This is a genomic window from Thermobacillus xylanilyticus (assembly GCF_907165215.1).
Classification (GTDB): Bacteria; Bacillota; Bacilli; order Paenibacillales; family Paenibacillaceae; genus Thermobacillus; species Thermobacillus xylanilyticus.
In genome coordinates this window covers 28415-86085 of the sequence record NZ_CAJRAY010000080.1, presented here as the reverse complement: position 1 = coordinate 86085, position 57671 = coordinate 28415, and the positions used below count along the sequence as shown (strand labels likewise).

General features: G+C 53.6%; 50 protein-coding genes, 2 pseudogenes and 1 riboswitch (1 of these 53 cut by a window edge). Of the genes and pseudogenes, 10 read left to right on the top strand and 42 right to left on the bottom strand.

Features of this window, described 5'->3' with window-relative positions; translation table 11 throughout:
• Both KJQ12_RS14985 and KJQ12_RS14980 read right to left on the bottom strand, forming a co-directional pair.
• Positions 1 to 458 carry the 5' portion of a molybdenum cofactor guanylyltransferase gene (locus tag KJQ12_RS14985; protein WP_213485533.1) on the bottom strand. Its footprint begins 178 nt before the window's first position, so 458 of the gene's 636 nt are visible here — the first part of the coding sequence; its start codon is at positions 456 to 458; its stop codon lies off the left edge, out of view.
• Positions 443 to 1702 carry a molybdopterin molybdotransferase MoeA gene (locus KJQ12_RS14980; RefSeq protein WP_213485532.1) on the bottom strand — a complete coding sequence of 420 codons (1260 nt, stop codon included), beginning with the start codon at positions 1700 to 1702 and terminating at the stop codon, positions 443 to 445. The genes KJQ12_RS14985 and KJQ12_RS14980 overlap by 16 nt, the downstream gene beginning before the upstream one ends.
• A 168-nt stretch (positions 1703 to 1870) precedes the next feature.
• Between KJQ12_RS14980 and modB the strand changes: the two genes are divergently transcribed.
• The 3 genes from modB (at position 1871) to KJQ12_RS14965 (ending at position 3661) form a co-directional block, all read left to right on the top strand.
• Positions 1871 to 2539 carry a molybdate ABC transporter permease subunit gene (modB, locus tag KJQ12_RS14975; protein WP_213485531.1) on the top strand — a complete coding sequence of 223 codons (669 nt, stop codon included), beginning with the start codon at positions 1871 to 1873 and terminating at the stop codon, positions 2537 to 2539.
• Between the two features lie 60 nt (positions 2540 to 2599).
• The gene (locus KJQ12_RS14970; RefSeq protein WP_213485528.1) at positions 2600 to 2788 is read left to right on the top strand and encodes a MerR family DNA-binding protein; all 189 of its coding nucleotides are present in this window, start codon (positions 2600 to 2602) and stop codon (positions 2786 to 2788) included.
• Positions 2789 to 2914: 126 nt separating this feature from the next.
• Positions 2915 to 3661 carry an NAD-dependent protein deacylase gene (locus KJQ12_RS14965; RefSeq protein WP_213485519.1) on the top strand — a complete coding sequence of 249 codons (747 nt, stop codon included), beginning with the start codon at positions 2915 to 2917 and terminating at the stop codon, positions 3659 to 3661.
• 63 nt (positions 3662 to 3724) lie between these two features.
• Here KJQ12_RS14965 and KJQ12_RS14960 read toward each other — a convergent pair whose 3' ends face one another.
• Positions 3725 to 4192 (bottom strand): DinB family protein, encoded by a 468-nt coding sequence (locus KJQ12_RS14960; protein ID WP_213485517.1) that lies wholly within the window; start codon positions 4190 to 4192, stop codon positions 3725 to 3727.
• A 138-nt stretch (positions 4193 to 4330) separates the two neighbouring features.
• On the opposite strand from KJQ12_RS14960, the gene KJQ12_RS14955 reads away from it, so the two are divergent.
• The gene (locus KJQ12_RS14955) at positions 4331 to 4717 is read left to right on the top strand and encodes an ACT domain-containing protein (protein ID WP_213485515.1); all 387 of its coding nucleotides are present in this window, start codon (positions 4331 to 4333) and stop codon (positions 4715 to 4717) included.
• Between the two features lie 24 nt (positions 4718 to 4741).
• On the opposite strand, the gene KJQ12_RS14950 is transcribed toward KJQ12_RS14955, so the two are convergent.
• The 3 genes from KJQ12_RS14950 to KJQ12_RS14940 form a co-directional block, all read right to left on the bottom strand.
• Entirely contained in the window at positions 4742 to 5506 is a 765-nt protein-coding gene (locus tag KJQ12_RS14950; protein WP_213485514.1) for an arginase family protein, read from the bottom strand.
• A gap of 160 nt (positions 5507 to 5666) precedes the next feature.
• On the bottom strand, positions 5667 to 6113 hold the full coding sequence (locus tag KJQ12_RS14945) for a macro domain-containing protein (protein WP_244860640.1): 447 nt from the start codon (positions 6111 to 6113) through the stop codon (positions 5667 to 5669).
• 286 nt (positions 6114 to 6399) lie between these two features.
• On the bottom strand, positions 6400 to 8436 hold the full coding sequence (locus KJQ12_RS14940) for a serine hydrolase domain-containing protein (RefSeq protein WP_213485512.1): 2037 nt from the start codon (positions 8434 to 8436) through the stop codon (positions 6400 to 6402).
• 171 nt (positions 8437 to 8607) lie between these two features.
• Here KJQ12_RS14940 and KJQ12_RS14935 point away from each other — a divergent pair, with 171 nt between their 5' ends.
• Both KJQ12_RS14935 and KJQ12_RS14930 read left to right on the top strand, forming a co-directional pair.
• Entirely contained in the window at positions 8608 to 9330 is a 723-nt protein-coding gene (locus KJQ12_RS14935) for a response regulator transcription factor (RefSeq protein ID WP_015253672.1), read from the top strand.
• Entirely contained in the window at positions 9314 to 10732 is a 1419-nt protein-coding gene (locus KJQ12_RS14930) for a HAMP domain-containing sensor histidine kinase (protein ID WP_213485510.1), read from the top strand. Before KJQ12_RS14935 ends, KJQ12_RS14930 begins: the two co-directional genes overlap by 17 nt.
• 53 nt (positions 10733 to 10785) lie before the next feature.
• Here the strand turns inward: KJQ12_RS14930 and KJQ12_RS14925 are convergent, their stop codons facing one another.
• The 9 genes from KJQ12_RS14925 to KJQ12_RS14885 form a co-directional block, all read right to left on the bottom strand.
• Positions 10786 to 11187, bottom strand: a complete 402-nt coding sequence (locus KJQ12_RS14925) for a DUF5367 family protein (protein ID WP_213485508.1) — start codon at positions 11185 to 11187, stop codon at positions 10786 to 10788.
• Complete coding sequence (locus KJQ12_RS14920; RefSeq protein ID WP_015253669.1) at positions 11184 to 11771, bottom strand: TetR/AcrR family transcriptional regulator; 588 nt, start codon at positions 11769 to 11771, stop codon at positions 11184 to 11186. Before KJQ12_RS14920 ends, KJQ12_RS14925 begins: the two co-directional genes overlap by 4 nt.
• Positions 11772 to 11913: 142 nt before the next feature.
• Positions 11914 to 12675: a VanZ family protein gene (locus tag KJQ12_RS14915; protein ID WP_213485501.1), complete on the bottom strand. Its 762-nt coding sequence runs from the start codon at positions 12673 to 12675 to the stop codon at positions 11914 to 11916.
• Positions 12636 to 12998 (bottom strand): PadR family transcriptional regulator, encoded by a 363-nt coding sequence (locus KJQ12_RS14910; RefSeq protein WP_015253667.1) that lies wholly within the window; start codon positions 12996 to 12998, stop codon positions 12636 to 12638. Before KJQ12_RS14910 ends, KJQ12_RS14915 begins: the two co-directional genes overlap by 40 nt.
• A 22-nt stretch (positions 12999 to 13020) precedes the next feature.
• Positions 13021 to 13413 carry a hypothetical protein gene (locus KJQ12_RS14905; RefSeq protein WP_213485499.1) on the bottom strand — a complete coding sequence of 131 codons (393 nt, stop codon included), beginning with the start codon at positions 13411 to 13413 and terminating at the stop codon, positions 13021 to 13023.
• A 154-nt stretch (positions 13414 to 13567) separates the two neighbouring features.
• Positions 13568 to 14500: a D-alanyl-D-alanine carboxypeptidase family protein gene (locus KJQ12_RS14900; protein WP_213485497.1), complete on the bottom strand. Its 933-nt coding sequence runs from the start codon at positions 14498 to 14500 to the stop codon at positions 13568 to 13570.
• A 346-nt stretch (positions 14501 to 14846) separates the two neighbouring features.
• Positions 14847 to 15881 carry an S-layer homology domain-containing protein gene (locus KJQ12_RS14895; RefSeq protein WP_213485495.1) on the bottom strand — a complete coding sequence of 345 codons (1035 nt, stop codon included), beginning with the start codon at positions 15879 to 15881 and terminating at the stop codon, positions 14847 to 14849.
• A gap of 110 nt (positions 15882 to 15991) precedes the next feature.
• Positions 15992 to 18805: a cohesin domain-containing protein gene (locus tag KJQ12_RS14890; RefSeq protein WP_244860639.1), complete on the bottom strand. Its 2814-nt coding sequence runs from the start codon at positions 18803 to 18805 to the stop codon at positions 15992 to 15994.
• A gap of 429 nt (positions 18806 to 19234) precedes the next feature.
• Positions 19235 to 19675: a GNAT family N-acetyltransferase gene (locus tag KJQ12_RS14885; protein ID WP_213485493.1), complete on the bottom strand. Its 441-nt coding sequence runs from the start codon at positions 19673 to 19675 to the stop codon at positions 19235 to 19237.
• A gap of 320 nt (positions 19676 to 19995) precedes the next feature.
• On the opposite strand from KJQ12_RS14885, the gene KJQ12_RS19665 reads away from it, so the two are divergent.
• Both KJQ12_RS19665 and KJQ12_RS19660 read left to right on the top strand, forming a co-directional pair.
• Positions 19996 to 21516, top strand: coding sequence for a sugar-binding protein (locus tag KJQ12_RS19665; protein ID WP_244860638.1), 1521 nt, complete (start codon positions 19996 to 19998; stop codon positions 21514 to 21516).
• Entirely contained in the window at positions 21516 to 22994 is a 1479-nt protein-coding gene (locus KJQ12_RS19660) for a fibronectin type III domain-containing protein (protein WP_244860637.1), read from the top strand. The genes KJQ12_RS19665 and KJQ12_RS19660 overlap by 1 nt, the downstream gene beginning before the upstream one ends.
• Before the next feature lie 66 nt (positions 22995 to 23060).
• Here KJQ12_RS19660 and KJQ12_RS14875 read toward each other — a convergent pair whose 3' ends face one another.
• Complete coding sequence (locus tag KJQ12_RS14875; RefSeq protein WP_213485491.1) at positions 23061 to 24725, bottom strand: IS1634 family transposase; 1665 nt, start codon at positions 24723 to 24725, stop codon at positions 23061 to 23063.
• Positions 24726 to 24933: 208 nt separating this feature from the next.
• Between KJQ12_RS14875 and KJQ12_RS14870 the strand changes: the two genes are divergently transcribed.
• Positions 24934 to 25233 (top strand): S-layer homology domain-containing protein, encoded by a 300-nt coding sequence (locus KJQ12_RS14870; RefSeq protein ID WP_213485490.1) that lies wholly within the window; start codon positions 24934 to 24936, stop codon positions 25231 to 25233.
• Between the two features lie 87 nt (positions 25234 to 25320).
• On the opposite strand, the gene KJQ12_RS14865 is transcribed toward KJQ12_RS14870, so the two are convergent.
• The 18 genes and pseudogenes from KJQ12_RS14865 to KJQ12_RS14785 all read right to left on the bottom strand — a co-directional run bounded on the left by KJQ12_RS14865 (position 25321) and on the right by KJQ12_RS14785 (position 44696).
• Positions 25321 to 27744 carry an FtsX-like permease family protein gene (locus KJQ12_RS14865; protein WP_213485489.1) on the bottom strand — a complete coding sequence of 808 codons (2424 nt, stop codon included), beginning with the start codon at positions 27742 to 27744 and terminating at the stop codon, positions 25321 to 25323.
• 4 nt (positions 27745 to 27748) lie between these two features.
• Entirely contained in the window at positions 27749 to 28501 is a 753-nt protein-coding gene (locus tag KJQ12_RS14860; RefSeq protein WP_213485488.1) for an ABC transporter ATP-binding protein, read from the bottom strand.
• Between the two features lie 141 nt (positions 28502 to 28642).
• The gene (locus tag KJQ12_RS14855; protein ID WP_213485487.1) at positions 28643 to 28990 is read right to left on the bottom strand and encodes a hypothetical protein; all 348 of its coding nucleotides are present in this window, start codon (positions 28988 to 28990) and stop codon (positions 28643 to 28645) included.
• Positions 28991 to 29015: 25 nt separating this feature from the next.
• Positions 29016 to 31049, bottom strand: coding sequence for a right-handed parallel beta-helix repeat-containing protein (locus KJQ12_RS14850; protein ID WP_213485486.1), 2034 nt, complete (start codon positions 31047 to 31049; stop codon positions 29016 to 29018).
• 40 nt (positions 31050 to 31089) lie between these two features.
• Positions 31090 to 32403, bottom strand: coding sequence for a Wadjet anti-phage system protein JetD domain-containing protein (locus tag KJQ12_RS14845; RefSeq protein WP_244860641.1), 1314 nt, complete (start codon positions 32401 to 32403; stop codon positions 31090 to 31092).
• Between the two features lie 48 nt (positions 32404 to 32451).
• Complete coding sequence (locus tag KJQ12_RS14840) at positions 32452 to 35874, bottom strand: ATP-binding protein (protein WP_213485484.1); 3423 nt, start codon at positions 35872 to 35874, stop codon at positions 32452 to 32454.
• Complete coding sequence (locus KJQ12_RS14835) at positions 35843 to 36493, bottom strand: DUF4194 domain-containing protein (RefSeq protein ID WP_244860636.1); 651 nt, start codon at positions 36491 to 36493, stop codon at positions 35843 to 35845. Before KJQ12_RS14835 ends, KJQ12_RS14840 begins: the two co-directional genes overlap by 32 nt.
• A gap of 33 nt (positions 36494 to 36526) precedes the next feature.
• Positions 36527 to 38068 carry a Wadjet anti-phage system protein JetA family protein gene (locus KJQ12_RS14830; protein WP_213485483.1) on the bottom strand — a complete coding sequence of 514 codons (1542 nt, stop codon included), beginning with the start codon at positions 38066 to 38068 and terminating at the stop codon, positions 36527 to 36529.
• 256 nt (positions 38069 to 38324) lie between these two features.
• Entirely contained in the window at positions 38325 to 38663 is a 339-nt protein-coding gene (locus tag KJQ12_RS19925) for a type II toxin-antitoxin system PemK/MazF family toxin (protein WP_015253655.1), read from the bottom strand.
• A complete protein-coding gene (locus KJQ12_RS14820; protein WP_213485481.1) occupies positions 38656 to 38853 on the bottom strand; it encodes a DUF2281 domain-containing protein in 198 nt (65 codons plus the stop codon). The genes KJQ12_RS19925 and KJQ12_RS14820 overlap by 8 nt, the downstream gene beginning before the upstream one ends.
• 83 nt (positions 38854 to 38936) lie before the next feature.
• Positions 38937 to 40088, bottom strand: coding sequence for an enolase C-terminal domain-like protein (locus KJQ12_RS14815; protein ID WP_213485479.1), 1152 nt, complete (start codon positions 40086 to 40088; stop codon positions 38937 to 38939).
• A 213-nt stretch (positions 40089 to 40301) separates the two neighbouring features.
• A pseudogene (locus KJQ12_RS14810) lies at positions 40302 to 40757 on the bottom strand (ATP-binding cassette domain-containing protein); the annotation flags it as partial.
• Positions 40758 to 40788: 31 nt separating this feature from the next.
• Entirely contained in the window at positions 40789 to 41313 is a 525-nt protein-coding gene (locus KJQ12_RS14805) for a GNAT family N-acetyltransferase (RefSeq protein ID WP_213485478.1), read from the bottom strand.
• A gap of 48 nt (positions 41314 to 41361) precedes the next feature.
• Positions 41362 to 41559: a VOC family protein gene (locus KJQ12_RS14800; RefSeq protein WP_280529266.1), complete on the bottom strand. Its 198-nt coding sequence runs from the start codon at positions 41557 to 41559 to the stop codon at positions 41362 to 41364.
• Positions 41533 to 41613, bottom strand: a pseudogene (locus KJQ12_RS19770) (VOC family protein); the annotation flags it as partial. The gene KJQ12_RS14800 and the pseudogene KJQ12_RS19770, both read right to left, overlap by 27 nt.
• A 155-nt stretch (positions 41614 to 41768) precedes the next feature.
• Entirely contained in the window at positions 41769 to 42542 is a 774-nt protein-coding gene (locus KJQ12_RS14795) for an energy-coupling factor transporter transmembrane component T family protein (protein WP_213485477.1), read from the bottom strand.
• A gap of 29 nt (positions 42543 to 42571) precedes the next feature.
• Entirely contained in the window at positions 42572 to 44002 is a 1431-nt protein-coding gene (locus KJQ12_RS14790; protein ID WP_342344869.1) for an ABC transporter ATP-binding protein, read from the bottom strand.
• Between the two features lie 127 nt (positions 44003 to 44129).
• Positions 44130 to 44696: an ECF transporter S component gene (locus KJQ12_RS14785; protein ID WP_213485476.1), complete on the bottom strand. Its 567-nt coding sequence runs from the start codon at positions 44694 to 44696 to the stop codon at positions 44130 to 44132.
• Between the two features lie 79 nt (positions 44697 to 44775).
• Positions 44776 to 44888, bottom strand: a riboswitch (TPP riboswitch).
• Between the two features lie 245 nt (positions 44889 to 45133).
• On the opposite strand from KJQ12_RS14785, the gene KJQ12_RS14780 reads away from it, so the two are divergent.
• Positions 45134 to 45487 carry a PH domain-containing protein gene (locus KJQ12_RS14780; protein WP_213485475.1) on the top strand — a complete coding sequence of 118 codons (354 nt, stop codon included), beginning with the start codon at positions 45134 to 45136 and terminating at the stop codon, positions 45485 to 45487.
• Between the two features lie 84 nt (positions 45488 to 45571).
• Here the strand turns inward: KJQ12_RS14780 and KJQ12_RS14775 are convergent, their stop codons facing one another.
• From KJQ12_RS14775 to KJQ12_RS14745, 8 genes are all read right to left on the bottom strand, one after another.
• Positions 45572 to 46063, bottom strand: coding sequence for a GNAT family N-acetyltransferase (locus tag KJQ12_RS14775; RefSeq protein WP_425315983.1), 492 nt, complete (start codon positions 46061 to 46063; stop codon positions 45572 to 45574).
• 172 nt (positions 46064 to 46235) lie between these two features.
• A complete protein-coding gene (locus tag KJQ12_RS14770; protein ID WP_213485473.1) occupies positions 46236 to 47843 on the bottom strand; it encodes a carboxylesterase family protein in 1608 nt (535 codons plus the stop codon).
• A 109-nt stretch (positions 47844 to 47952) separates the two neighbouring features.
• Entirely contained in the window at positions 47953 to 48774 is an 822-nt protein-coding gene (locus KJQ12_RS14765) for a carbohydrate ABC transporter permease (RefSeq protein WP_213485472.1), read from the bottom strand.
• 13 nt (positions 48775 to 48787) lie between these two features.
• Complete coding sequence (locus tag KJQ12_RS14760) at positions 48788 to 49669, bottom strand: carbohydrate ABC transporter permease (RefSeq protein ID WP_213485470.1); 882 nt, start codon at positions 49667 to 49669, stop codon at positions 48788 to 48790.
• 93 nt (positions 49670 to 49762) lie between these two features.
• The gene (locus tag KJQ12_RS14755) at positions 49763 to 51070 is read right to left on the bottom strand and encodes an extracellular solute-binding protein (RefSeq protein ID WP_213485468.1); all 1308 of its coding nucleotides are present in this window, start codon (positions 51068 to 51070) and stop codon (positions 49763 to 49765) included.
• A gap of 196 nt (positions 51071 to 51266) precedes the next feature.
• A complete protein-coding gene (locus KJQ12_RS14750) occupies positions 51267 to 53789 on the bottom strand; it encodes an S-layer homology domain-containing protein (protein WP_244860633.1) in 2523 nt (840 codons plus the stop codon).
• A 176-nt stretch (positions 53790 to 53965) separates the two neighbouring features.
• Entirely contained in the window at positions 53966 to 54673 is a 708-nt protein-coding gene (locus KJQ12_RS19655; protein WP_244860632.1) for a GLUG motif-containing protein, read from the bottom strand.
• Positions 54674 to 54749: 76 nt separating this feature from the next.
• Positions 54750 to 57671 (bottom strand): RCC1 domain-containing protein (locus KJQ12_RS14745; protein WP_213485466.1); only part of this gene is annotated, 2922 nt, incomplete at its 5' end.

Genomic DNA, 57671 nt, shown 5'->3' with positions numbered 1-57671 from the left:
CAGATGCTGACCAGCGGGTGCTTTCGTTCCCCGAGCCGAACCGCGCAGACGTTCTGACCACCTGCGGCTTCCAGCAGCCGGGCCGTCACATCGCTCGTCATGAAAGGCATGTCGCACGGCAGCACGGCGTAACGGTCGGCCTGAACCGCGCACATTGCCGAATAGATGCCGGCGAGCGGCCCCAGCCCTTGATAGTCCGCGTGGTCCGTGATCACGGATAGATGGTCGGGGAACCGTTCCTTGAGCGCTTCGCGCGTCACGATGACCACCGCATCGCAGACGGGAGCAAGCGCGTCGACGGCCCGTTCATAGAAATATCGCCCCTGATGGATGCCGAATGCCTTCGGCGAGCCGAAGCGGACCGAACGGCCTCCGGCAAGCACGACCCCCGCCGTTTTCAATCTTGCAGCATCGCTCGCCTTTCTTCCATATCGCTTCGCGGCTACGGAATCCGCCATTCCGCTTCACCTTCTTCCGTCCCCGGCAAGAGGACATCCACGATTGCCCCGCGCCGAAACCCTCTCGATCCGCCGGGCAGCACCATCAGCGCGTTGCTTCTGGCGATCGAGCTGACGGCGTTGGATTTGTTGAATCCGGCGGGCGCAACCGTGGGCCGGCTGCCGTCATGACGATAGACCGCCCTTACGAATCGCGTGAACGGATTCGGCTTCGTGAAATCCTCCGTCAGCACAGCCTGCGTGTGCGGCAGGTACGGCTTCCTGCTCCCCATCATGCGCAGCAGCGCCGGTCTGGCGAAGATTTCAAAGCCGACATAGCAGGCGGACGGGTTCCCGGACAAGCCGAACAGAAATTTGCCTTCCCATACGGCAACCGTGGTCACGCTGCCCGGACGCATCGCCACTTTGTTGAAGAGCACCTTCGCCCCGAGCCGCTCGTAAATCGCCGGCAAGTAATCGTAATCTCCGACCGACACCCCGCCCGTCGTGATGACGCAGTCCGTCTCCCGGAGCGCCCGCCGGACAAGCTCAAACGCCTGGTCGAGATCGTCCCGCACGAATCCGTACGAACGGGACGGGATGCCCAATCTGGCGAGTTGTGCCGCGATCATCGGCCCGTTGCTGTCGCGGATTTTCCCGGGCGCCAGCGGTTCGTGCACCTGAAGCAGCTCCGTACCCGTGGTCATGAGCCCGACGACCGGCTTCCGGGCGACCCGCACGCTGGCATAGCCGAAGGTGGCGAGCAGCGCGACGACGCCCGGATGAATGAGATTCCCCTGCTCCACGAGCACCTCGCCGGCCTTGGCATCTTCGCCCCGGAGGGAGACGTTCTCCCATGCGCGGAACGGCTTCCGGATCGCGAACCCCTGCCCGTCCTCCACGGCCTGCTCCAGCATGACGACCGCGTCGGCGTTCGGCGGCAGGGGAGCGCCGGTCATGATGCGCACGGCTTCCCCTTCTCCCAGCTCGCGCGCCGGCATCTGCCCGGCGCCGATGTGCCCGACGACCCGGAAGGAGATGCGGCAGTGTTCGCCGGCCCCCCTGGAATCTTCGGAACGGATCGCGAATCCGTCGTAAGGCGCGCGGTGAAAAGGCGGAACATCATGCGAGGCGACGACCGGTTCAGCCAGAATGCGTCCGTAACTGTCCGCCAATGCCGCCGTCTCCGCCCGGGGAGCCGGCACATGCGCCATCAACAGCTCAAGCGCTTCTTTGACCGCAACGGGTTTTCGGATTTGGACCAAAGTGATGCATTCCTTTCGTCCGAACAGTTGGTGCCGTCTACAAGAACAGTTTGACATCGGAGCGAATCCGGCGCAAGCGCTCTTCGATTTCAGAACCGGTCTTGCTATACTGGATTGAAAGGAGATGAAGCCTGCGGATATTCCAAGATTGCGGCTTCGGTGTGGAAAATGGATCAGACATTGGATTGGAATGCGTTCGTCTCGCCGATCTGGCTTTCGGTCAAAGTCAGCTTCATCGCCAGCATCCTGGTCATGATCCTCGGGATCTGGGCCGCCCATAGCATTGGCGGACGGCGCTTCATCGGAAAAACATTGCTCGAGACAAGCCTCATGCTGCCGCTTGTCCTCCCGCCCACCGTCGTGGGGTTTCTCCTGCTTCTGCTCCTGGGCCGCAGGAGCTGGATCGGCAAGCTGTGGGAGTGGTGGTTCGACCAGCCGGTCATCTTCACCTGGTATGCCGCGGTGGTCGCCGCCGTCGTCGTGTCGTTCCCGCTCGTCTATCAGACGCTGAAAGCCGGTTTTGCCTCCGTGCAGAAGGAATACAAGGAAGCCGCGCGCCTGGACGGCGCGAGCGAATGGCAGGTGGTGTGCAGGATAACGATCCCGCTCGCCGCGCGTTCGCTCGCGACAGCCTATGTGCTGGGATTTGCGCGCGCGCTGGGGGAATTCGGCGCGACCCTGATGGTGGCCGGGAACATTCCCGGCAGAACCCGGACCATTCCGACCGCCATCTACGCGGCGGTGGAAACGAATCAATTGCAGCTTGCGGGGCTGTGGAGCGCGGTCCTCATCTGCCTCGCCTTCGTGCTGCTGCTGGCGACCCGGACGAAATCGTAGGTTGGTGCAAATCAAGAAGCTCCAAAGTCGACACCGCTTCGTCTTGGAGCTTCATTTTATTTGGACCCCAAAATTTTGATCCGGCCGGTTGACTCCGACCTTGGGGCATACTTTACGGAACTCGCCCGTCTGCAGCAGATCATGTTCTACCGGGAACTCGGCTTCAGCCTGCGGGACATCAAGCATGCGCTGGAGCCATGGAGGACGATTTTCATCGCAGCGTGCTGGAGGGCATGCACGTCGGCTTGAGCTGCTATTTGTACGCTGCGGCTGTGAAGTATGCCGAGACGGCTTGAACGTTGGTCGGAAGCCGGAAAGACGGTTTGCGGTTTGGCCGGATGCGATGTAGATTAAGGAGATGGAGGTGAGCGCGGATTGAATGCATCGCATGCGGACAAACTTGCGGAATTGCGGACGATCCTGGACGCATCGGACAATATCGTATTCTTCGGTGGAGCCGGCGTTTCGACGGAGAGCAACATCCCGGACTTCCGAAGCGCCGGCGGCCTTTTCTCCGAACGCGTGGGAAAGCGCGAGTTATCGCCGGAAGAAATTCTGTCCCATACGTTCTTCATGCAGCATACCGAGGAGTTCTATGATTTCTACAAGAACAAGATGATCTATAAAGACGCGAAGCCCAATCCGGCGCATCTGGCGCTGGCGAGGCTGGAGCAGGCGGGCAAGCTGAAAGCGGTCATCACGCAAAATATCGACGGGCTTCATCAGCAGGCCGGAAGCCGGGAGGTTCTCGAACTGCACGGCTCGGTGCACCGGAATTACTGCATGTCATGCGGACAGTTCTTCCCGCTGGACGCCGTGCTGGAATCGGCCGGTGTGCCGAAGTGCAGCCGCTGCGGCGGGATCGTCAAGCCGGATGTCGTCCTGTATGAAGAAAGTCTGGATACGGGGGTTCTGGAGAAAGCCAGGCGGTATATCGAGCAGGCGGACGTGCTGATTGTTGCCGGAACCTCGCTGAGGGTGTACCCCGCCGCGGGATTGATCCAGTTTTTCCGGGGCAAACATCTGGTGTTGATCAACAAGTCTCCCACGCCGTATGACCACGCGGCCAGCCTGGTCATTCACGACAGCATCGGGAAAACGTTGAAAGCTTGCCTGACGTAAAAAAAGCAGACGGCGTCCGAGCATCGATTCGGATGATCCGTCTGCTTCTTGTTTGTCTGCTGGTCAGTTCCCTTCTTTGGTCGGGCCGAGAACCCCCGGTACCGGCAGTCCGGCCTGGCGGAGAAGCACGGTCATCTGCCCGCGATGGTGGGTTTGATGGTCGATCAAGGTTCTCAGCATCGCGCCGCGCGGTACGGCGCCGGCGAAGGTTTCCACGTTTTCGACCATTTTCTCATCCGTAAGCTGCTGCTCCACCGCCCGCTTGACGTCCTCGGCCGTCTTGGTGTAGGCCTTCACGATTTCCGCTGCTTTGCCGGGCCGTTCGCTGCCTGCCGGTTCAATGGCGAGGCCGACCTGCTTCATGAAAAATGCCGGTGCGGTCGCCAGGTGCCAGCCAAGCCATCCGAGCGTGTTGTGCCCTTCCACAATGGCCTGATCCATTTTCTCATCCGTGAGCGACTGCAGCACCTTGAGCGTGCCTTGTGCGGAGTGCGACCAATCATGGAGGAAATCTTGCACGGTTCTGTACATGGCGTCTGCTCCTTGTTGCAAAATGTGTGGTGTCTTCCCCGCTCAGGATTTTATATCAAATCGCCCGGAAAAGGAACTCGATGCTTGCGAGAGATTCGGGATGCTGTCAAAATATCCTCAAAAAGGAGAACTCAAGTCATGAATCTGAAAATCCTGGATGCCGCTTTCTCCGTCATCAAATTGCCGCCGACCGATCCGATCCCGTCATGGGCCGCAAGCGGCCGGTTCGTCTCCATTACCCGGACGGACGAAGAGCTTTCCATCGTCGTTCCTTCCGAACGCCTGCCGGACAGCGAGGAGTTCGCGAACATCGAAAGCGAGTTCCGGTGCATCAAGATCGATGAGGGCGTACTGGACTTCAGCCTGACCGGAATTCTTGCATCGCTGGCCGGCCCGCTGGCCGAAGCCGGGATCAGCATTTTCGCGATCGCAACCTACAATACGGATTATATCCTGATCAAGAGCCACGCCCTGGAACAAGCGAAAGCCGTATTGGAGAAGGCGGGACATACGTTCAGCCGTTGATCAACCCGCCTGCCGGGTGTTGAATCAACCCGCCAGGAGCACGTCGACGATCGCCTTGTTGGCGAGTTCGTTCTTCTTCAGATGCCGCACCTGTTCGCCGGACAGTAAATCGACGGGAGACAGGGGCAGTTCCCCGCAAACGTCCGCCCCCGCGAGCGGACGGGTCCGTTTCAACTCCCGGATCGCATCCAGCAGCTGCCGCAGCGTCATGCTGCCTTGATCCCAGTCCGTGGCCGCGTTGTCCCGATTCAACACGTCTTTGTCCACGCTGATATAAATCGGCTGATCGGGCACGGCGGCGCGGATGGCCCGCTCGATCTCCGCCGCGGACATGCGCCGGACCTCTTGCTCGGAGATGACGGTGACATTGCCGGGCATGCCGGCTGCCTGGCGGCTGCCCGGAGCGCTGGCGCCGACGATGACCACGCGATTGAGCAGCGGAAGCGTCCTCAGCGCATGGCTGACCCACGAGCCGCAGGAAAGGATCGGGATTTCCCCCTCCGGTGCAAGGTCGGTATGGTGGTCGAACAGAACAAGCGAGAACGGCTGCCGAATTTCGGACAACAGCACATAGGTGACGTAGTGGTAGTTCCCATTGCCGATCAGCGTGACGCGCCGATGTTTTCTTGAACGCAGCCGTTTCTGAATTTTGCAGAGGGAATCAGAAGCGCAGTAGCCGCGGCAACCGCGCAAATCGGAGAAATCGATCCACTCGACCGGGTATCTCCGCAGCAATGTCTGTTTTTGCAGCGTACCGTCGAAGTTTAACAAGGAAATTCCGCTCTTCATTGTTCCCGACTCCTATTCTTCAAGCAAGGCTCAAATCATAGGTCTTATTCACAATGAAACGTCAGCCAGAATGTTCGCTTATTAAAAATCGATTCGTTGCCGCAAAACGAAGAACCATTGCGATCGCCGCCGGACGACGGCGTCAATTTGTGTCCCGAAATCAGTGCCCGAAACGGGTAAATTCGCCGAACTGTTCCTCGCTGATACGAATCGATTCTTCGTCGAACACGACAAGATATACATCCATATCACGTTCAGCGCGTGCGAGGAAATCCCGGATCGCCGAGACCGCGACCTGCAGCGCTTCGGCCTTGGGGTAACCGTAGATGCCGCTCGAGATCAACGGGAAGGCGATGCTTTCGCACTTGTGCAGGGCGGCAAGCCGAAGCGAATGGAGGTAAGCGGAGCGGAGAAGCCGCTCGCATTCCGCCGCTCGTTGACGGTTGTAGATCGGCCCCGCCGCATGAATGACGTGCTTCGCGGGCAAGGCAAAGCCTGGCGTGATCACCGCCTCGCCGGTCCGGATCGGGGCGAGCCGGTCGCAGGCCGCTTGCATCTCGGCCGGTCCGGCCGCCCTGAAGATCGCGCCGCAGACGCCGCCGCCCATCCGCAGCTCGCGTCGACGTTCATTTTCGTGATGTCCTGACGGACGATGGTAAAAGGCATCGGCAGCTCACCTTGTTGAATGGTTTATATTACCCTACTAGATCGATTATAGAAAATTTAACAAACCCTTTACTCCCTCTGTCAACCAGGCAATGAAATATAGCGGATATAAAAGACTTTTATGCGTGATTTCGGTTATAGATGAACAAATAACCGGACATGAATGAAATCCCCCTGGTTCAAATGAACCACGGGGATTTTTTTGTGAAAGGCGTGCTGTATGCGCATCAGAAGAACATGCTGATCTGATAGATCAACGCCGCCGCTTCCTGGCGGGTCATCGGACGCTTCGACTGATAGTCGACCGCTCCGCTTGCGTCAGGCTGCACTTCCGGACCGTACAGCTCATAAGCGACCATGTTCATCACGGCTTCGGCGGCCCATTCATCAGTCTCGTCCGTTACGGGCGCCTCCATCGGCTGGAAGCCGAGCTGCGCCATCAGCCGCCAGATGATGACGGCCGCTTCCTGCCGGGTGATCACCTGATCCGGATGGAAGTCGCCGGACGGCGTCCCCGTCACCAGCAGCGCGTCCGTAGCGGCCTGGATCTCGCCGGCCAACGGATGGCCTGCAATATCACGGAACCACGGCGCCGGACTGTTGTAACCCGGAATGCCGAGCCAATCGAGCACCCATGCGATAAATTCGGCGCGCGTAATCGGTTGGTCCGGCGCGAACGTGCCGTCCGCATTGCCTTGCACAATCTGCAGCTGGTGCAGGTAGTTAATGTACGCGGCGTAGGGATGCTGCGCGTCGACATCGCGGAAAGGCGCCGGTTCGGGCATCTTCTCCGACCAACTGACGATGTTGGCGCGGCTGTACATATACCGGATCTCGCCGCTTTCGCCTTCTTTGAAGGCCACGGGCGCGCCTTCCTCGTCGAGGAACAGCAGCGGATCGATCTGGCGGAGCTTCTGCCGGCCCAGCAGATTTTCCGCCGTCAGCTGCCCGTCGTCGCCGACGTAGACCCGGGTGACGACATAGCCGACGCGCAGATCGCGATACAGGCCTTCGAAGCGTTTCAATTGTTCGGCCTCCGATGGATAATCGGCCGGCTGTCCGGCAGCCGGGAAGTAATGGTTCATGAATGCCTTGAAGAAAAGCTCCCGCGCATCCGTCATGTCATCATTTTCGGTCTTGTTGTAGGCGATGAAGATGCCGATGTTCTGCTCCGGAAGCAGGTACATCCAGGACGAGTAGCCGGGAAGATCGCCGCCCTTGCCGACAACGGACTGTCCGTTGAACGCCTCATGGAACGCAAATTCGAACCCGTACCCGATTTGCGGCACTTTCGGGTGAATGCTCCGTTTCGGCGTCTGCATCGTCCGGATCGTTTCCGGCTTCAAAATTTGCGCGCCGTCCAACGTGCCGCCGTTCAGGAGCGCCAGCATGAACCGGGCCATGTCGCTGCCGGTGGATACGATGCCGCCCTGCGGGTTTTCGACCGGATTGATCGAATAGAAGGGCAGCGGCACATTCTGATCCACATAAGCGGTTGCCAGCCTGCCCAGATTTTCCTCCGTGACCAGCAGCGAGGTATGCTTCATGCCCAGGGGCTTGAACAGATGCTCCTCCAGGTATTGCGAGAACGGCATGCCCGTCACGCGTTGAACGATATACCCTTGCAGCATTGAAGCGTTGTTGTCATAGATATACGCTTCGCCCGGCTTGCGGACGACGGCGGGCAGATACGTTCTGACATAGTCCTCCAGCGAATCGGCTTCCTCGGGATCGAACTTGATCAGGCCGCCCGGCGGGGAATCCACCCGGTCGAACCCGGTCGAATGGGTGAGCAGATGTTCCACGGTAAGGGGCGTGTTCGTTTTGTTTTCCAGCCGAATGTCCCCCAGATAGCGCCGGACGTCTTGATCCAGCGCGATCTTCCCTTGCTCCACCTGCTGCATGACCGAAACGGCGGTGAACACCTTGGTGATCGAGGCGAGGCGGAAAAGGGTGTTCTCCGGATCGACGGGCACCCGGTTCTCCAGATCCGCGTAGCCGTAACCTTTCGCAAGCCAGACATCGCCGTCCTTGACGATCACCAGCACGGCGCCCGGAATTTGCTTCTCCATGATTTCGCGCTTCTGGAAGAAACGATCGGCAAACGCCTCAAGTTCTTCGGGGTCCGCAAGTCCGGGCGGTTGCGGCGGCGGCGAATCCGCCTCCTGCGGCACGGCATTCGCGCCGGCCAACGGGATGAACAGCAATGCGAAGATAAGCACGGGCAACAGAAACATTTGCCGGACAATCCTCGTGTTCTGCATCTCTCTCGCAATCCTCCTGTGATGAAATCGTCAACTACCGGTAAGGGGCATCTTCATTCTACCGCCGCAGACTTTCAGGCAACTTGCCGCAATCTTAAAATTACCTTACACGGAAGGAGAGAAGCGCCGGGCGTATAATTGATTTTCTGAACCATGCAGGAGGGAAACCGTGTGCGAAAAAAGATACTGATCGCGGATGACGAGCCGGATATCATCGAATTGCTGAGGATCTTCCTGGAGTCGGAACAGTTTGAACTCATCGAGGCGCATGACGGACAGGCCGCCTGGGAGCTGATTGAGCGGCATCAGGTCGATCTCGCGGTGATCGACATCATGATGCCCCGGATGGACGGTTTTCAACTGATCCAGCAGATTCGCAAAGCCTGCAAGATGCCGATTATCATCCTGTCCGCGAGAAATGAAGATGTGGACAAGATCAAAGGCCTCGGCATCGGCGCGGATGATTATATGACCAAGCCGTTCAACCCGCTCGAATGCGTCGCGCGGATCAAGGCGCAGCTGAGGCGCTATTACGAGTTCAACGATTCCGGCGCGGGCGACGCGGATGCCGTGACGTCGATCGGCGGCCTGACGCTGGATCACCGCGCTTGCCTTCTCTACAAGAGAGGACAGCCCGTCGCGCTCAGCGCAACGGAATACAAATTGCTGAAAATGTTCACCGACGAGCCCGGACGGATTTTCACCAAGAAGCAGATCTTCGAGCGGGTCTGGGGAGACACCTACATTGCGGACGACAACACCATCATGGTGCAGATCAGCCGGCTGCGCGACAAGATTGAAGACAACCCCAGATCCCCGGTTTACCTGAAAAACATTCGCGGTCTGGGGTACCGGTTCGCGAAGAGGGAAGAACTGGATGAGCAGACGAAATAGCATTTTTTACGCCTTGACCCGCAGTTATGTGTTCTTCGCCTTCACCATTATCCTCCTGGATGTCTTCCTCTTCGCGCTGTGGCAGCAGCGCGTCGACCGCAAGCTGTTCGATGCGGCCGTGCCGATGATCCGGGCGAGCGAGGTGGTGCGGCCGGATTACCGGGACATTCCGTCGGACACGATTGAGCGATTCGAAGGCTGGGTCGAAATTCTGGATGAACAGTTGCGCGTCGTGTATGTCAAAGGGCGCAAGCAGGATCAAACCGATCAATACACGTTGCCGGCGATGATGAACCTGTTCCGCGACGGAGAGGACAACCCCTATTGGGTAAGCATGACACCCTTCCGGACCGTGAACGGTGAAGCTCATTACTGTCTGGTGAAGCTTCCCAAGAGCCATCTGTCGCAGCATTTCGCGGTCAATAACATGACGGACCGGCAAGTCGCCGACTTCATGAAATGGTCGATCGGGATGCTGGCCTTGTTCGTCCTGCTGCTCGTGCTGAACGTGTACGGCTACAGCCGCTGGACGGCGGCCAAGTTCACGAATCCGCTGAGCGCCATCGCGGCGGGCATTCGCAGCATCGGAAACGGGAATTACAAGAAGCGGCTCCGGTATGAGGCGAATTATGAATTGGCGGTCATCCAGGAGCATTTCAACTTGATGGCGGACCGGCTGGAGAAAGCGGAGCAAGAGAAGCAACGGTTGGAGGAAAGCAAACGGCGGATGCTCGTCGACATTTCCCATGATCTGAAAACGCCGATCACGACCATCCAGGGGTATGCGAAGGCGCTGCAATTGGGGCTGATCCGGGATGAAACGAAGAAGCAGCGGTATCTCGCCCTGATCCATGACAAGGCGGAGCTGGTGACGGAACTGATCGAAGAGGTATTCGAGCTGTCCAAACTGGAAAGCCCCGATTACAAAATGACGACCGAAGAGCGGGACCTGGCGGAGTTCGTCCGCCAGCTTGCCGCCGACTTCTACGATCAGTTCGAGGAGAAAGGGATGGTGTTCAACTGGAAGATTCCCGCGCACGAGGTGAACCTCTCGTTCAATCCCGGCCTGCTCTACCGGGCGATTTCCAATTTGCTGTCCAACGCGATCAAGTACAATCCCGGAGGGACGGCGGTCCGGCTGGAGTTGGAAGATGCGGCCGATCATGTCGAGCTGGTCGTATGGGACAACGGCGTCGGCATACCGGCCGAATTGCGGGAGCGGGTGTTTGAAGCCTTTGTGCGCGGAGATGCGTCGCGCAAAAGCGACGGCGGCACGGGGCTCGGCCTAACGATTGCGAAGAAGGCGATCGAATGGCACGAAGGTGAGCTGACCCTTGAATCTTCCCCGGGAAACACGCTGTTCCGGGTCAAACTGGCGAAGCGCTTTGCCGGCAAGACGTGACCCGGGCGCGCGGCCCGCACGGATGGACCAGAACGGCGGCCTTGCCGTTCCGGTCATCCGGTGCGGGCGATTTTCTGCTGAATGACGAAGGGAATGAACAGGTACAGGGCGTAGGCGAACGACAGCCAGGCGGTAAACGCGATCACCCGTGCTTCGTCCAATTGCGGGAAAACAACGGGATGAAATGAGATCGAGAAGGTGTCCAGCGCAAGCCCGATGATCGTCCCGATCACCCCGAACTTGAGCGGCGCATCTTTCGAGCGATCGAACCGCCGATACGCCTGTGTGACGCCCCACAGTACGGCCGCCGTTCCGATCAGGAGCAGGATCGTGCTGATGACAAAGGCGTTTGAACGGGGAGGAAAAAGCACGTATTCGCCGAACAGCCTGAAAAACAGTGTGGCAAACAGCCAAACGACAAATCCCCAGATCGCGGTGAACAATCCGTTTCTCATTTCTTGCCCTCCTTGTCGGTCAATGCGCTCAGTCCTTTCAGGAAATGCTCGAACTCGCGGTAGATGCTTTCGACGGGAAAGTCCTTCTGCAGCACGGCCTGCAAGGCCAACCCGTCAACCATCGCATTGATCAGGATGCCCCATGTGTCCCGCGACACCCCTTCGATCGGGGAGGCCGCCCACAAGCCGGACAAATTGCGGGACAGCGCTTCGTTCTCCATCGCCATGATTTCGCCCAGCTTGTGTCGGATCTCTTCGTTGTTGAAGCCGGAAGCGACAAGCGAGAGGAACAATTTGTGAAAAAACGAGTCGTAGGAGCAGCGGCTCCTCGCCGACGCCAGGGCGTGCGCGATCGCATCTTCTTTCGGCCGGGCGATCTCCTGCCAGCTGGTTTCGCAGATGTCCCGGACGATCGCGAGCAGCAACTGCTCCTTCGTGCGGAAATGATAGTAGATCGTCCCCTGCGTCACGCCCGCCGTCTCCGCCACCGCCCGCAAGGTGAACTGTTCGAGGCCTTTCTCCACCAGACACTCTTTTGCGTATTGAATGAGTTCCCGTTTGCTGACGACATTCGGTTTTGCCATCGAATCAGCACCCTTTGTTAGTTAGTCATCTGACTAACTCAAATATTAGCATACCGGGATGAGCTTGACAAATGCGAAACCTGCTGCCGGATGCGGCAATCACGGCAGCAGGCTTCACGGAGCGGGCTTCGGTCCCCCCGGCTTAATTCGCGATTTTCCGGAAGGGACTTTTCTTGAACAACGCGAACAGATGTTTCACGATTATGAAAATCAAGAAGCCGAGGACACTTCCGAATGTATTCAAAATGACATCGTCAATATCGAATTGACCGATTCTCAGGCCGATCTGCAACGCTTCAATCGCAAAGCTGATGACCATGGAATCCACGATGATCTTCGACAGTTTGCCGTATCTCCTGAACAGCAGCGGAAGAAAAAATCCGAGCGGCAAGAAGATCAGGACGTTGCCGAGGGTGTTATCGATAATGATGCTCATATTGTAGCGGTCGGCTCCCGTCAAATATTCCATCGTATTGCGGAACGGGATGAAGTTCGCATTCAGCTTCAACACCTGCAGAAATCCCTCATCGGGCAGGGCAAAAAAATAATGGTTCCATTCGACACCGTATGCCGCGAGCTCCATGCGCACGATCATGCGTTGAATGAGCAGCTTGTACAAGACGACGAAGGCATACAGCGCAAAACATATCCAGGCACCCGCCCTGAACGCTTTCTCATACGGGAACATGGACGCTTGCAGGCCCCGGGTCAGTTGTTTCGGTTCCCCGAAGCTTTCCAACGCTTTCCGTGTCGCCTCTTCCTCGGCAAGGCCTTGGCGCAAGTATTCACTTTTCAATAGTTGAAGATGATCGCGCATTTCATCCATGATGTCTCGTTTCTCTTCCTCGCTGCAGTTCAGTCGGCTTACAATGCCGCGGATATAGGATTCGATGTTTTGATCCACTGGACTCCCTCCGAACAGACTTGAATGAGATGGTTGATCTGGTTCCATTCCCGCAGTTTCTTCTCCAGCACGTTCTTCCCGGCTTGCGTAATCCGGTAGTACTTCCTTCTTCCGCCGCCCTCGGAATCTCCCCAATAAGACTCGATCCATGCTTTGTTTTCGAGCCGCTTCAAGGCCGGATACAACGTGCCTTCGCTCATGTTGTAGAGGTCGTCGCTGTATTCTTTCAAGGTCTTGACCATTTCATATCCGTACATATCGCGCCTGTGGATCAGGGACAACAGGAGAATGTCGATGCTTCCTTTCATGATCTCCTTATCCATCATCACACCTCCCTTTCCCATCCTATCCTGTTTGCATTGTAACACTGTAATACATCGCATTACAAGGGTGTGGGCATGACAGGCCGCTGTTCCAGAACACCCATGTGCCGTTCGTACCGTAAATCCTCCCGAACACCGCAAGCAGCAGCGTCGTGAGCATAAAAGCCGAAAGCAGTACGGCTTTGCGCCCATGCTTCGCCGTATATTGCAACAGATGGCCATGCCTCGCGCGGTCGGTGACGATAAGCGGGGACACCAGCGTCAGCACCGCCAGGACCGACAAGATGGCCAGATTGACAGAATAGGCAACGGTATTTTCATAGACATACTCGTTCATGATGTTCCGGTATTCTTCGGTTTCCCTGATGGCGGCTAGCCGGTCCTTTTCCTTCTGGCTTGCGGCTTCCGACATCATGGACGGCAACGTATATTGGAGAAAATGGTGATACCGGGTTGTTCCAGATGTGCCTCTCCATCTCGGAAATCAAAGTTTCGCGGGTTTCCCGCATAAATGAGTCATATTCGTCCGCTTCCAGCGTCGGGCCTTTTCTTTACTAAACATTTTAAGATTATTTTGAAATACTTTCTCCAAGTCTATTATAGACAACCATCGCATCTCTAATATTATACTGCCCGGGATGGTTATCCCCTTTTGCGCCAGCCGTAATCAAGATATATTCTTGGCCGCCGACCTTGGCGAGACTTGCCAGGCACAGCCCGGCTTCGTTGGTATATCCGGTTTTTCCGCCCAAAATTTCTCCGCCGCTAATGTTACGACTGTCCAGTTTTTCGAACATGGTGCTATGAAGGGTTATCCCTCCAGGATGCTTGTTCGTAGGTTGTGTGGCATGGCGAGGCGTAGTAAAAATCTCCCTGAACGTGTCACTTTGCAGAGCATAGGTCAAGAGAATCGCCAGATCTTCGACTGTTGTGTAGTGATTCTCATCGTGAAGACCAGTGGAATTTTCAAAACGGGTGTTGTCCATCCCGAGATCGGCCGCCTTTTGATTCATCATCACTGCAAAGTTCTGCTCCGAACCCGCAATATGATCCGCAAGCGCAATACACGCTTCGGCGCCGCTTGAAAGCAGCACCCCGTATAAAAGATCAATCGCCTTCACCATCTCCCCCGCCTCGAATCCGGCCAAAGAAGCATTGGCGCTGTAAAGGCCGTCAAAAGTGTAATGCGTCAGTTGTATTTCTTCCTCCAAATCCGTCAAATTTTCAATGGCCACAATCGCGGTCATCATTTTGGTCAACGAAGCTGGAAAGATCTTTTCTTCACTGTTTTTGCGCAACAGCACAGCTTGGTCTTTTAGGCGGACTAAAATGGCATGGGGGCTGTACAGTTCGTCAGCGAGTGACTTCGCGTATCCGGGGGCTGTATCGTCATTTTTTCCCTCCGGAGCAGAGAAAAATTTGGATACACAGGCAATTACGACAGCCAACACGAAAAATCCAAATATTCCCGATCTTTTTCTTCTGGCTATGCGAATCATCATAAATAACGCTCCCTTCCAAAGTATTATGAACTTCAGGAAAGGAGCGATGCTTAAATTCTGTCTTATGGTTTCCTTGAGATTTTCTTAAGATTGCCTCATGTAAGCGGGTTTCTCCCAACCTCCCCCATAATAAGGGATATCTTTCCTTTAAGTTGAAGGTACAAACCGCTTCAAGTCTGCTCATCGGTCATACGCCGCTTTCGCAAATCGCTTACAATATCCTCCACAAAAAAGAGACGGGAAGAGATCGTCTTCTTCCCGTGACTTCCCGCTATGCATCGGCGATTTCGGCATGGGCCGGGGGCTAATCGCTTTGACCCCAACCGCCGGGCGGGTCTCCTATGCATTATTCGGCTGTCGTAGAAATGTGATCCAACACTCTCAGAATCAATACAACGGCTTCAGCACGGGACACATGGCCGCCCGGAGCAAACCGGTTGCCGGCCCTTCCCTTGACGATGCCCATATCCGTGGCTGCCGCAACGGCCGGGTAAGCCCAGACCGGAACTTGATCCGCATCAGCATAGGGCAGCGAAGGACTCGCCTCCATCTTGTCTTCGTATCCTACTATGCGCATCAGCATGACCGTGACCTCGGAGCGGGTCATCCGTTGCAGCGGCCTGAACGTCCCGTCGTCGTACCCTTTCGTCCATCCGGCGGCGGCCGCTTGCATGACATGGGATTTCGCGTACCCCGGAATGCTCTCCTGATCCTTGAAGGTCCGGACCTGGTCCAGCGGAGCGGACAGCGCGAGCGCTCTTGACAGCATCGTGGTGAATTCCGCGCGCGTCACCTCTTGATCCGGGGCGAATCTTCCGTCCGGCAAGCCGTTGACCCAGCCCATCTCCGTTGCCCTTGCAATATCTCCCTCGGCCCAATGGCCTTTCGTATCCTTATACGGAGCTGAACCGGAAATGCTGATCTTGAGCGACACGCCGGGTTCTACCGTTGTACTGCCCAACTCGCTGTCAACCAATTTGGCGCGTGTCAATTCGATGGAGGTGCTGCCTCGCCCGATCGCTTTGAAACGCATTTCGGCAAACCGAACCTTTCCGTTCTCGCCCTTGATTTTGCCGATCTTGGTGTGCGCGAATGTAATGGTTCCGTCTTCGACGATCGGAGGGACCGTAAATCCCCCCCAGTCATTGGACGCTTCTAGGAAAGTCAAAGCTTTCGGATCGTAGGCCAGGCGAAGCTCGAATCCATACACATCCTTCGCATCGGAGCCGTCAATTGAAATCACAACTTCATCGCCGATTCGCGCATGACTGACTTTGCTGTTCAAAGTGAAGACAGGCTCGTCCCCGGCGGATGCCAAGTTCGGCAACGCCGCAAAGAACAGAAGCGCGGACAGCAGAAGCAGCAATACTCGATTCTTCAAGCAAACCCTCTCCTTGTCCGGTAGGCAGCGACAATCGCAACCCGCAGGATAGACAGACCAAGGGGATCGGCAGCTTCAAGCGCCGATACCCCTTGGACGGTATGGAACCATCAGTTTTTCAGGATAAGCCGCGCCACTGCAGAAAGGTCTTCGATGTCGATGATGCCGTCATTGTTGATATCGTAACGTTTGACTTCATTCCAATTCGGGCTGTCCGACGTCATGCCGTAAGCCTTGGCAACCAGCGCCAGGTCGCCGATGCTGACTCGGTTGTCGTCATTGAAATCTCCCGGCATGGTCGGCTTGGCAACTTCGACCGTATGCGCAGCTCCGCCGATTTGCGTTTCCACGCCGTCACCGTCGGCAATCACGAGATGCGTGACTTGAATATTCGCAGTGCCCGCGATGTCCTTGGCCTTGAAGCGGAGTTGCAAGAGGTTCCGGTTCGGATTTTTCACGCTGTCATTCAAATGAACGCCCAGAATTCGAATGCTTCCTTCTTGCTTGTCGATGCCCGCAATCACGAACTCATCGTCGACGGATACCGGCCGACCGACAAGATCCAGTTTGTCCGCGTCGTATTTAATGGTAATGTCTTGTGCGTACACTTCCTGCGTTACGCCTTCAAGACCGTAAGTCACATCGAACGGTTTCCCGAACTGCACGCTGGCCGGCCCTGACAAGGTTGCCGAGGCCGCAGCACCGTTTCGTGATTGCGCGAACATCCAATCAAAGATGTTCTTGTCCGCGAAGGCTTCCTGACTCGGGCCATACCGGAAGCTCGCGTTGGATTGGCCCAGCAGGTTGCTGAACACCTGGGCTTCGGTCTCGTGCGGCGTCCAGTCAAAGCCGAAGTACGGGTAATTGAAGGCCTGGTTCGTTTCGAGCACGTTCACGTTGGCATTTTCGTACAACCCGCTGGCGCCGGCGCCTGTTGTGAAATACTGTGTCCATGAATTCCCGGCGCCATCATTCTTGTGGACATGCGCCCAAATGGCTGTTTTGGTGAGCTCCGGATTCGCGGTCAGCTGATCCACGGTTGGCAAGTTACCTCCCGCAAGCGGAACGATGGCCGCGAGAAACTCGGGATTGCGGGTATAGAAACCGATGGTGTACATGCTGCCCATCGAGAAACCGGACATGTAGATCCGGTTCAGATCCACCTTGCCTTCATCGGCCAGTTTCTTGACATAGGCGATAAGGGCCTCGTTGTTCTCTTGATCGTTCACATGGTTCTGCGTAGCGATAATGTGCGCATTGTATTTGCCGGGGTGCTCCAGCTGGAGCTTGGACAGCACGGCCGCTCCGTTCGCGGTTTGCACAGGCGCGAAGCGGTCTCCCTGCGGGCCGCCGCGGCCGCCGCCATGGTTGTAGATGAACAGCGGGAGCGGACCGAGTTCCTTCCAGGACTCATCGATCGAGATCAGGATGTCCATATTGCCCGGACCGCCCGGATTCGTCTGGTCCGGAACGAACTTGTCCAGTGCCGGGTTGACGACCGCAGTCTGCACGAATTTCGGCGTTAAGGTCGTACCGTCCGCCAGCTTGAGCTCCCGATTTACGTTGATGCGGTAATTGAGCAGCGCCGAATAAGCGTTCTGCAAGCCGCCCGACACCATTGCGCCGGATACGGGGCCGCTCGCATTCCAGAACTCGAACTCAATGATGATGTAGCGTCCGCTCGCGGGCGTATCGGTCACGAGATCGTCGGAGCCCGGTGCGGGCGTAAGATAACCAAGCGGCTTCGGTTCATCGTTGACATAGACCCTGGTATTCTTGCGCTCCCCGTCAAAAATCACCGTCGACCCGTCAAGCCTTGTGTTCCTGGCGGCTGCCGTGAACATGTCGGCGCTCAGGTCGGCCAGGTTCGCCGCGTTGCCTTCGCCAAGGTCGATGATGACCGCTGTCGTGACGTTGCCGACAGAGAAGATGTCGTTATACACGATGAACGGCAATTCCGCTGCGTCCGAAGCAGGCTTGAACATCACATGAATGGTTGTTCCGCTTGCGGTAACGTTCTTGAGGGTGTAGGTGTTGCCCGTAACCTCGACTTCTTCACCGTTGACCGTAACCTTGTCCACTTCAAACCCGAATGCGGGGGTAAACGTGAAGGTCACGTCCTCGCCGTCATTCACCCAGACATGGCCGGTCAGGGAAGTCGGGCTGATGGTGCCGTTCGGGCCGGATGTCGCGATGACATAGTGCTGAACGCCGACGTCCACGTTCGGTTCATACAGCCTGAGCGGCGGTGACGCCTGCATCTGCTCCAGCAGCTGGGCTGCGGTCGATGCGCTCGCGGCCGGGCTTTTGGCCGTGAAACCGTCTTCCGTGCTCGTCAGAACAAAGTTGAACTGGTTGTTTCCGCTCCAGAAATACATGGCCACGGTGCCTTCGTTTTCATCCAGCACATGCAGCATCACGCTCTGCTGGTTTTCATTGACGGATGCATTCGTCGTGTTGAGGGGCGCATGCTGCGCGTTGAAGCTGGACTCCCTTCTCAGAGGTTCCGTACCTCCGCCTTCACCGGGAGCATCGTTATACAAATAATAGCCCTGACCTTCGCCGAGCCCGCCGGATGGAGGCGCTGTGTTCGCGCCAAGGCCGAACTGCCAGATCATGTCGGGCGTCACTTCGGATGTAATCAAGCCGTTTTCGATCGTAACCGGCTTGGACGCCATGCCGATCTGAGTATCGCCGGTGACGTCGCCGGGGGTGCTGATGGTCGCTTGGGCGTTCACCAGCGCGCCGTGCTCGGACACGATGAGATAGCTTTTGCCGATCTGGATATTGGCGGGATCGACTTGTCTCCAAGTTTCAGCCGGCACCGATTCCGCCGATGCCTTGGCCTGGGGCAAGAAGAGACCGGCTGCCAGCATGAAGCATACCAAGAGAGCCACCGTGGACCTGATGCTGCCGTTCCGCATGACCAGGAACCCTCCTTTATGGAATGGATGCGCTTACAATTACGTGTGCCTTTTTTCACAGCAAACCAATTGTTTTACATTATCAAACTACGTTTAATAATTTCTGCACAACAATTGATTGTTTTACATTATCAAACCATGTTTATCACCTCTTGCAAACCTCTTCGTTTTAGCAATTTGAGAATAGCAAAGCGATCTTGCAAATAACGTCGAAACCTGCATGTCCAAAATAACCATTTTGCAATCTTCGCAATCCTGTCGATTTGACAGACAATTTGACCAGATGAGGTTCCAATATCCCTCTTTTTCCCTGGTCATTCGATCTAGTGCGAATCATAAAAAAATAACGCCCCCTTCCATCGTCTTATGAACATCAGGAAAGGGGCATTTCTCAAGATGGCCTCATGTCAGCGGGGTTTCTCCGAACCTTTATCTTACCTTCAATACCATCTCAACATGAGGAATGCCGGCCTCGATGAATTCTTCGGATACAACGGCAAATCCGAACTTCTCATAGAAGCCAACAGCGTGTTTTTGGGATTCAAGGCAGATGATGTCGGGGTTTAATTTTTCTTGAATCAGTCTGATGCCTTCCTCGATCAGCCTCCTGCCGTGACCGGCTCCGTGTTCCATGGTCAGCACTCTGCCTACCTGTACGGTTTGCTTGTCACTGTCTTTGAAGAAGGCTCGAAGGTAAGCTTTTACCGAACGGTCGGATTCCAGGAAAATGTGCAGACTCCGGAAGTCGATATCATCGAAATCGCAGTAATCGATTTTCTGCTCGACTTTGAAAATGAGATATCTTGCCCTCAAGATTTCATAGATTTCCCGTGACGTCAGTTCATCGAAAAATTTGGCTTTCAGTTCCATGCGGTTACCTCATACCGTTCAATCCAGGCAGGCCGGTAATGCGTCTTATGGTTTGTCGTACCATCATCTGCCGCAGACTTGCAACCTGGTTTGAACTGCCGATTTTTTGATTATATTCACCATAGCATTCTTCCGTGTCAACCCGTCATATCGGAATTTTTATCCTCTATATCTGAATTGGGGGTGGTTGCTAAATCCGGATACGTCGCAAGGAAGCTGTCGCTTCATTTACTTGGGAAAGGAGGATTTTGTTTTTATGTTGAAACGTTTTAGCCAAAAAACTCTCCCTCCTCTGTTGCCTGATGATATTGACGTCCTTCATGCCTGTCGGTTTTGCCGCCGAGACGGACAACATTGCGATCGCGGAAGCGGCTGACATCCCGACCGCCGTGTACGGAACGCCCGAGCTCGGCTCCAACGACCCGCTGTGGTTCAAGACCAACGAGTATCCGATCAACCGCAGTTCTGCGCCGGATGATCCCAGACCCCATGCCACGGGGACGGTCAGAATTCTCTGGGACGAAAACTTCCTGTACGCCCGCGTCGTGGTAGAGGACAGCAATGTCTATCAGGGAGCCGGCGGGGATCATACGTACGACAGCGTGGAGTTCTTCGTCGGCCCGGGTTCGAACGGCTCCAACCAATGGCGCGTCAGCGCGACGGGCGTGTTCTCGGGGCAGTCCCATACGGACCGGGCCGCGTGGACGCAGATTACGGACACCGGGTACATCGTGGAAATCCGAATTCCAAAGCGCGACTTGACGTTACAGCCGGGCAAATTCACGTTTGAGGTAAATATCAACAACTCGTCGGAAATCGGCGCCGACCGCTATGAAGTGGTATCCGCTTTCGGCCCGCCGGACTCGGGTTTTAACGGCCACGAAGCATTCCAGGACAGCATTGAACTCATTCCGGCCGCTGAACCGGATCCGAGACACTCCATCACCCTGTTGACCGGTACGGGCGGCAGAGTCACGCCAAGCGTTCCCGGCAACGTCAAGCGAGTAGCCCACGGCTCAGACTTCACGTTCACCGTGATTCCGGACAACGGCAAACTTGTGGATACCGTAACGGTCGATGGCGAACCGGTGACGTTAGAATCCGATAACACGTTCACGTTGACCAATATTGTCGCCGACCATCAGATTCGCGTGACGTTCAAGGATGATCCGGCCGCCGAACAGATTCCCTTTATCGTATGGAACGACAACTTCGCCCGCGGCGAGTACACGACAGCGGTCATTATCGACCTGGGCGAAGGCCGGGAGGCGCTCGGTTCCGCACTCCATCCGGGCTTGTTCACCGTATCGGCCCGAAACACGACGCTGACCGGTGACACGGTGGTGTTCGAAGGCACGCGCAACATCTCGAGGGTATACGCCAATGACGAACCGAAGGTGCGCGGTTACCGCGGGAAAGTGCACAATTCGCCGGATTATCGGGACGGATTGGAAAGCGGCCGCTACATCGTCGTGGAGCTGGAGTTCTACACGGAAGTCGGCGGCAGCACCACACTGGATGGCAGCAGCAACTCGACCAGACAAAACTACAACATCGTGTTAAACGGCGAGATCGAGCTGAAGAATGGCAATCCGATCGATTACGCCGTCTTCAAACAGACCGATGTGGTGAACCCGATCCTCGACAAATTCACAACGCATACATTCAAATCGGTCAATTACGCGCTCTACATTCACAAGGACGAAAAGGGCAATGCCGTACAAGGGCTGCCGCTTTATGTCTATACGCACGGCATGTCGCGCGGCGGCACACAGGCGCAGATCGACCAGAAAGCGTCGATGAAATCGGCCAACGGCTCGGTTGCCCTGATGTTGCCCTGATGAAGAAAATGGAGGAGAATCCCGGGAAATACGCGAGCCATATTCTGAACATTTCCTATAACGAAACTTCCACTCCGCGAACGGACGATGTCAAGCAGGTGATCGACGGTTTGATTGCCGACGGATCGGTGGACCCCGATCGTATCTATGTCGCGGGCTTCTCATGGGGCGGCGCGTATACGAACATCCTGGTCAACGCCTACCCCGGCTTCTTCGCGGCGGCCGCACCCATGGGCATTTCATCCGGCTGGCCGACGGCGCCCGAAAACCGGGATCTGGCCTACTGGCTGTTCGTCAACACGTATGACAGCGGTGCAAGCAACGTCGACAACATGTTGAACGATATCGGGAACCTGACCAACGCGAGGGCCTCCCGTTTTGACAGCAACGAGGCGCTGACCTGGCCTTACAATCAATATGACCAGCCGAGTCAGCGGCCCAATCCGGAGAACAATCCGCCGCTTGTTCGTTATATCGCGCACGAAGTGGAAGCGGCGGTGCTGTACAACCGGTTCACGATGGACAATCCGTTCACCGGGGAGACCTGGAGCATGGCGCCGATTATCCAGTCCCCCAACTTGCCGCCATGGAACAATGACTATACCGACGTCTTTGACTGGATGTTCTCGCAGCGCAAGCCGGGCGTGCCTGACGCTCCGGGCAATTTGACCGCCACGGTTGGCGACAGAAGGGTCACGTTGAAATGGACGGCGCCGGCGAGCGACGGCGGCAAACCGATAACCGGCTACAAAGTCTGGTATGACAACGAGAAGCCGGTTACGGTAGGTCCGTCGGCATACGAATATACGTTTACGGGACTGACCAACGGCGTGGCGTACACCTTCAAGATCGTCGCGGTCAACGAGAAGGGCGAAAGCGCAGCGGCAAGCGTGACGGCGACGCCGACGAGTTCGTATATCCCTGTTATCATCAATCCTGGCAGCAATGATGGTACGTCGCAAAAGCCCTACACCGTGAACACGCCGGCCGACAAGCCTGCGGTCACGGATGAGGAAGGCAACACGACCCTCCCGGGCGGCGGCGAAATCTTGACCAAGAGCGGAATCCGGATTCGCGTACCGGCAGGCACAACAATTGATGCAAACGGCAAGGTCGCAATCGGACCGGGCGGCGCGACCGTCAGCTTCGAAAGCGGCTTGTCGCTGGACATCCGTGAGGGCGCGGAGCTTGTGCTCGATGAGGAGTCAGCGCTTGGCCTCACCGTAGTTTCGGGCAATCCTTTCCGTGATGTCGACGGGAACGCCTGGTTCTACGACTACGTCAATGCCGCCTACACGTTCAGCCTGTTCGACGGCACATCGTCCACATCGTTCTCGCCGGGAGTCCCGATGACGCGCGCCATGTTCATACAGGTGCTGGCCAATCTCGAGAACGTGGACCGTTCCGGCTACTCGAATACCCGTTTCCGCGACGTGGCGGTCGGAAAGTGGTACCCGAGTTCGACAGTTACTAGGTAAATGAAATACCCGCTATCCCTTGCGCTGTCTGGGTTGACGGGCATTTTTCTTAAGAAATGCGTGTATCTATGCTTTGGGTTGTATCTTTAGGAACTTTGGTGGAGCCTCAATCCCAAGCGTATCAAAGGTTTTTCGTTGTTTGGGTGTCAATTCCGTGCTCTGGTAGACGTCTCCGTTATTTGATGAAAAATGTCCAAGATGAATGCGATCGAGTTCCTTGCGTAATGCCGTCCAGGTCTCGCCGGTTTCTTCTTCGATGATGCGAACCAGCAGTAAAGCAAGCCAACAAAGCAGGATGTGGGCGCGAATGCGGTTTTCCAGCCGATGATACATCGGACGAAGCTCCAACGTGGTCTTTAGTGTTCGGAATGCGTCTTCCACATCAACCAGCTGCTTGTAGCCGAGGGCAACGTCCTCTGCAGAAAGCGTGTCATCCGATGTCCGGATGAGATACTTGCCGTCATATTTCTCTGCGTCACGGATCGCTTGCTTATCCAGCTTGAGTGTCCCGTCTTTCAGTTGACGCAAGTACTTTCCGTAGGTCGGATGCGTGCGCAATCGGCATGCGGCTTTCGTGTGCGCCTGGTTGCTTAACTGCTTGAGACCCTCCAGTTCCGCTTCCAAACGTTCGATTAGCTCTTTCCGGCGCAGACGATCCCGTTCGGCTTCTTTGGGATTATGCACGAGAACGTAGCGTTTTCTCGCCTCGCCGTCGCCGACGACGATATCCTTGACCTGCAAGTTCTCGCGCACGTGGTGGTACCGGCCTTTGCGGCTCATGGCAGCATCCGTCGTCTCTTTGCCGGATCGCATCTTCTCCCCGACGATATAATGACCGCCGGCCCGCTGCAACGTCCGCAAATTTTTTTCGGAGGTGAAGCCGCGATCCATCACACTGATCACCCGGCCGAGCTTCCAGCCGACCAAGTCGCGCTTGACTTGATCGACGACCGACATATCCGACGTATTGCCCGGCCAGACCCAAGAGCGGATCGGAATCCCTTGACGCGTGACGGCGAGCCCGATGACGACCTGAACCAGATCCGGACGCTTGTCCTTCGAAAATCCCTGCTTGCGCAAGTCGTCATCCTCCGGCACATCGAACGGATCGACTTCGAAGTAAGAAGAGGTGGTGTCGAAGTAAAGCAGATCGACCTCCAGATTCAGCAAATCGGAAACAGCACAATAGATCTGATGCTCCAGCTCCGATTGAACTTCCAACAACTCGTCCATCGCTCGGTACAATTGCTGGCTGCCGACTTCGCTTAGGCCTGGAATATACACCTCGTCCTTCACCCAATCTTCCATCGCCAGCTTGCTCGAAGGATTAAGGGCGCGGTTGGCCACCATAGCGAAGATCAGACGCTCAATGGACGATTGATATTTACGATCCTTGAACAATTTTTCGAGGATGGCGTCCAACCCGATCTTTTGCCACAGCTGATGGAGGAGCCAGGCTCCGCCCAAGCGTTTGCTGGACCGGAACAAGAATTCCGCCGTATCGCCAATTGCGTTTTGCGCCTGCAGCGCCGCTTCCGGAGTCAGGTAACGGGCAATGCTCTGCACCAACCGTTCCAGAACGGAACGATCGATTTCGTCCTCGCGGCCGAACGAGTAGATGACCTTCGCCTTGGCATGCTTCGCGACGGGATCCCACTCGTTGTGCGCAAGCTGAAGGTAAGCGGTGGTGGATCCATTTTTGTTTTTTCGAGAAACGCGTCGTATATACATGCCTATATAATACCATATATCATCAATAAATACAAGAAAACATCAACAAAACGTGTGCCTATGAAACTTTGCGTTTTTTTCTATCTTCAGTCCCCAAAAACCTTGCTGTTATGCGATTCTTTATTTTTCATGTGCCTAAAATTGCCGATTTACTGTCGAACTCGGGTGGTATACAGCGGCGGTCGGATGGGCTTCCGAGAACGGCATCGTGAACGGAACTAACGCGGATCGCTTCGATCCCGACGCCCCGATTACACGCGAGCAAATGATTGTCATCCTGTACAAGTACCTGCAATATAAAGGCATTGAGATTCCGCAAAGCCAGGACCGGTCCTTCGTGGATGAAAGCAAGATCAGTCCATGGGCATTGGAGGCCGCCAAGGCGCTGCAAGGCATAGACATTGTAACCGGCAAAGGCGGCAACCTCTTTGACCCCAAAGGAACCGCCACCCGCGCCGAAGCCGCGGCCGTCTTTGTCAGACTCATCGAATATCTGGCCAAAATTTAAAACAGGACCCTTCCGGCGGACACGCTCCTGCCGGAAGGGTCTTCTTCATGCGCAATCACAAATGTGATTTAAACATTCCACTCCATATTACTTTCCATCCATCATCATTTCCTGCAGAATATTTCTGGATGTGATATGACGCCCGGTGATCGCGGAGGTTGCAACAGTCAGCAATAGCATCCCGATGCCCGTCAGCCCTATGGTCGGAAAATGAAAAGTGATCGGCGTCGGATCAAGCGCAATCACGAGCACGAGAACGATCACGCCCAAAATACTGCCACATACAATACCCAAACCTACATACAGACACACTTGCACCAGTATGTTGCAGACGATCCCCGCAGGAGACACCCCTACGGTTCGCAGAACGGCAAATTCTTTACGCTTCGACATGACCTGATTCATTAAACCGCTAAGTACTCCCGCCATCGAGCAGCCAATGATTACACTGAGCACGGCGATAAAAATCCCCCACCGCTGAACGAATCCTGCTCTCGCTTGTTCCAAAGCTTCGCTTAATGTGGTGATCTGAAGCTCCGGGTACTTCTCGCGTACGGTTTCCAAATCAGCCAATGCTTGTTGCTCATCCTCCGTATCGATGTAAATCCTGGTCACAGTTGATTTTGTATTCAGCGGATTGGACCATGTCATCAGCGTATAATCGGATTGATTCAATGCCTCACTGACCCTTCCGATGCGATAGATGCCGGTTGGCAAGACATCCTGATGCTCCGCATCGCGATAACCGATCAGGATTTCGTCGCCCGCCTGCAGGTGATATTGGGCTGCCAGCTTCTCAGAGATGACGAGTTCATCATCCTTCAGCCCCTCTGTCAAAGGGGAATGAACCGCCACAGGGGTTATCTTGATCTCTGCATCATTCAACAATATATAATTGTGCAATAACGCTCCTTCATACTGCACATCCCGGATGGAATCGAATTTCAGCAAGGTTTCCCGCAGCAGATGATGATCCAGTGTCGATTCAGATCCGAGACGGTTATACAGCATGATCGGCTTCTCATATCTTTCCTTCAAAGAACGAAGATTGTTCGCATCCAAAGTACTTAACAAAGTTGTTCCGAATACGGCAATCGTCAAGGTCAACGAAATCGAAATAACGGCAAAAGCATTTCTCCTCACCTGGGGCAGCATGTTTTTGAAAGTCAGGTAAACATGCCGGCCAAGTCTGCGGCCGACAACCTTCAAAGTCCCGTGAATGACCTTTTCGATCACATAGGGCATGAACAGCAAACTTCCGATAAACAAAATGAACAATCCCGGGAAGAACAACACGTAATTTTCATCGATATAGCCAAATAAATACAACGCACTCCCGGTCAAGGCTGTGCCCAAACCGCGGAGTTTGTGTTTCTTCTTGTGCTTGAAGTCCAATCGCTCATTCTCTTCCGCAATCTCGAGGGGCAAAATTCTCGTACTGCGATATGCAGGTATGATCATGAATATTTGGAAGATGAGAAAACAAGCTGCGACGATGATAAGGACAACCGGCATGTTCGAAAGATTCTCCGTGGTCGCCGGCATATGAAAAACACGTTCCGCTAAACGGAACAGATCATTCATGGCCAATACTGACGCGCCGCCGCCGAAAACCGTACCAACCAGATTGATGACGAAACTTTGGACAAGCATGATCTGGCCGATCTGCCTGGTTGTGGCTCCGATCGATCGCAAAATCACAATCTGATTTCTTAGTTTATAGAGCAGAATCTCCAGATTGGAAAGGACCAGTAGCGAAGTTATCACGAGGACCAACAACGACATCATAATGATGAAGGTGTGCAGCGTCCGCATGTTCGACGCGACTAGTTCATTTTGCTCTACCAGATCAATGCGCAGTTGATCATCTATCTCTCTGATCTTCTGTGCAACCGATAAAGCATTTGCCCCCTTTGCAAGCTTGATCATCAACCCGTTCGCATACTCTCCCTTCTCCGTGAAGGGCTGCATATGATCATAGTGGATAACGGCGATGCTGACCGAACCCTGAAGATCCTCCGTAATCTCCGATACCCGGAGAACCATTCCCTCTATGACCACTTCGTCATCGATTGCAACATTTAAGTATTGGGCGAGTTCTTCATTGAGAATGATCGTGGAAGGCGTAATCTCTGAAGTAAACTTGTAGGTGCTTCTCGTCAAGTCATTGCTCGTGGTGCCGATCGTCCATACGGGCATATTTGATTCGCCGATATGGAGAAACCTGGACAGTACATAAGCGGACTCCTCAACGCCCGGCAGAGAAACGATGCGCTCCGCCTTCTCTTTGGTCAGGACATCGGGATGTGCCGGGGGATATGACACCATGATATCCGCTTCTCCAAACATCTCTCTGAACGACTGCTCCATCGTACGTTGAGCATTCAGCGTGTACATGAGCATTGTGCTGATCAAAAGCGTTGAGCACAGGATACTGATGGTGGAAAATAAAATCAACAGACGATTGGCTTTAAGCAACCGCAAGGCCATTCCCCATAGCGTCTTTCTCATCCCATCACCTTCCCTCGGTGATCGTCTTGAAAATCCGCAATATATTGTCCAGATCCTGCTTCCCCCTGCAATGATACTCATCCCGGATCTCGCCATCATGGAAGAACAGCACCCGGTCAGCAGAAGCCGCAACAACGGGGTCATGAGTGACGAGCAAGATGGTTTGTTGCCGCTCTTCCCTCATCTTGATAAAAACATCCAAGATTTCCTTAGATGTGTTATAGTCGAGATTCCCTGTAGGTTCATCCGCCAACAAAATGGGGGGATTCGCGATGATGGCGCGTCCGATCGCTACCCGCTGCTGCTGGCCGCCGGACAATTCGACAGGGCGATGCCGGCGGAAGGCGGACAAGCCCAGTATTCGCAGCACCTCATCCACCCTGGCTTGAATGGAGGCTTCCGGTTCTCCTTGCAAAACCAGCGGCACCGCAATATTGTCTTCCGCAGACAAATCTTTGAGGAGATTATAAGCCTGGAAGACAAACCCGACATTCTTCAATCGATAACGCGAAGCCTCCGGCTCCCGGAAGATATGATGGCAAGGCTGACCATTGAGCTTGATGGTGCCCGAAGTCGGCTTGTCCAATGCACTCAAGATATGAAGCAACGTGCTTTTCCCTGATCCGCTTGTCCCCATGATGACCGCGAATTCCGCCTTTTTCAAAGAAAAAGATACATTCTTCAATGCGTGTACAACGTGCATCGAATTTTCATAGGTTTTGGACAGGCCTTCCACTTCCAGCACAGTCTGGCTCATTCGTTTCCACCCCCGCGATCATCTCGACTTTCATTTTTTCTATTTTTTATATCCTTTACGGACATTTCCCTTTTCTGTTTCATTTTGATCAAAAAGAAAAGCCCACACCTGAATGGTTTGGACTTTTCAAGCTCAGTCTATTTACCGGATATGCTTTATCATCGCTACGGCCCTGTCAATCTCCTTCTTGATGCGCCCTCTCTTGTCAGGAAGAAGCGTGATCCCGCTTTTCGCCGCGATTTCTTCCACTACATCATCAATTGATTTTTCATCCGTCATGATTTTGGTTTCCGTAATCACATGATCAAAAGCGTGAATACACCGGTCAATATTCCGCTTTGCCCACGTCCTTCCACCTTCGAACCGCTTGTTCAATCGTTTCAGCAATGTGGCTTTGCTTGCGTAAAGAATGAAGTGCTTTAATGGGGCACCATCATCCAACAAGCGCTGGATGATTTCATCATAGTATTGCGGGTTGACGATGGTCATAGGCACGATGATGGTTCCGGAACCCTTATCCGAGTTCAAATTCGATGACGCCGCTGTCCGTCAATTCGAACGGACCGGCTGTGACGTCTGCGTCAGGCCTCCTGTTCCCGACAAAGTCCGAGTCGAAGCGATAAGGCGTGCCGTCCGGGTGTTCAAATTTCATCTCGGCATGATAGGTGCTCCCGAGCAGATCGGTGGTGACCAGCATGGCGGAGGCGCCGCGAAGCAATTCGGGTTCCGTGATCCGGATGCGCGCCTTGCCTTGCGCGGGATCCGTCTCCACTTCAATCCCCCGCTGCTGATGGACCTTCGCGCCCGGTTCGTGACGACCCGGAACCGCATCGCCCAGATACAGATTTCCGCCCATCGCCACCGGAAGAACGGCATTGCCGGTAAAGATTTGCTTTTTCGCGGCGTCATCGAGCGCGGCCAACTCTTCCCGGGTGTATTCCCACCATGGCTTGTCTTTCACATTCGGATGCTTGTCGTAGCCTCCCAATCCCACCGGGTGCAGCCAGCAGATGGAATCGTCCGGCACACCGTCCATGACGGGCTTCCCATCCTCATCGACTTTATACCTGGGTTTGAGCGGCAGATGCTCGAAGAAGGTGATCGGGACGGGCTCTTTGTTCGGGTCATTGTCTCCCAGGAAGACATTATTGTAGTACCGGTCATCGCCTCCGGTAATGTTGGAGTAGCCGGCCACGGCGGTCTCATGCGGGAAGTGGTACGGCGTCGTACGGGTCAGCTCATTGCGAACCACGAATCGGCCCGCGAACAGATTGTGGGCGAACGCTCCGCCTTGCGCCATGTTTCGGAAATTCATCAGAGAAAGGAACAGATTGTGGTCCACCATATACGGACCATGGCAAACCTCGACGAACAAGTCCTCGGACAGATTGTCGAAAAAGACATTGCGGCTGATGCGCGTCCCCTGCGCCTGCCAGTCCAGCCACAGACCGCGGTAGCAACTGTAGATGATATTTTCGCGAATCTGGGTATCCAGCGCCGCATGCAGCTTGATGCCCGCCACTTCGGCGCCGTGCCGGAGACGCTTGTGGTGAATATTGTAGATCCGGTTTCCATAAATCTGGCTGAAAGCGCCGCCCATATGTCCCACGATGCCGGCCTGTTCGCAATCATGGATCACATTGTTCCGGACGATATGGCTGCCGACGAGGGTCTTGTGCCAACCGCCGGTATGCAGCGCCCGCATGATCACTTCCTGCTCGCGCTGCGTGCCGCCCTTCATGTGCCGGCCTCTGACCTTGGCGTGGCCCGTTCCGATCGGGGTGCCCAGGCTGATGCCGACGCTTTTGGATTCACAGATGATATTGTTTTCGATGATCCAGCCTTTGCTCCAATGAGGCCCGATCAGACCTTCCTGATGGGCGGTCGGCGGCGCCCACTGGGGAGCTGCCTGGCGAAGCGTGAATCCGCTAACGGTGATGTAGTTGCGACCGGGTTTGTCAGGCCAGAAGCACCAAGGGCGAACGCTGATTTCGACGTTCTCCTTGCGGGGATCTTTCCCGCCGAAATTGGCCCAGATCTTCGTGGTTGCGGAATCGACTTCGGCATACCAGGTCAGCAGCGAGTCATCGGGATACTTGGCGTCAGGCCAGACTTCAGGCTTGCGTACCTTCTCCAGGCTATCACACTCATACAAGGACTTGCCGTCCAGATAGACATCGCCGAGGTGGACGGGGAAAGCGCCTTCAAACAGCCAGTCTCCGGAGAGCTCGACTTCGAACGGGTTCCGGACAGAGAAAATGGCATTCGGAACTTCCGTGCTCCAGACATTGCCGCCTTCGTCCTTCCAGTCGGTAATCCGTTCAGCCCCCGTGATGACGACTTCCCCGTCTCCCGCGGAACGATAGACGATGCGATGCTCTTCCGTTCCGCCATTGGCCGGATTGACCCACTCCCTGTAAACGCCGGCATGCACGATCACCGTATCGCCGGCCACGGCCAGCGACGCCGCGCGTTGGATGGTGCGGAAGGGCTGATCGGCTGTTCCTTTCGCCTGGTCGTTGCCTGTTATGGACACGTGGTATTCCATGGGATCACTCCTTTTCCTGGTTGGTTGGAGGGGATTTTTATCATCCAAACAGGTCCGCCGGGATTGCCATACTTTCCTGTTCAATACGTTTTCCGTGGACCAGCATAAGCCTGATCAGGCCATGCCAGCGAGCAAACCGTTCGTTTGCCAGCATGTCCTTCAGCTTTTTCGCATATGATCTGCTATATTCCATTCCGGCGCCGGCATTGCGCAAAAAGCTCTGCTCGTCCATTCCGAGCGGTTCAAGATCCGGAAAAAAGTGTATGCGGAGAAATTCGAAAATTTGAATGCCGCCGGCATCCATGTCGCCCCAATGGTAAACCGGCAATCCGCCGACCGCACCGAATCTCCGACCTTCCTCGCGAGAATCGCCGTAAACGTAGCCGCCGAGTTTGCGCAGCAACTGCTGCACGGCGCGGTTCGGAAAACCGCCGGTATAGACAACGACTTCGTCCGCCCCTTGCCTCTCCTTCACCCACTGATGCCAGGAAGTAAGATTTTCGATCAATACGATACGCAAGCCGCCTACCTCGTCAATCGTCATCGCGCGCACCGTATCCCGCGACAAGCCGATGCCGCCGGGGAACATGGCAAGCGAGACCGGGTGATTGCCAATGGAACACCTTAGCGCTCCGGCGATCCAGACACTTCGGGGTTGATCGGCGATTCCGACACTTTCCAACGCGTCCGCGTCACTGTCGTATTCAATCCCCGAACGGGTCTGAATCAAATGGACGAGCCGCCGCTCGACCAGACGCTCGAACGTCTTCGAATTCTGAAACAGGCGGTGGCTCAGCACGCGTTTCGGAATGTCGTCCTCCAGTTTCGGCAGTTCCCGCAGCACATCCGCCAGCCGTTCGTACCCTTCCGGATCGTCGAGATCGAGACTGGCAGATTTGCGCTGGTTAAGCGCACTCACCGCTTCACGTGACCATTGGGCAACCCATTCCCACGGGTGATGATCCAGCGTTTTCAGAATATCCCTAAGCCGCTCCATTTTCTTTTGGCGAGGCGTCGCCCCCGCCAGTTCATACGCCGCCTCGACGCGGTCCGGTTCCAGATAGACTTTGGCCAGCTGCCGGCCCTCCCGGAACTTCTCCCATTTCACCGCCACAATGCCCCGCGAGGCCAACGATTCGACCACTTCATGAATCCATTCCTTCTTGCGGAAATCCATCTCGTCTTCATATTCCACCTGAAACGGACCGTTGGCGAAAGAAACTTGCGGTTTCTGCTTCACCGGATCGCCGCTTGCGAACGCCTTGCTGCTCTCGTATTTACGTATCAATTGTGCCAAAAGTCGCCGCCCGAACTCTTTCTTGTATTCCGTCTCGCTCCAAGCATCCCGATCCATCAATGCCTGAATCCCTTCCTTTCGACGAAAACGCAACCCGCTCCTTCACTAAAACAACTCGTCCTGCCATACCACTTCCCTGGTCCCATCCTCATCATCACCGGAACCTGTGACTCCCGCCCCCGCATCGTCATCCTCTATGGCCAAAAATTCCGCGATATCCGCACGATCCACCATATCGACGAAACAACGATAGTTGCGGTTCGTCACAATCAGCGTCGTCGTGACCTCCGGCGCCATGTGTTGCATTTTCTCGTCCGGAACCGCGGCGATCAATTGTAGGTTCAACTGTTTGATCAAGCGCAGACTCGACTGAATCCGCTGCTCGTCCATTTTGTTGAACGCTTCGTCGAACACAACGAGCCGTGAAGTCTTGTTAGTCCTGTACAAATGGTGAAACGAAGCCAGAATCGCGATATAGAACGGCGTCTGCGTCTCACCGCCCGACTTTTCCCGCAGCACCCTGGAGAAAGAATAGCTGGAATCATCCGAGTGGACTCTGATATCGAAATCCAGGTAGCTGCGATAGTCCGTGAATTCTTCCATATCCCCCGCTTCGCCCCGGACCAGCATTTCGAACAGTTCGTGCAATGTCTCCGAGGAATCATGGTCCGGCAAGTCAAACAGCGACCCTTTCTCCGCCAGCATCGGGTTCATGACCGCATCGTAAAACCGTCGGTATTTCTCTCTTGACGTCACCTCGAAAAAATACCGGTCCCGGGAAAAAGGAAAATTCCGCAATGCATAATTGAGTTCATGAAACTCGCGCTTTGCCATCTCGATCGCTTCCCTGAGCCTGAATACGAAATGCGATTTGAACTCCTCTTCGGAATCTTTCAGCGCCTTTTCGACCTTGTCCTGGTAATCGGGAATGTTGATATCGGCGACGGTTCTCAGCGCCGCGTCATAGGCGTCATTGTCCTCCGCCGCCTCCGGTCCGTCGAACAGATGCTCGGCGTTGAACTGAAGACGCAATTTTTGAAGCTCACTGCGTGTGTCATCGCGGCGAGTCGCGTTGCCTTTCTGATTGTTTTGCCAGTTTTCCAGTTTGCGATAAGTCGGGAGGTCCTGTTTTTCGGCATCGGACCAACGGGAGAGCGCGCCCTGCAGCAGTCCGGGATCATACTCCGCCACCCAGCTGTCCAGCACTTGCCGCGCGTCCTTCACCTTGTTGTTCTGGATGTAAATCTGGGCATTGATATTCCTTCGCTCTTCTTCCTTCACCCCCATTTCTTTACCAAGATCCATTCGCCGGTTGTTCCAGCGTTCTACCTCGGATTGCCAGTCATGATAGGCTTGCTCCAGCCGCCGCGCTTCGCTCAGATCCAACCGCTCAAACTCACTTTTCGCCCCGGCCAATCGCCGCCTCGTATCCGCCAATTGCGACGTCAAGGCCAGTTGTCCGCCAAGCCGTTCCATGCGCGCTTTCTTGTCAGTCAACTTTTCCGTCCATCCGGTGATGCCCCGGTGAATGTCCGCCCAATGCGCATGCTCCTTTGACGTTTCCGCCAATTCTTGTTTCTTCAGCTCGAGCTGGCGTACGATCGCCTTGGCGCCGATGTAAGGCAGCTCGTATTGCTGACGTCTCATCTGCCGCGCCACCATGTTGTGGTACACCATGCAAGTGCGCGTTACGGCTGTCCGATGCCGGCGCAGGTCCTGTTCGTCCGCCGCCTTCATGACGCGGCCGAGCAAATGATCAATATGCGCCCGAACGAACGGATTGTCCGTGCTGAGCGCCTCGGCAAGTGATCCGGCTTCGGCCGTCTGAAAGAACCGCTTCTCTTTCTCCGTATCAACCAGTCCGACCCCTTCGAGCTGCAGACGGTATTTCTCCCTTTCATAAATCGACAACGCCTCGGCGAACACTTCCGGCCGAACGAGCAGATCGAACCGCTGCGTATTCAGATAACCTTCGACGGCATTGCGCCAATCCTCATCTTCGACCTCCATTTCCTCACAGAAAATCCACACCGGCGACCGTCCGTTCAGCCGTTCCTCAAGCACGCGTTTCAACTGAACGACCGAGTGCGGGTAGGGACGCTTCTTGTTTTCCAGATCCCGAATGACCTGTTCCAGTTCACACATGCGGTCGGCCAAGGCCCGGACACGCTCTTCCGCGCGGGTTCGTTCAATGAGGAGTTGCTCGTGGATTTGGCCAAGTTGTGTTCCCAAATCCATGATGCGTTGCATGAGTTCTCCGAGATCATCTACGAAGATCTCCGTCTCCGGATCGGAATCCAGCATAATCTCCATACGGCGAATTGCCGTCGACATCGCTTCCACACCTGACGTCAGATTAGCACGATCATCCGATCGGAGCGTCCAGCCATCGTTTCCCGGCCAATCCACCAATTGCGCGACGAGTTGCCGTTCTCCTTCCAATGCCCTCCTGGCAGCATTCAGTTCCTGCTTTAACCGTTCCAGTCCGTCGCTCCATTCCTCGATCTGGCGCTCCAGTTCCTCCGCACGCTTCACCGCGTCATGGCTCTTCCAGCGGGTCAACGCCTGTTCTGCTTCGGCTTTCGCTTCTTCGTACTTCATCGCGGCAAGCGCCATCTCGTCTTCCATCCCGCGCAGACGGTCCTCCATTTCGGCGAGCTGCTTGCGGCATGTTTCCAGTTGCTCTTCCTCCAGCGTCAGCTTGAGCCGCCGGATCACATACTCCTGTTCCTGAACCGTCACGCGCAGTTTGTCATATTGATCGTACACGTCGCGAATGCTCTGCAACTTTTCCTTGCGAATCTGCAGTTGTTCAAGTTCACGTTTGTATTTTTCATGGATGTCGAAATTTTGCTTCATCAAGTCCAGCTGCAGTTCTTTTTTGTCCAGAATGTAATCGTACACGAAATCTCTGACATTCTGGATCGGTTTGAACGATAGAGCTTTAAGGAAAATGCGGAAAAAGCGCTCGTTCAGCCCTCCCAATCTCGCGAGCAACGCCTTCTGGTACGTCGTTTTGTTCCGTTCGAAAATCGCCCTCGCCCGCGAACGGTCGGAGGAAACCGCGTGCCTGCGCCTGAATTCCTCCCGATTGCGCAAATGGCCGGACGGCTTGATGAAATCAAGATCGTCAAGTCGACAATCGGCCAGAATAAAGTATTCTTCCTCAAATTGCTGATCGGAGAACACATCGATGACCACGCCGATCACGAATGATTCTTTCTTCACATCATCGCGAAATTCCGCCACGATATAAGTGGTAAAATTCCCGTCGCGTACGAAAGTACGGTCATCGCTGCCGATTTTTCCTTTCAGATAGTGAATCAACGACCGCTTCGCCTCTTCGTGGGCCGCCGGGTTGAAGCGGATCTGACGTTGGTCGGCAATCAGGAGCACTTGCAGCGCGTCGATGATCGTCGATTTGCCGGCGGCGTTCTGGCCGGTGATCAATGTCTGCCTGCCGAATTCCATCGTCTCATCTTCGAAGTAGTGCCACTTAATCAGCCGGAGTTTCTTCAGCCACTTCATTGAACAGGTCGCCCTCCTCCCGCTGTCGGTATCGCTCGATCCGTTCTGCCAATGCCTTGACTTCGTCCATGTTGATGAAATAGATCCAACTGTGAAAAAGCCGAAACCGGCAGTCATCGGAGCGCACGTCGTTGTCCAGCGTATCGAGAAGTTGATGGCGTGTGCACAGCCGCACCAGCCGATCCAACGTCGTCATGTTGATCCACGGCAGACGGAACGTGTCGTACTTCGATCGGATTTCATACAGCGTCGTGATCGGAAATTCGCTGAGCAACAATGTTTCGCGCTTTTCCTGGTAAATCAGACGCAGGATCAGCATCCAGATCGTTTCATCCCGGTTGAACGCGCGGCGAATCGTGCTGTCCGGCCCCTGCACATAGACGACCTCGTGACGATCATCGAGAATGAACTCCCATTGCAAGAAACGAAAAAAAGCCTGCGCCGCCTCCCGATTTCTGCGCAGGAACATGTACGCTTCCCTGTCCCGTTCTTTGACCAGAAAATTGTTCGCAAGCAGCCGATTGAGCGCGGCGCCCATTTTCTGCTTGTCTGATTCTCCCAACGCGTCAAGCAAGGCCAATCCTCCCGCCACGGCGGGATATTCGCTGCCCATGGTCATGGCGTTCGCACCTCCCGGCTCTGGTTTGCCCGTTCATCGCATCACCGCTTTACGGCCCGCATTCCCCTCGGCACGCACGATGGTATGATTGTGGAAACGATACGGTCCGATCCGTACAATGACGCGCTCCTCGTTCCGCCGCAAGCGGAAGGCGGAGGAGTCGTCCTGACCGTACAAATACACATAAGTCAGAAGCAGCAGTTGCTCCACAGTGTCCGGCGCCAATTCCCGCATCTCCATATGGTCGCGTTCCCCCATCTTGTCCAGAACGAACCGTTCGACCTTCTTGCGGGTGATCGACCGCCGCATCCGTTCCAGGTTCGTTTGATGCAGCTGCTCTTTCCATTCTTCGGGGATGTCAACCACGATATGGCGCTCCGGCTGATGATGCTGGCGGCGCTGTCGGGGAATATACAGGGAACCTTCACTCAGCTGACCGATGTGCAGCATGCGAAACAGGCGCTTAACCTCCGCATTTTCACCGTCGAAATCCGCATTCAGGCCGAGAGCCTCGGCACGCTGTGACAAGTGCTCCAGCAGCATGCCCAACTGTTGCGCCACTCCGGTCTGATGCTGACTGAGATAACGCGCCCGATCGTAAGACGCACGCAAATACTGATTATGGCGCACATCGATCTGATAGAAAACCTCGTCCAGTCCGGCATAGATTTCCTCGATCGTCAAGAGCGACCGGCGAATGTCATCTTCCGCCTCTTCCCGCGACCGGTAAAAATCGCTCTGCAAACCGTCGGTAATCGTCTCCTCCATCAAGTCACGGTCCAGAAGCCAGTCCTGCACCTTCTGCAAAATGTGATGTCTGTATCGCGATACGTGGTCGGACGTCTTGAGGCGATGGTAGCTTTTGTCCACGATTTGCGATATGTAGGTGTCGAAATGATGGTCAAGCACGTCCTGGATGGACGTCTTCTGAACGACCTGTTCCATGTGGTGTTTCATATTGTTGTACAGGGTGATCAGCTCTTGCCGAAATTGCAGCGTAATCTGCAGCGCTTCGCGCACGGCGAAACAAGGTCGCCGCTCGGCCTCTCCGCCGGTCAAAATTTGAAACGTGGTGAAAGCGAATCGCTGATACTCCACCGACCGGGCTTCGCACAATTCCATGAACAGGCCCAACATCCGGCTTGCATAATGTGGCAATACGATATAGCGCTGAAATTGATCGCGGTCTTCGACATCGATCCATTTCAAAGCTTCGAACCGCCGAAGCATTGCATTCGCTTGCATCCTGGCCGCTTCTTCCACAGTGATTTGTTGCGCTCCCGTTTCCCCGATTCGCAAGGACCCGCTGCCCCGATTCGCTGTTCGCGTATTTCCGCCCGGCGCACGAACTTCATCATCCAACAGTTCGTCGTCATCCGGCGCGTAAGCCAGTCCAAGCTCCTGTTGGGTCTCAATCAGTTCCTGCAGCAAGTCCCGCATCACATCATAGCGGATGCCGAACCGGTCCCGCTGCGACTGTTCATAAATGAGCAAACCCGCTTCCGCGTACAGTTCCTTGTTGGATCCCGTCAACAAACGGAAAAAGTTGTTTGGCAATACCTCGAATAATTTCATCGCCTGATGATCCCCTGTTTCCATCAAACCTGTGTCCTATGCTTACTATACCATAGACCTGCCAAACGATTGAGTAGAATTCCTTCAAAAAAATGGATGGAAGATTCACCCTATACCAAGAAAATGCTCCAAATAAAGAAACTCCGCGATTAATGCGGAGATCACTGCTTGAGAATCGGATTGACTTGTTGTCATCATGTCCCTCAATTTTCTCTTTCACTGTTCTCTTGACAGAAAGCAGTTCAAATTTGCTGCGTTAGCTTCTGATTAACTTTTCGATCTGATCCTTAACCCTAATATATACTTCGGCTTTCAAATGCCCGAATTTTCTGATGACGATCTGGTTCGAGAATGTGTAAATCTTATCCGCCCGAATCAAGGAGTCTACCTTTAATTTTCCCTCGTCGAGATCATTTGCGGTTATCAAGATTGAATATTCTTTCTCCGTCAAATTCGATGTAATTGCGGCTACAACGATGTCCTGGTTCGATTCATTATACTTGGTATTGGACAATACAAGTACAGGACGCTGTTTCGTTGACGACAAATCGGTAAATGGAAACGGGATCAGCAGTATATCGCCCTGCTTATACATCATTCCAAACCTCATCATCAACCGGATTGTCCCAGAAGTCCATACTGGTCAGGCATGCCTGTTCGAGATTTTTCAATGCCTCGCGTTCGCGCTTCATGTTTAAATAACCGATAAAATCAAGCAGTTCTGCTACTTCCTGTTCGGAAATGTGGTCTATCATGCGTTTCAACTCTTCGCGATTAACATTCATGAATCGCACCACCTTTTCTTCCTCCAAAACCAGTATACCACAGGTTGAGAAGGTTACAGACCTTCACATCAGGCTATTCCTTCTCACCCGATCCTCCAGCCCGATGCCGCGCGTTCCTTCGCAAAGCGTTCCAGATCCAGGCCAAGGCCGAACCCCGGCAGATTCGGGATCGTAACGGCGCCGTCTTCCACCCGATAGGCTGAACGGTCCACACCCGCCACGTCGCCTTCATCCCATTCGACGAACTGGAAGCCGCGGATCGCCCCCGCCAGGTGCCCGCCGACATAGTTCCCGATAATGGTGCCGTAGCTGTGGGGCGCGGAGAGTGCGCCGCATTGGTCCAGCTTCGCCCCGATCCCGAGCCATGCGGAGAATCCCGGAACGATAATGTCATATTGCACCACGTCCACGACCCCGGCTTGCGCCCAATCCATCAGATGAGGGGAGGCATCCCCTTCGCCGTCGGCGATCTTCGCGCGGATATCATGCTTCGCCATCCACTCCCGCAAATCTTCATACAACACGCGGTCTTCGTGGAACGCTTCCTCCACCCAATACAAGTCCGGCGTCTGCCGCAGCACTTCCTTCAGCTGATTCAGCGTATACCCATTGTTCGCGTCGATCATCACTTTGCCTTCGGGGCCGGCAACTTCGGCCACCGCCCGGATAACGGCGATATCCCGCTTCAGACCGGCTGCCGGGTCCATCCAGCGCGCGCCGCGGCCGACTTTGATTTTAAAATGGCGGTGGCCGAGGCTTTTCCCTTCCTCCGCCTCGCGCCGCATCCATTCTGCCGCCGCGGGATCGTCCTCCAGGTGCAAATCATCGAAATACAGAGACGTGTCATAACACGGGATCCGCACGCCGTCGGCCGCGGAAGGAGCATCCGCCCTGCGGAACAGGTCGTACACCGGCTTGCCGGCCGCCTTGCCGAGCCAGTCGAGCAGCGGGAACTCCAGCGAACGGTACGGCTCCTTCACCGCGCCGTTCTCCTCGAAAAACTCGTAAACAGGGGTGCCGATCATGCCTTCCGCCGTCTCCTTGCGGATGAACGACAGCCCGAAACCGACGATCCCTCCGATGCGCACGACGGCGACCGGCGGCTCCGGGTATTTCCCGTGCACGCCAAGCCGGGCGTTGCGACCCGCTTCCCGGAGGCGCTCCCCCGGCAGCCTGGCCCACTCCACCGATTCCAAACGCAAATCCGCAGACAACTCCACGCCCGCTATTCTCATGCGCAGAAGCCCTCCCTGATTGGTTCTTTCGGTCAAGCCCTTTCTTCGATCCGAAACTCCGGACTGCATTTTGCTCCTGCATATAATTTCGATTAGTAAGCCTTGGAATCCTTGTGGCTGCACTTCTCGTGGCCGTATTCCCGGTTCGGCGCAAGCTCGTTGCAAAGTGTTCTCATTGCGACATCTCCGCGTTTCGGTGTATTTCGCGTACCGTCATTCCCTGCTTCCGCCTTCCGCATATCTTTTCAAATAGCGGCCGGTAATGGAAGCATGGCAATGGATCAGCTCCTCCGGCGGCCCCTGGAACAGCACATTGCCTCCTTCATATCCCGCCCCGGGGCCGAGGTCGATAATCCAGTCCGCCTGGCCGATCACGTCCAGATGATGCTCGATCACAATAAGCGTCGCTCCCTGATCGACCAGACGGTTCATCAGCCGCATGAGCCGCTCGATGTCCGACAAATGCAGTCCGGTCGTCGGCTCATCCAGCACATAAATATTCCCTTCCACGGCCAGCTCCGTCGCCAGCTTCACCCGCTGCAGTTCGCCGCCCGACAAGGAGCTGAGCGGCTGGCCCAGCGTCATGTAGCCGAGGCCCGCTTCGCTCAACAGGCGCAGAGGGTACACCATCTCCCGTTCGTCAAAATAGTCCAGCGCCTCGTCCACCGTGCTTGACCATTATCGGAAATAACGCATTAACTCAGCGCCTTGATTCTTCCCACTCCGCGCGACTGATGGCATATACTTTGAACCGTTCATTGTGCTCATCTTCAAACTCGTCAACCAATTTGCAGCCGTAAGCCATCGCGGTTCGACATGACGGAACATTCGTATGCTTCATATACGAATAAACGATATTGAAAGGCGTATTCATGAACGTCCAGTCTCTTGCGGCTTTTGCCGCTTCACTGGCGTATCCTCGCCTCTGACAGTCTTTGCGAATATGATAGCCGATTTCCGGCTTGATCTGTCCATTGATGACCTGCAGGGTAAGACCGCAGTCCCCGATCACTTCGCCGGTTTCTTTCAACACCACGGCCCACAATCCGAAGCCGAAGATCTTGTATCTTTCAAGATTTCTTCTTATCCATTCTCTGACGCTGTCTTCGTTAAAGGGATGGGGATAGTGCTTCATGGTATCTGCATCTGCAAGGACAGCGTACAAGGCTTCAAAATCTGCCTCCGTCATTTCCCGCAACATTAATCGGTCGGTTTCGATATTCATCAAATTACACTCCCCATTTAACCAATTGAATTTAAGCCATAGCATCGTTCACCTGGCCTTTGAAGATGCGGCTTCTCCCTCACGGTATCTGCTGATGGGTCCGATTTCCGAGTTCGCAAACACTTCTGCATAGTACTTGACGGCTTCCTCGGCTTTCCCGCAGACATCACCGGAGAAGAGCAGGCAAGGCGTAATCTTCTGAATGGTCTGCCCTCCCTCCGTCAAAGCCGCCCATAGCCTGTCCACTTCCTTGGAAGTCGAGCAGGCGACCATCAGCGATATGGCCGGGTTCAACTTGAAGTATTGGCTTCCTTGTCATACCATAAATGCGGAACGATTTTTGTCATTCGATCTTCTCCTTTCTTCTTAAATCAATAATTTGCATTCCGCTGTAACAATAGAAGTCATCCGATCCGCGATTTCATCGGTGAATACGCCCATTAAGCAAAAAGCCCTCACCGGAAAGGTTCGGGCATCAATAACGCAACCAGCAGCGAACCGCATACATACGCGGTCAAGTATGCATCGATTTTGGAATAAGACGTCTCATAATAGTACGTTCGCGGTTGGTTCATGCGGAACTGTTTCGCTTCCATGGCGACCGCCATGCGCTGCGCCCGGCGAATGCTCTGGGCAAACAGCGGCACACTGTACAGCTTGAGCCGTTCGTATACGCCCTTTACCCCTTTGGAAAACGCAATCCCCCTTACCTTCAACGCATGCGTTCTCGTCTGCCACTCCTCGATCACGATCGGCACCAACCTCAATGCCGCCAGGAAACTGTATGCGAACCTGGCGGGAAAACGGAATTGCTGCATCAGGGCATAAAACAACAACACCGGACGGGTCGTGAGCAGCAGCACAAGACTGACCAACCCGATGGCGAGCGACTTCATGCCGATGATCAGTCCAGATCTTACGCTTTCTTCGGAAATTTTGACAATGCCCCACTGCCACAGCACATGTTCGCCTTTTCCAAACAGCGCCAATGTCAGGGAGGAAGACAAGAATGTGAGCGCAAAGGGCAGACATAAGAGCAGCAGTTTTCTGCGCGCAAAACCGCTGAAAACAAACAAGAACCCGCCGTACCAGCACGCTATCACCACGATAAAAGCAAGGTCGCGGGAAAAAAACAGCACCAGCATCACCAAAAACATGAGCAAACCTTTCCATGCCGGATTCGCGCGATGCAACCATGTGATCCTTTGCGGCGCAAACCATTCCAGCAACGTCGTTCCCTCCATGCCCGCCGGTATGGTCAAATCTTTCGTATTTCCTTTAACCGTCCATTTTCAATGACCCATTCTTCGGTGGCAAAATGTTCGACCACGCGCCGGTCGTGCGTCACCATGACGATGGTTTTGCCATCATGCCGCAACTGCTCCAAATATTCCAGGATCGCAAAGGTATTGCGCGCGTCCTGTCCGAATGTCGGCTCGTCAAGCAGCAGCACGGATGCCTGCTCCGCCATTGCCGTCGCGACGCTCAATCTGCGTTTTTGCCCCAAAGACAAGTCATAGGGATGCCGTCCGGGTTCGAGAGGCAGATGGAAATACTGCAAAATCCGCCGGACTTCCCCCTCCATTTCGTCGTGTTTCCACCCGGACTTGGCCAAAGGCAGCGCCAATTCATCGAACAGCGTATCGGCCACAACCTGCATCTCCGGATTTTGAAACACCAGGGCCACCCCTTCCGGCACCCGGCGTTTTTTCGGCTGCTCCGGGATCACTCGCCCCCGCAAGATATATGTGCCGGCGGTCGGAATCAACTGGGCCAAAGCCAGAAGCAGTGTGCTTTTTCCGGCGCCGTTTTCACCGGTCACGGCAATCCACGATCTTTCATTGACGCTGGCCTTGTCCACGCGCAGCTTGCATGGTTTGCCGCGGTAAGCCTCGAATTGTTCCAATTCCAGCACGGTCTCGCAGTCGGCGGCGGAAAGACCGGACCGCTCCCGGTTGGCGCGAATCGCCTTCCAGCGGGACGATGCCAAATATTCGTCCCAGACCGCAGGATACCAAATCCCGTACCGCTCAAATGCCGCTTTATGGTGCCGGAACACATCATCCGGATGGCCGTCCGCTATGAGGCGCCCCTGTTCATCCAGCAAGACGATCCGGTCGATCCAGTTCACAATCGCGTTGATTTTGTGTTCAACCAGGATCACCGTCCGGTCATGCAGGGATTGTTTGATGGAGGCCCAGATCTGTTCGGTGCCTTCCGGATCCAGCAAGGCCGAAGGTTCGTCCAGAAACACGACTTCCGGTTTGAGCAGCAGCACGGAAGCCAGCGCCAATCGTTGTTTCATGCCCTGGGACAGGCTTTGAATCGGAATGTGAAGATCATCGAAACTTAACCCCACTTGGGCAAGCGCCTCGCGCATCCGCGATTCCATTTCCGAACGCGGAACCCCCTGGTTTTCCAGCACGAAAGCCAGCTCTTCATCCACACAGGGCATGCAAAATTGGGTATCCGGATCCTGGAACACAAATCCCCACGATGCAGGCCATTGAATCCGGCTGTATCGCATGGGCACTTCGATGGAATGGGGAATGAGTCCGCTCAGCACCTGCAGCAACGTCGATTTTCCCGAACCGCTCGGACCCAGAATGAGCACTTTTTGACCTTTCGGAATATGCAAGGTCAAATGATGAAAGAAAATGTCCGGTTCCCCGGGAAATTTCAAACGCAAATGTTCAACGCCGACGCAGATGTCGGCATCATGCGCGGAAACTTCCCCGGATCTTCCATTTGCCATAGCCATGCGTGACCCCCCTTGTCCGGCCGCATCGCAGGATTCGCCTGCGCCAAAACGAATGTCAATCGAGATGCTTGTACTCGTCCGGAGAAACCGGCCGGATCAATGTTGTCACTTTGGTTGCTTCCAGCGCCTTGATGATGGAATACGCGAACACACCCGTGAAGACGAACGCACTGATCGTTCTCAAACCGTATTTCACCACCAATGCCCAGGCTTCCAGATCCGCATATCCGTAGTACAGATCCAGCAGGAAGCTGCCCAGGCAGGACATAACGCCCGCCAAGCCCGCCACCACGATGTTATACCGTTTGTAGCGAAATGCGGCAAACAGCAGCTCGGCCATGAGCCCTTGCACAAACCCGTACATCAACACTTGCACACCATGGCCGATGAAGGCGGACAACCCCGCCCCGGCCAGACTGGCGAGCAGAGCGGCTCCCGGTTTGCGAATGAGCAAGAACGCAAACGGCCCCACCATGAACCACATGCCGTACAACAGTTGTCGCATCGTTGGCAGAATCGGTTTGATGAGCGTGTAGAAATCATCCCAAAATTTCATGATCACGCCAAACACGATGCCCACCATGATCGTCACCAACACATCGGTGAACTTCCACTGCTTCATTTTGATTCTCCTTTTCCCATTGTTTTTGAATATGAAAAACCGCCTGGATATAGCCAGACGGTTTCATTGCACGGAAATTGACCTTTTTCCGCCATCTCTCTACGCTGGTATTATCCAGATCAGATCCACGGTCAGCAGCGGCCTGCAGCTGCACTCTCAGCCTGATTCCCTCAAGCTCCCGTTTTGGCGTTTTGTCGTTTTTTATTCAATTGTATTTAAAATACATGATTTTTCCGCTTTTGACAATCGGGTTTTTCCGTATCAGGCTGGGCAACCATTCCTTCAAAGCGTCATGACGGATGAGGCGGGAAGCGCGGCAAATCGACATGTGCCTTGCGCATTTCTTCCAGAAAAGAAAGGATTTTTTTGAAAATTGTCGAATCCACTTATACGAACAAATGGGACGATAGTGGTAAAAAAGGACGGAGGTAGAGGGTATGGCGCTGTTCAAAAGCGGTGAAAATCGTGAAAAGCATTTACAGCAAATTCAAGAGTTTTTGTTTGAAGGTGAGCAAATCGAACGAACATATGGCCTGGTAAACAGCCAATTTATCGGCCTGACGAACAAGAGACTGATTTTTGTTGGAAAAATTCCGCTCACTAAACAAATGCAGGTTATCTCCATCCCTTACAGCAAGATCGAGGAAATAGGATTTGAAATAACGAGCGCTTTCTCACTTACAAACAAAATTAATGTGATAACGAAATCCGGAAAACACGAACTTGAATTTGATAAATTAGCCAACGTCAAAGAGTTTTATACGATTCTTTCCAGGCATGTTTGCGCATAAACAACCCCCGGCTGGTCGCTAATCTTTCCTGTTACAAGATGGCCGCCCGAGGAACGGGCGGCTGATTTACATTCGTTTTCAACCTTAAGTCTTCGCCATATAATACTCATCTACATATTGGCCATCAATTCTCATCGATCGCTTCCTGATCCCCTCGATCTCAAAACCCATTTTCTTGTACAATGCGATCGCTCTTTCATTGTGAACCATCACCGTTAATTCCAGCCTTGTCAAACCGGCTGTTTCCCTCCATTGCTCAACCTTCTCAAATAATTTTCGGCCAATCCCCCGTCCCACATAGTCTTGTAAAATTCCTATCACAATGTAAGCTCGATGCTGGATTCGGTTTGCATTTTCCCCGATTACCGTAATATGGCCAACCAATTCACCATCCACTTCAGCAATAAAAATATTTGAATTGGATGACTCAATAATGCCTGATATCATGCTTCTTTGTTGTTCCTCGCTCAAATCTCGTTCATCAGGCTCCAAAAGCATAAATTTGCTTTCTTGATCTAACCTTTTATTCAACTTCAGGAAAGCTGAGCTATCCGATTCCGTAATTTCTCTTATAATCATCCATGAACTCCTTTCTACTTCATGAAAAAAGCTGGTTGTTTTAAGATATTTCAATCATACTTTTTTGTCACGCATTTACAATATCCTCCATCGTACAGTTCGCCATAAAAAAAACCGGAAACCGAACCTGTACCGGTCCAATTTCCGGGTTAAGAAAGGCTTCAGAAACTTAACGGCTCTGTTTGGCAAGCCACTCGAAGATGGTCTCGCCGTTTTCATCCTCTACAAGGTTATTGTAAATATAGTTCCAGGAATCGTGCGCACCGTAATAAAATTCTCCATCGAAAACGGGACCCGCAGGATACAATTTCATCTTGGCGTCCACACCTGCCGCCTGCAGGTTTGCCAGAGAGGACGGAAGGCCGGCGGCGGCGCCGTCTGATGTGTTGCCCACAAGATACACCGGGAAGCCCTTGCTTGCGATGATTTCTGCCTGTGCCGGACTGATGTTGCCTCCGGAGCAGAGGATCGCTGCAGCGAAGTTAATCTGATTATCGGTGGTGGACGTGATCAGCAGCGTTGTCATGACGGTGCCCATGGAAAGTCCGCCAACATAAATTCTGTCAGGGTCAACATAATTATCAGCGACGACCTGATGAATCAGTTCTTCCATATCGTTGAGTCGATTGGCGTTCCATCCGTCTTCAGCGGATTGCGGTGCCAATATATAGGCGCCTTCGAGGGCCTCCTGGAATTCCTTGTCTGCGAAGGACAGGGCGCGATTGCCGATGAGATTGCCGCCTGGATTGGCGCCGAAATAGCGTTCTCCTGTGCCATGGAACCAGATGAATAACGGTCTTTTGTTGTCCTCGCTTGCGTTCTCAGGGGTATACAGCGCGTATTTGCCGCCGCCAGGGGCATCCAGGATCTCGAATTTATCGAATATGGGATCGTGCTTTGTTTCACGCTGGACATAAGTCGCCGATGCAATTCCCGGAATTTCCTTTTCCTGCGTAATGTCGACCTCTACGCTCGCATAGGCAATGAAGCCTCCTGCGCTGCCTCCTGTGTACCACGCCGCACGGGTAGCGGGGACGTCGTATCGGTTGGCGCTGCTGGCTCCACTCGGCTCGGTTCTCGTCTTCCATTCGATGTCTAATTTCACATAGTTGCCCTTGTCAACCCTGTTTCCATCCGCATCAGCAACATAGGCGTCAACAATATTCCATCTCGCCCATCCATCTCCGAGCGCGTAACTCTCTTTTTCAGGATCCCAAGCGAAATTTCCGAAAGAACCCTGAACGGTGCCGTTATATTCGGTTACTCTGGCTTTTGCGGAGAAGGTGTCCTTATCCACAGCGTCGGCGGTCAACGTAACGCCCATATTAATGAGAGCGCCGGAGAAGTAATATCCAGGGTTATTCGCCGTTCTCAAAACATCGAAGTAAATCGGGCCTTCGTACAAAGCGGGAACGAAGACCGTGGTGCTAAGCTTTTGTTTATTGACCTTGGTCAATGTAAACACGACCGTCTGTTCCTCGGTGGTCTGCTTGATTTTGACGCCAAGCGTGCCTTCTCTCTGTTTGTTGTTCTCGACAGTATACGGTGTGACGACGACCTCGCCTTCGTTGCCGGTCCAGGTCACATCCGCTTTATTATTGCCGTTGCCGTTCCATCTGACCGTGATTTCCCCGACATACCAGCCGTCAACCGCTTCAAAAGCTCCTGCCTCAAAGTCGTACACGTTATTGCTGACGGGAATGCTCAAGGCCATTGCCTGTTGTGATAAGCCAAGCGTCATGATCAATGCGATGACAACCGTTAAGAATTTTTTCACAACGATCCCCTCCCAACATAAAATAAGTTAGTCCTTTTGATCTGAGATTGGGATGCCTCATTTTCAGCTTGGCCGCACGTCATCAACCACCCCCTTTCAAATTATCCCTTTATCCCTTTATTGCACTTGCAGACATCCCTTCTACTATTTTGTTGCTGAAGAATATATACAAAATGATGATCGGAACAATACTGATAATCAAAGTTGCGCCAATCGGTCCCCAATCGGTTTGATACTGACCGATAAAGTTCTGGATACCAACCGTAAGGGTTTTATATTGATCTGAACTAATAAATGTATTCACAAATACAAATTCGTTCCAGTTATAGATCATATTAATGATGACGGTTGTGGATAACACGGAAGTCGTCATGGGCAGAATAATACGTGCAAACAAGAGGTTAACCGAACAACCATCCATAATGGCCGCCTCTTCAATTTCCTTCGGCAAGGTATAGTAAAACCCGAGTAAAATCATCATGGTAACCGGCAAATGGAAAGCGGTGTATGAAAGGACGACGGAAATGGGATTATCAATCAGGTCAACACTTAAATACAGTTTAAAAAGCGGAATCAATGCCGAGTGAAGGGGGATCATCAAGCCGACCATAAACAAGCCCAACACCAATTTGCTGAGCTTCCATTTCATTCTTGTAATCGCAAAGGTCGCCATGCTTGCAAAAAGAACCGTCAGCACAATGGCAACCGCGGAAATCCAAACGCTGTTAAAAAAATAAATGCCGATATTCCCCTGCCATGCCTTCAAATAATTCTCCCAGTGAGGATGATCGGGCAAAGAAAATGGCGATTTGGCAAAGATTTGCTGATTATCCTTCAAAGAGAATAAAAACAACCAAAAGAGCGGGAATATTTGAACAATTGCGATAATTATCAAGATAACATATAAAACGACATAGCCTACGCGTTGCATAACTCCTCCTCCCTTAGTATTGGAGTTCTTCTTCGTCAGATACCGTTAATTTTCGAACAATGAACGTAACCATCAAGGTAATGATCAATAATAAGAAACCAATCGCACTGCCATATCCAAAATCATAGCTTCGGAAAGCAACTTTATACATGTATGACGCCATCACTTCACTGGCGCCATTGGGTCCGCCGCCTGTCATGACATAAATCAAATCAAAATACTTTAACGAACCAACGATCGCAAGAACGATCGTGACTTTAAATACGCCCTTGATTAAAGGCAATTTGATGTTGAAAGCCACTTGCCAAGGCGAAGCCCCATCCATTCGGGCGGCTTCAACCAGGGCCGCTGGAATGTTCTTCAGCGCTGCGTAATAAATCAAGATATAAAAGCCGGCATACTGCCAAAGAATCGGAATGAAAATGGCATACAAGACAAGCGACGGCTCGGCCAACCATGCGGGCGGATCATCTATGCCAATCGCCATTAAAAAGCTGTTCAACATGCCATTTGTGGGATTATAAACTTTAATCCATAATTGAGCGATTGCAACGGAAGATAAAAGCATTGGAATCAAATAGATCTTTCTTAAAATGTCAGACCCCTTGATATTCGAAGCCAAGATCAAAGAGATGGCCAGGTATGCCAGCAAGCTCAGTGCAGAAAATAAAGCCAGTAGAAAGGAGTGATAGACGCTGGACCAAAACTTCATATCCTGTATTCCGGTAATGAAGTTGTCCAACCCGATGAATTTCATGTTACCGATTCCATCCCACTCCAAAAAGCCATAATATGCTGACAGCCCTAATGGAATGTAGATGAGAACCAACAACAAAAGAAGTGCCGGGAGGATATATAATGTAATCATCCATATATTTGACATAACCTTATTCATGACAGTTCAAACCTTTCAAATGGAGAAATAGAACAGGACAAACTTATAAAAAAGTATGTCCTGTTCCAATTTGGGTATTCTGCTTAATGTTTATTATTCTCCGGCTTCCTTGGCCAGTGCCTCTTCATGCGCTTTCACAAATTCCTCTGGCGTCGCCTCTTTGCCAAATAACGACTGGATCATGTCAAGGTGCACTTGGGCGGGCCCCGGAGTCATGATATTATCCGCAAACAAGGTAATGCTGCTTGCATCATTTAAATCCTTTAATACTTTCAAGTACAATTCCGGAAGATCGTAATCATCGGCATTCAATTTATAAGAAGGAATGATCCCCGCTTCACCGAGCGCGCGTTCTCCAAATTTCTCCGTAAAGTACTTTACGAAGCGTTTTGCTTCTTCTTTTACAGTGGAATGCTCGGAAACGAATAACCCGCCATTACCACCCACAAAGCTATTGATATCCCCTTTTCCGCCTTCCACGGTTGGAAATTTGAAGTAGTCCACCGAATCCTTGAATTCTTGGGTAAAGTTTTCGCCTTGTGTAAAGGAAGGCAACACCCATGTACCTGTCAGATACATGGCGGCTTGACCGGAAGTAAATAGACTTTCCGCTTCACTGCTGGTTGCTCCGTTATACCCTTTTTGAAACGCGCCCAAATCGACCAATCTTTGAATCTCTTCAGCAGCTCGTATTAATGTCGGGTCTTCAAATGATTGTTTTCGATTTACCGCATTTACAATGGTTTCATTGCCGCTGATGCGGTCCGCGAGATACATATACCACAGGGAACCCGTCCAGCGCTCTTGATTTCCCAAAGCGATTGGCGTGATTCCGTTATTGGTCAATGTACTGATGACATGAAGAAATTCATCGTAAGTCGTCGGAACGTTCAATCCATTTTGTTCAAAAATCCGTTTGTTATAGTACACAATGGCGATATTCAGGTCCGTAGGTAAACCATAAGTTTTGCCATCCACTTCAAAAGCCTCTATCGTTCCATCTACAAACTTGTTTCTGTAATCACGGTCAATCACATCGTCGAAAGATGCAATCTTGTTTCCTTCAACGTAAGGTTGCAGCCATCCGCCTGGCCATGCCATTCCTACGTCAGGCAATTGATTTGAAGCTGACAATACTTTGATTTTGTCTTTATACTGCTCATTCGCCAAAATTTCTTGTTCAATTTTAATTCCCGGGTTTTCCCGTTCAAAATCTGCAATGATCTCATTGAGAATTTTATTTTGCGGTGCGTTCGTACCCTCCGGCCATAAATGCATAAATTTGATCGTTTTTGTCCCCCCAGAACCTGCAGGATCTTTCTCCGCTTGATTGGATGACCCGCATCCTGCCGCCGCAAGCGTTAATGCAAGCAATAGTGAGAGCGCTTTTAATTTTTTCATTTGTGACTCCTCCCTCTAGAAAAGCGCTATGCCTGTACCGTATACACTTTAATCATTATGTTTCGGGGGAATTGAATATGACCCGCTTGTTCATAGCAGGATCTGCCGCGTTGCACGTCAAAGCATGAACGGTGCGCCCAATTTCAAAAAAAAAAAGTGCAGAAGCAAAAGCGCTTCTGCACCAAATCTGACAACCTTATTGTGACAACAGCTCCAACAATCTCAGGATGCTGGTGACCGCTTCCGCGCGGGTCAGCGTCTCATACGGCGCGAAGAGATTGCGATCGCGACCGTTAATAATGCCCATGATTCGAATTTCTTCCACGTAACTTTTCGCCCATGCCGGAATACGGTCATCGTCTGCAAAGCGGGTTTGCGCATGGTCGGTCAACTCCGCTCCTGTTGCTCTTGCGATCATCGCCGCCATTTCCACACGAGTGACCGGCGCCCCAGGTCGAAATGTTCCATCCTCATATCCTGACACAATGCCTGCCCTTGCCGCCAAATCAATCGCTTGTTTTGCCCATTCGCCAATTTGCTTCCTGTCTGCAAAAGCAGGCGCATCACCTCCGGGTTCCCCCTCCAGCCGCAAGGCACGAACGAGCATCAACGTAAATTCAGAGCGGGTGACGACATGATCCGGTCTAAACGTACCGTCAGGGTACCCGGCAACGATGCCTTTTGCATAGGCTTCCTGAATGAACGGCTCCGCCCAATGACCCGCAATATCCGCAAATAACGGCTCCGGGGAAGGCGGGTCCGGCATCTCCTCTTGCATACGTTCCACGGTGATGGAATACGTTCTGCGCGTTCCGTCTTCCGCAGTGACCACGATCTCAATAATATCCGTATCCGAGTGCAAGGGGATGCGAATGCTTCCCTGATCACTCCGGACTTGCCGACCATTCACGCTGATTCCAGCCTGATGATGTGCAGCACGGATCGTGAGCCGGATGCTGTCAACATCATGCGGGATCAAAGCCTTGTACGTCGTTATGTCCCACGAAAATTCCGGTATCAGCATACCTTCTGACAAGATGAGCTCCCTCAGTGTTGCATTGCCGGAGCGTATATGGACAGGCAGACTCGGCGGCGGTTCTGAAGAAACCGGCTCCCGCTCTAAACGAAAGCGCCGGGATATTCGGTAACTCTCTTGACCAACCTGATCTTTGGCGTAAATGTGCAAATACCAGTCGCCGCCGTTTTTGTCCGTATAACGCAACGTGCTGTTGTTTGTGAACGGTTGCCAATTCGCATGTTCATCCAACGGATCTGAACGCGTTGACCAAACATAGCGGAGGGAAGCGGCATCGATCCCGCTGCCGTCATCCTTCACGATGACATGACTGGATATGGTCCGCGAAAGGGTTTCATCGCCATCGGGATTCCATTCGATCTCCGGATTCGTTTTATCGATACGGATGCGTACATGCTCGCTCATTTCATTGCCCAATACATCTTCCACTCTGAACCAAAGCGAGTACTGCCCCTCTGTTGTGAAGTCGAGCGGACCATGATAAATCTCCCAAGCCGCTCCCTCATCCAACGAATAGACAATAGGCCGCAGCGCGATCCCGTGGTCATGAGAAGCATAAACCGCTGCGGTCACACTTTGGTTCGTCCACGTTCCGCCGGGATATGCTTCACTGTCATTATCGGTAAAATACAAATCCACATCCAGCTTCAGGCCGCTTCTGCTGATCTTCACGGTCCGCTCAACGATCGTACTCTTATTGCCGATGTCATCCATCGCTTGCGCCTGGACCTTCGTTTGTCCTTCTTCCGTCACCTCGAAGTGAATCGGTGTACCGTTAAATGGATGGTCCTCCCACTCCCCGTCGCCGATTTTTACGCGAATCGTGTGAACATCTGTCTGCCTTGGGTCAGCGGCGCTGTGGTCGATCGCCGCTTCCACTTTGGCAGCATTGGTCCAGCCGTCGGGATGAAGGGTGATCGTCGGCGGTTCCGGATTTCCGCTGTCCACGACGATGGCGAAAGTCTCGGACTTGTCGAATAAGGATACGGTAATCGTTGCTTTGCCGCCTTTGACGGCGCTGACCTCCCCGTTGGGATCAACACGCACAATTTCGGGGTCATCCGGATCAACGCTATACCTGGCGGTTGTTGTCGCATTGTAGCGATCCCCGTTTTGATGCTCCGTATTCACGGTAATGTTGGTCTTGTCATCAAGGTTCAATCGATCGTTTGCAATGGACGCATCCCAGGAGATGAGCGGGTTTTGCCATTGGAGAAATGGCCGATGTCCATCGTACTGGTACCAGCCCTCTGTGAGATCCCAATTCTTGAATGTTTCCGGATCGCGAAGATCCGCCTCTGTCACAGGCATTCCGATCCCATTGTCAGGGAGTTCACCATCCGTATAGCTATCGGTCAACCAGTAGCTTCCGGCGACATCAATGATATTTCCTCTTTCTTCATACTCATTATTCGCCCCGACCAGCCCGCCAGTCTCGGAATGACCGGTTACCTTGCCTGTCGCGTAACAATGCTCAACCTCGATCACTGAACCTATTCGAAGATCGTGACCATTCGTAGCATTATATCCGATCAAACCGCCCACGTATTGATTACCGTTGACATTCCCCGTCGCGTAGGAATTCTTAATTCTGATCACACCCGATGGAAGGGCTTCTGCTTTACCAGCCAATCCACCTGCAAGCTGGTCTCCATTGACCTCCCCAGTCGCATATGAATTCATGATTTCATTGACACTTCCCACATTACCCGTTGAAATTAAGCCAACCAAACCACCTGCATCATTCTTGATGCCCGTAACGTTGCCAGTTGCAAATGAATCGCGGATCGTGATCTTTAAACCAGTCGAACCTCTAAATAGACCTGCCAGCCCCCCGACTTCACGCTCTCCGACAACTTCTATATCACGTCTTTTCTAACAATACCAGCTAACCCGCCGACTCTATATTCTCCTTGAATAAGGGTTCCCGTTACCGTGCTGTTTTCAATCATCCCGTTGCTATACCCTACCAATCCGCCGACGTAATCATACCCCTTGATCTCCACGACCTCGAGATGGACATTCCGGATGACAGCCGTTTCGGACGTCACTCCAAACAAAGACTGGTAATTCTTGTCCGCACGGTTGATCTTTAAACCTGTGATTTGATAGCCATTGCCATCAAATGTGCCGGTAAATGGAGAAGATAATTCCGTTGCGATTGGCAACCATCCTCCTCCAGAACTGTAAGTTGAGAGATCAATATTGGCGCCCAATTCGAAATGGGCATCCAGATAATCTCTCACTTTGTTCAGCTGTGCAGCGGTTTCAATCCTGTACGGGTCTTCTTCCGTGCCTGAGCCGCCGGCAAAATCACTGCTTGACGGCGCGGATGCACCGTCATCGGCGGCCTGAACCCAATTCCCGTCGTCCCCCCAGGTCCATCCGAAGCAAAGAACGAACGCCGCCAACAGAACGGCTGATTTAAACGGTCTCATTTTCCTTTCACTTCCTTTCCAACGTGCGGAGCCCGCCAGTTCCGCATCATTGTCCGTCTGAAAGTCCAATTCTCGCCTTCTCCAAGCTCCCGGATCAATCTTTTCCATCGCAAGCATGGCCTTGTTCACGCTCTGCTGTTGTTCACCGGATTCGTCGAAACTGATCGCTTCCCAGTCGGAGGGAAATACTTGTCAGCACGATGCTCTATAATCTATCTAACATTCTGACCAGCATCACAACGGCTTCTGCTCTCGTTGCGGTTTCGTTCGGCACAAAACGATTGTCGCCGCGGCCGTCGATGATGCCTACTTTGCGGATGGCGTGAACAGCGCCTCTTGCCCACTTCGGAATCGCTTCATCATCGGCGAAGCCGGGCAGCGCATTCGCGTCAAGCTGCAGTTGCAACGCCCGGGCGATCATCATCGCCATTTCCGCCCGGGTGATCTGTGCATGGGGGCGGAAGCTGCCGTCGCTGTATCCGACCACGATGCCCGCTTGCACGGCCTGCGCAACGGCTTGCTTCGCCCATACCCCGATCTGGTCATGATCCGTGAACGTCAGCGTAGCGCCGCTGCCTTCCAGTTTCATTGCGCCTGCCAGCATTTTGACAAACTCGGCGCGGGTGACCGGATGGTCCGGTTTGAATGCGCCGTCAGGGTAACCGCTGACGATCCCCTTGGCCGCGGCGAGCTTGATATCGCTTTCCGCCCAATGTCCGGCGATGTCGGTAAACTCGATGAGCGGTTCATTCGGCTTTGGTGTGTCGCGATACAGGGTCAGCGTATAGATTTTCTTCGCACCGTTTTCCGCTTGTACCGTGAGGACAAAGGCATTGGGACCTTCCTCCAGATCGACGTTCACCCTCTCGGTCACGACGTGATCGTCCAGCATCACCTTGGCTGCGGAATGCGCCGCTTTTACGACCAGCTCCGCTTGCTCGGCTTCGGTACGTGCCGTATATGCGGGGGTTTCCGCAGCAAATGATGGGCTGAGCTTCAGCCGCTTGCCCCCCGCCCATACGCGCAGATCCGCCAGATCCGCATTGTCGGACAACACACGGCCGCTTCCCGAATCTCCGCCTGCGGCTCGGGCCGTCGTCGCTTGTTTGCGGAGCGGTGCACTTTCGTTGCCCGCATCGTCAAACGCCTTCACCGTAAAGGTGTACGTCGTGCCTGCGCGAAGACTTGTGACCGTGAATTCGTACACGCTTGCTGTAACGGTTTGCGGTTTCCAGTGGTCAACATCTACATCAATGCGATAACCTGCCACGCCGACGTTGTCCGTCGCGCTCGGCCACGACAGTTTCACGCTCGTCGGGGTGATGTCCGAGACGGTCAGTTCATCCCCCTCCCGCCATTGCGGCGCTTCGGCATCCGGCTGGCGTTTCACATAGAGGGTATAGGTTGCTTGCTCTTGTTGATCCTCTGCCGTTACCAGGATGTCAATTCGATTTATGCCGACCTTCAGCGGTTGTATTCCGCCACGCACAACCTCGCTGACGACTTCGTAGTTTGCAGCCGGATCGTAAGTTGCCGCTGTCACGATCACTTGCTCCGTTGCATAAGGAACCACAACATCGTAGGTATAAATATCCGGATCAAAATGTGCCAACGGTTCTCCGTTCAGGGCAATGCCGCTCAGGCTCGCATTCGTATTCGGCAATACATGAACAGCGATTTCAGCTTGCAACTGTTGTGGATTGCGAACATATCCCGGCAATTGCAACTCCCCTGTAACCGCGTACGTTCCGACTTGATCCGGGTTATAATCGGCATGCTCCAGATCCCATTTCACACCCGCATCCATCGTGACAGGCAGGCTCGTTAATTGAATTTGGACATGTTCGGGAAGGTATTCCTCCAACTTCTCTAATGCAAATCCCTTGCCAACCTTAATCGCACCGGGAGATGCAACAGCCGCAACCGTTGTATACGGCGTTTCGGATGTTGGATCCGAATAGCCGCTTTCCACCTCATCCTTCACGGTCGTTACAGCAAACCAATACCACTTTCCAGCGGTTAAATGGTCGACCGTATAGGACGTTTCGGTTACCGGCCCCTTATCATTGTCAACCATCCATCGGCCGGCAGCGGGAGACGTGCCTTCGTCAGCTTCTTGCATATAGACGTTATAGCCATCGACCGCATCGGTTGCAGTCCAACTCAGCATCACTTTCCCGTCTCCCGCTGTCGCCTTCAAGCCGGCCGGGGGGATAAGTGTGCTGTCGCTCACCGTTACGCTGAGCGTTGCATCATTCCCTGCACTGAACGTAAAGATCAGTGTAGTCGTGCCGATCGGCAGGTTGGCCAGGTATTCTTTTGTAATGGTGACGATATTTCCATTTACGATGTAATCCGTGCCTTCCGACAGCGATGTTGTGCCATTCGTAATATCTTTAAGTGTATTGCCGTTCAACTCCATCGTGACAAAAATCTCTCGCTGCTTCAGGATGTTCTTGTCGAACGACGCCTCGTCAGGTTGAATGGCGCTGTCTTGCTCTTCAACGGCAAGCGCTAGGGAATGATTGGCCCCGGCAGCTATCGCTTGAATGTCCGTCAAACCTTCGATTTTCTTTGGCTCGAGTTGATTGGCCGTATCGCCATGCCCTAATCCAGACGTACCGTTTCCAAACGAGTATACGTCGCCTGACTTCGTTAAAGCAAGGGAATGGAAATCGCCTGCCGCAATCGCCTGAATGTCCTTCAACCCCTCGATTTTCTTCGGCGTGAGTTGATCTTCCGTATCGCCATGGCCTAATTGGCCAGTATTACCCCTTCCGAACGAGTACACCTCTCCGGACTTCGTTAAAGCAAGGGAGTGATTAGCCCCGGCAGCTACCGCCTGAATGTCCGACAAATCCTCGATTTTCTTCGGCGTGAGTTGATTTTCCGTATCACCATGTCCCAATTGGCCATGCAGCCCCCATCCAAACGAGTACACGTCGCCTGATTTCGTTAAAGCAAGGGAATGATTCCCCCCGGCAGCGATCGCCTGAATGTCCGACAAATCCTCGATTTTCTTCGGCTCGAGTTGACTATCCGTATCGCCATGGCCTAATCGGCCAGAATTACCCATTCCAAACGAGTACACCTCTCCGGACTTCGTTAAAGCAAGGGAATGATTCCC

Bases quoted from the DNA above. Each gene is read 5' to 3' on its own strand.
- KJQ12_RS19660 (WP_244860637.1), top strand. From the start codon at position 21,516: ATGAAGAAAATGGAGGAGAATCCCGGGAAATACGCGAGCCATATTCTG.
- KJQ12_RS14820 (WP_213485481.1), bottom strand. From the start codon at position 38,853: ATGAATGTTAATCGCGAAGAGTTGAAACGCATGATAGACCACATTTCC.
- KJQ12_RS14780 (WP_213485475.1), top strand. From the start codon at position 45,134: ATGGCGCTGTTCAAAAGCGGTGAAAATCGTGAAAAGCATTTACAGCAA.
- KJQ12_RS19665 (WP_244860638.1), top strand. From the start codon at position 19,996: ATGCCTGTCGGTTTTGCCGCCGAGACGGACAACATTGCGATCGCGGAA.
- KJQ12_RS14760 (WP_213485470.1), bottom strand. From the start codon at position 49,669: ATGAATAAGGTTATGTCAAATATATGGATGATTACATTATATATCCTC.
- KJQ12_RS14945 (WP_244860640.1), bottom strand. From the start codon at position 6,113: ATGGGCGGCGGCGTCTGCGGCGCGATCTTCAGGGCGGCCGGACCGGCC.
- KJQ12_RS14890 (WP_244860639.1), bottom strand. From the start codon at position 18,805: ATGCGGAACGGCAGCATCAGGTCCACGGTGGCTCTCTTGGTATGCTTC.
- KJQ12_RS14815 (WP_213485479.1), bottom strand. From the start codon at position 40,088: ATGAGAATAGCGGGCGTGGAGTTGTCTGCGGATTTGCGTTTGGAATCG.
- KJQ12_RS14805 (WP_213485478.1), bottom strand. From the start codon at position 41,313: ATGAATATCGAAACCGACCGATTAATGTTGCGGGAAATGACGGAGGCA.
- KJQ12_RS14845 (WP_244860641.1), bottom strand. From the start codon at position 32,403: ATGGATCGGGATGCTTGGAGCGAGACGGAATACAAGAAAGAGTTCGGG.
- KJQ12_RS14885 (WP_213485493.1), bottom strand. From the start codon at position 19,675: ATGGAACTGAAAGCCAAATTTTTCGATGAACTGACGTCACGGGAAATC.
- KJQ12_RS14960 (WP_213485517.1), bottom strand. From the start codon at position 4,192: ATGTACAGAACCGTGCAAGATTTCCTCCATGATTGGTCGCACTCCGCA.
- KJQ12_RS19925 (WP_015253655.1), bottom strand. From the start codon at position 38,663: ATGTATAAGCAGGGCGATATACTGCTGATCCCGTTTCCATTTACCGAT.
- KJQ12_RS14765 (WP_213485472.1), bottom strand. From the start codon at position 48,774: ATGCAACGCGTAGGCTATGTCGTTTTATATGTTATCTTGATAATTATC.
- KJQ12_RS14955 (WP_213485515.1), top strand. From the start codon at position 4,331: ATGAATCTGAAAATCCTGGATGCCGCTTTCTCCGTCATCAAATTGCCG.
- KJQ12_RS14835 (WP_244860636.1), bottom strand. From the start codon at position 36,493: ATGACCATGGGCAGCGAATATCCCGCCGTGGCGGGAGGATTGGCCTTG.
- KJQ12_RS14920 (WP_015253669.1), bottom strand. From the start codon at position 11,771: ATGGCAAAACCGAATGTCGTCAGCAAACGGGAACTCATTCAATACGCA.
- modB (WP_213485531.1), top strand. From the start codon at position 1,871: ATGGATCAGACATTGGATTGGAATGCGTTCGTCTCGCCGATCTGGCTT.
- KJQ12_RS14925 (WP_213485508.1), bottom strand. From the start codon at position 11,187: ATGAGAAACGGATTGTTCACCGCGATCTGGGGATTTGTCGTTTGGCTG.
- KJQ12_RS14855 (WP_213485487.1), bottom strand. From the start codon at position 28,990: ATGACCATCGTCAACCCGCAATACTATGATGAAATCATCCAGCGCTTG.
- KJQ12_RS14875 (WP_213485491.1), bottom strand. From the start codon at position 24,725: ATGTATATACGACGCGTTTCTCGAAAAAACAAAAATGGATCCACCACC.
- KJQ12_RS14910 (WP_015253667.1), bottom strand. From the start codon at position 12,998: ATGGATAAGGAGATCATGAAAGGAAGCATCGACATTCTCCTGTTGTCC.
- KJQ12_RS14930 (WP_213485510.1), top strand. From the start codon at position 9,314: ATGAGCAGACGAAATAGCATTTTTTACGCCTTGACCCGCAGTTATGTG.
- KJQ12_RS14755 (WP_213485468.1), bottom strand. From the start codon at position 51,070: ATGAAAAAATTAAAAGCGCTCTCACTATTGCTTGCATTAACGCTTGCG.
- KJQ12_RS14940 (WP_213485512.1), bottom strand. From the start codon at position 8,436: ATGCAGAACACGAGGATTGTCCGGCAAATGTTTCTGTTGCCCGTGCTT.
- KJQ12_RS14750 (WP_244860633.1), bottom strand. From the start codon at position 53,789: ATGAATTCATATGCGACTGGGGAGGTCAATGGAGACCAGCTTGCAGGT.
- KJQ12_RS14950 (WP_213485514.1), bottom strand. From the start codon at position 5,506: ATGAAGAGCGGAATTTCCTTGTTAAACTTCGACGGTACGCTGCAAAAA.
- KJQ12_RS14860 (WP_213485488.1), bottom strand. From the start codon at position 28,501: ATGAGCCAGACTGTGCTGGAAGTGGAAGGCCTGTCCAAAACCTATGAA.
- KJQ12_RS14900 (WP_213485497.1), bottom strand. From the start codon at position 14,500: ATGATGATTCGCATAGCCAGAAGAAAAAGATCGGGAATATTTGGATTT.
- KJQ12_RS14905 (WP_213485499.1), bottom strand. From the start codon at position 13,413: ATGATGTCGGAAGCCGCAAGCCAGAAGGAAAAGGACCGGCTAGCCGCC.
- KJQ12_RS14840 (WP_213485484.1), bottom strand. From the start codon at position 35,874: ATGAAGTGGCTGAAGAAACTCCGGCTGATTAAGTGGCACTACTTCGAA.
- KJQ12_RS14830 (WP_213485483.1), bottom strand. From the start codon at position 38,068: ATGAAATTATTCGAGGTATTGCCAAACAACTTTTTCCGTTTGTTGACG.
- KJQ12_RS14850 (WP_213485486.1), bottom strand. From the start codon at position 31,049: ATGGAATACCACGTGTCCATAACAGGCAACGACCAGGCGAAAGGAACA.
- KJQ12_RS14785 (WP_213485476.1), bottom strand. From the start codon at position 44,696: ATGAAGCAGTGGAAGTTCACCGATGTGTTGGTGACGATCATGGTGGGC.
- KJQ12_RS14865 (WP_213485489.1), bottom strand. From the start codon at position 27,744: ATGAGAAAGACGCTATGGGGAATGGCCTTGCGGTTGCTTAAAGCCAAT.